Here is a 49,083-nt window from a genome sequence, read left to right on the forward strand (position 1 = left end):
CAGTACGGCCGTCTGGCCCTGGCCGGAGACCCGAGCGGCGGCCTTCTGCACCAGCCGGCCCAGGCCTGCCGCGCCGCCCTGCCGGGACGCCGCCCGGGAGCGCTGCCGCCCGGTGCCCGGACGGGCGGACTCCAGTTCGGGCACGACGGCCGCGCGGGCGCCGGTGCCGAGGTGTACCAGCGATTCGTGGCCCTGGTACTCCACGTGCTCCACGACACCGCTCAGCACCACCTCGCCCGGCCGCGCGCTGCTCGGCCGGTCGATGCGCACGGCCTCCGAGCGCAGACCGACGATGACCGGCCGGCCCTGCTGGATGCGGAGCATCTGGTGGTCCCGGCTCAGCGGCTGGGGGAGGACGAGCCGCTGCCGTCCGAGGTCGATCCACATCCCGCCGTCCAGCGGTGCCACCACGGTCGCCTCCATGAGGTTGATCCGCGGGGTGCCGATGAAGGCGGCCACGAAGACGTTCTGCGGCAGGTGGTACGCCGCACGCGGGGTGCCCACCTGCTGCAGCACGCCGTTGCGCATGATCGCCACGCGGTCGCCCAGGGACATCGCCTCGGCCTGGTCGTGGGTGACGTACACGGTCGTCACGCCCATGCCGCGGGTCAGCCGGGCGATCTCGGCGCGCAGGTGCGAGCGGAGCTTGGCGTCCAGGTTGGACAGCGGCTCGTCCATCAGGAAGACGGACGGGCGCCGCGAGATGGCCCGGCCCATCGCGACCCGCTGCCGCTCGCCGCCGGACAGCTGGCCCGGGTAGCGGTCGAGGATGTCCTCGATGCCCAGGGTCCGCGCGGTCTCCGCGACCCGGGGCCCGGTGTCCTGCCCGGGCATCTCGAAGCGCAGCGGGAAGCCGATGTTCTCCCGGCTGGTCATGCTCGGGTAGAGGGCGAAGTTCTGGAAGACCATGGCCATCCTCCGGTCTCCCGGTGCCAGGTCGTTGGCGTACTCGCCGTCCAGCAGCAGCTCGCCGGAGGTGATGTCCTCCAGGCCGGCGATCATGCGCAGCACCGTGGACTTGCCGCAGCCCGAGGGGCCGAGCAGCACCAGGAACTCGCCGGGGGCGATGTCCAGGGAGAAGCGGTCCACGGCGCGCACGCCGCGGCCGTAGGTCTTCGAGACGTCGTGCAGGGAGATGGCGCGAGTCATGTGGGTTCCGCCGGATCATGATGATTCAGGAGTGACGGGCGACTTGCGGTGTTGCACGGTAAAACGCTTGGGAGGACCGTAGCCGAGCGTTCGCGGGCTGGGAACGGTTCGGTCGCGACCACGTTGATACTTTTGGCGCGTGACGACTCTCGCCCTGGGCCCGCAATGGCTCGACCCCGATTACCTCATCTCGTCAGCGGGCCTGATCGGCCTGCTGGCGATCGTCTTCGCCGAGTCGGGTCTGCTCATCGGCTTCTTCCTGCCAGGTGACTCCCTGCTCTTCACCGGCGGCCTGCTGGTCGCGGGCGGCAAGCTCGACTATCCGATCTGGCTGGTCTGCGTGCTGGTCGTGCTCGCCGCGGTCGCCGGCGACCAGGTGGGCTACCTCTTCGGCCGCAAGGTCGGGCCCTCGCTCTTCCGGCGCCCTGACTCCAGGCTCTTCAAGCAGGAGAACGTCGAGAAGGCCCACGAGTTCTTCGAACGGCACGGCGCCAAGTCGATCGTGCTCGCCCGCTTCGTGCCGATCGTGCGCACCTTCACCCCGATCATCGCCGGCGTCAGCCGCATGAACTACCGCGTCTTCGTGACGTACAACATCGTCGGCGGCCTGCTGTGGGGCGCCGGCGTGACCCTGCTCGGCTACTGGCTGGGCCAGATCGCGTTCGTCCACGAGCACATCGAGCTGATCCTGGTCGGCATCGTGCTGCTCTCGGTCGTCCCGATCGCGATCGAGTTCCTGCGCGCCCGCGCGGCCTCCCGCAAGGCCGGCCCCGGGCCGCTGCCCGGCGCACCCGAGTACGCGGACGAGGACGAGGCCGGCCAGCCCCCGCTCCAGCGGGGCTCCGGCGGGCGGCACCGCGCGAACCGCCGTTAGCGGACGGAGGGAGTGGGCAGTCGTCCCGCTGTGCCAGAGGGGAGGGTGACCGCACCCTCCCCTCTGGCGCACCCCGGCACCGTCCAGTGATCACGCGTCGAAAGGAGGATCCCGTGGCGCACCCCAAGGAGCCCGACGAGCCCGAGCAGCCGGTCGGCGGCTCGGAGTTCACCCCGCCGCTGGGCGTGGAACTGCCCAGGCCCGAACCGCAGGGTTCCGCCTTCGCCCGCCCCGGGACGCGGACCTCATCGCAGCTGTCCCACCCGGCCTTCACGCCCCCCGAGGGCATCCCGGTCGTCAGCCTCTCCAAGGAGACCCCCTGGCCCGACCGGATGCGCACGATGCTGCGCATGCCCGTCGGCGAGCGCCCCGCTCCCGAGCAGCCCGCCCGGCGGCCGGAGGCGGAGGGCGGCCCACCGGTCCCGCGCGTGCTCGACCTCACGCTGCGCATCGGTGAGCTGCTGCTCGCCGGCGGCGAAGGCGCGGAGGACGTCGAGGCCGCGATGCTCGGCGTCGCCCACGCCTACGGGCTCGGACGGGTCGAGCCGACCGTGACGTTCACCCTGCTGGGCATCTCGTACCAGCCCTCGCTCGTGGACGCGCCGGTCACCGCCAACCGCACGGTGCGCCGCCGGGCCACCGACTACACCCGTCTCGCGGCCGTCTTCCGGCTGATCAACGACGTCACCGCGGCCGACCTCAGCCTGGAGGACGCCTACCGGCGGCTCGCCGAGATCCGCCGCAACCGGCACCCGTACCCGGGCTGGCTGCTGACCGGGGCGGCCGGGCTCCTCGCCGGCGCGGCGAGCATGCTGGTCGGCGGCGGTGGTCCGCTGGTGTTCGCGATCGCCGCGCTCGGCGCGATGCTGGGCGACCGGCTGGCCTGGCTGTGCGCGGGCCGCGGGCTGCCGGAGTTCTACCAGTTCGTCGCCGCGGCGATGCCCGCCGCCGTGATGGGGGTGCTGGTCGCCCGGTTCGGCCAGCACCTGCCCGGTACGAGCACCCTGCAGGCCTCGGCGGTCATCACCGGTGGGCTCTTCGCGCTGATCCCGGGAAGGGCCCTGGTCGCGGCCGTCCAGGACGGCCTGACCGGCTTCTACATCACCGCCTCCGCGCGCCTGCTGGAGGTGATGTACCTCTTCACCGGCATCGTCGTCGGCGTGACGCTGATCCTCTACGCCGGGGTCAGCCTGGGTGCCGGACTCGACCCGGACCAGGTCTTCCGGGCCTACGAGAACCCGCCGGTGCAACTGGTCGCCGCGATGGTGCTGAGCCTGGCCTTCGCCGTGCTGCTGCAGTGCGAGCGCGGCGTGCTGGTGGTCGCCGCGCTCAACGGCGGTGTCGCCTGGACGGTCTACGCGGCGCTGCACCAGGAGAAGATCGGCATCGGCATGTCGCCGGTCGCGGCCACCGCCGTGGCCGCCGGCCTGGTGGGTCTCTTCGGCCAGGTGCTCTCCCGCTACCGGTACGCCTCCGCGCTGCCGTACGTCACGGCGGCCATCGGCCCGCTGCTGCCGGGTTCCGCGACGTACTTCGGGCTCCTCGGGCTGACCCGCGGTCACCTGGACCAGGGATTCGCCTCGCTGACGAAGGCGGCGGCGCTGGCGCTCGCCGTGGCCATCGGGGTGAACCTGGGAGGAGAGATCGCGCGGCTGTTCATCAAGCTGCCCGGCGGCGCTGACCAGGCACGACGCCGCGCGGCGGCCAAGCGGACCCGCGGTTTCTGAGCCTTCCGGGCCCCGCCGCCTCGCCGCCCGGCGATCGTACGGGCAACCTGATGTTAACTGTCCGTATCGTGGTCGTAGTTGACTGTAATCGGTTTTAGGGGTTTCACTTCACCAACTGGAGTCCGTTCCGGGGCAAAACCCGACCTTTCGGAGGCATGGAGCCTTGGCAGACGAGCACCTGAGCCCGCTGGACCTCGCCTTCTGGAACCTGGACTCGCCGGGTCACCCCATGCACCTGGGCGCCGTGGCCGTCTTCGACCGCGACCCGGAGCACCCGGTCGACGCCGACGGACTCGCCGCGCTGCTCACCGTCCGGGCCGAGGCCGTACCGCGGATGCGGCAGCGCGTGAGGGACGTCTGGTACGGCGTCGGCGGCGCCGCCTGGGCGGCCGACGAGCACTTCGACGCCCGGCACCACGTCCACGCCGTCCGCCGGGCCGACGCCCGGGCCGCCGTCGCCGAACTGATGTCCCGGCCCATGGACCGCGACCGGCCGCCGTGGGAGGTCTACGTCATCGAGGGCGCGCCCGACGTGCCCTTCTACGTCCTGGTCAAGCTGCACCACGCCCTCGCCGACGGCCTGCGCGCCGTGGAGTTCGGCGCCGCCCTGCTCGACCAGGGGGCCCGCACCACGGCGGCCGCCCCCGCCCCGGCGGGTCCGGCGCCGGTGGCTCCGCCTCCGCGGCCCGGCGCCGAGGCGGCCGTACCGGCCCAGGTACGGGGGCCCGGCATCCACCTGCCCGCGCTGCCGCTGCCCGATCCGCGGCAGGTCGTCGCCTCCCTGCCGGACCGGGTGCGCGAGGCCGGGCGCGCCCTGGGCATCGGCTCGGCCGTGCTGCGCGCCTCCCTCGACCCCGGCGGGCCCGCCGCGCTGGGCGCGGCCTGGACGCCCGGCGGCGCGGAGCGCCGCTTCGCCACCGCCTCCCTCGACGTCGACGACCTGCACCGGATCCGCAAGACCAGCGGCGGGACCGTCAACGACGTCGTCATGGCCGTCGTCGCCGGCGCGCTGCGGCGCTGGATGCAGGCCCGCGGCGACGACCCGGCGGGTCCGGGCCCGCGCGCCCTGATCCCGGTGGCGCGGCGCCGCCGCAGAGGCGTGCGCGGCGGCCGGGGCAACCGCATCTCCGGCTACCTGCTGCGGCTGCCGGTCGGTGAGCCCGACCCGCTCGCCCGGCTGCGCGACGTCCGCGCGGGCATGGACCGCAACAAGGACGCCGGACCCGACTCGGGGCCCGGTGCCGTCGCGCTGCTGGCCGACAGCGTGCCGCCGCTCGCGCACCGCTTCGCCGCGCCGCTGCTCGCCGCCTCCGCGCGACTGCTGTTCGACGTGCTGGTCACCAACGTGCCGATGCTCGACGTGCCGCTCACCCTGGACGGCTGCCGCATGACGGAGCTCTACCCGATCGCCCCGCTCGCCCGCGGGCAGTCGCTGGCGGTCGCCGTCTCCACGTACCGCCGCCGGGTCCACATCGGGCTGCTCGCGGACGCGGAGTCCCTGCCGGACGCCGAGACGCTCGCCGGGGCCCTGCACGGCGCGCTGGCCGAGCTGCTCGACGCCTGCGGGTGACGCCCCCGGACACGTGTGAGGGCGGCGCGCCCCGGCAGGGAGCGCGCCGCCCTCGTGGCCGCGGGAGCGTACGGGGTCAGTGACCGCCGTGCTCCTTCAGGCGCTTGTAGGACGCCTCGATCTCGGCCTCGGCCTCGGCGCGGCCCACCCAGTTGGCGCCCTCGACGGACTTGCCGGGCTCCAGGTCCTTGTAGACCTCGAAGAAGTGCTGGATCTCCAGGCGGTCGAACTCGGAGACGTGGTGAATGTCACGCAGGTGCTCGACCCGCGGGTCCGCGGCGGGCACGCACAGGAGCTTGTCGTCGCCGCCGGCCTCGTCCGTCATGCGGAACATGCCGATCGCGCGGCAGCGCACGAGGACACCGGGGAAGGTCGGCTCGTCGAGCAGGACCAGGGCGTCCAGCGGGTCGCCGTCCTCGCCGAGGGTGTTCTCCACGAAGCCGTAGTCGGCCGGGTAGACCGTCGAGGTGAACAGGTGCCGGTCCAGGCGGATACGACCGGTCTCGTGGTCCACCTCGTACTTGTTGCGGGAACCCTTCGGGATCTCGATCGTTACGTCGAACTCGAGCACAGCCTGTCCTCCATGATCAGCACATACTTCTGGTGATTAAGTGTCTCCCACGCTTGTGTGTGGTCGCGAAAGGGGCTGGTCCGGGGTGCCCGTCTCGAAGAACTGGCAGGTGGTGGCAGGTTCGGCTGCCGCAGGACTTGCCGTGGCGCTGACGGCTGTGGCCGCAGCAGGACCGTGGGAGTCAGGCCAGCGTACGGCCGAACGGGCGATCGCCGCCTCCCGGGACGGTCAGGGGAAGCAGGCGCGTCCCCACAAGAAGGGCGGCGGGGGCGGCCACAAGGGGGCAGTCGCCCCGGTGCCGCCCGCCCCCGAGGTGCTCACCGCCGTGTCCGGGCCGCAGGGCGCGCCGCTGCCGACCAAGGCCGGACTGGCGGGCCGGCTCGGCCCGTTGCTGCACGACCCCGCGCTCGGCGCGCTGACGACGGGCGCCGTCGTCGACGCCGTGTCGGGCCGGACCGTGTGGGGGCAGGGCACCGCCACGGCCGCCGTCCCCGCCTCCACCACGAAAGTCGCCACGGCCGTCGCGGCCCTGTCGCTGCTCGGGGCCGACCACCGGCTCACCACCTCCGTGGTCGCCGCGGGCAAGGACCGCGTCGTCCTGGTCGGCGGCGGCGACCCCACCCTGACCGCCCGCGCGAAGCCCGGCGGCGGATGGACGGCGGCTTCCCTGGGTACCCTGGCCTCCGACACCGCCCGCGCGCTGCGCGCCAAGGGCGTCCGCTCGGTGAAGCTCACGTACGACACCTCGCTCTTCACCGGCCCCGCCGTCCACCCCATCGGGCACAACGACAACATCGCGCCCGTCACCGCCCTGATGGCCGACGAGGGCCGCACCGACGGCAAGAGCTTCAAGGGCCCGGCCGCCCGCGGGTGGGACCCGGCGGCGGACGCGGCGGCGGCCTTCGCGGACCTGCTGCGCAAGCGCGGCGTCGAGATCGACGGCGCGGTGAAGGCCGGCAAGGCGCCCACGCGCACGCACGCGGCCGACCGGCTGGCGGAGGCGCGGTCCGCACCCCTGGCCGACCTCGTCGAGCGCATGCTCACCAACAGCGACAACGACATCGCCGAGGCCCTCGCCCGGCACACCGCCCTCGCCGCGGACCGCCCGGGGTCCTTCTCCGGCGGCGCCAAGGCCATCGGCTCCGCACTCCGCGAACTCGGGCTCCCGCTGGAGGGGGCCCGCTTCGTGGACGGCAGCGGGCTCAACCGCGCCGGCCACCTCACGGCGGAGCAGCTGGCGCGGATGCTGGCGCTGGCGGCCGACTCCGACCACCCGGAGCTCCGCCCCGTCCTCACCGGGCTGCCCGTGGCGGGCTTCACCGGGTCCCTGCGGGAACGCTTCACCTCCGCGGGCGGGGGCGCGGGGCTCGTCCGCGCGAAGACGGGCACGCTCACCGGGGTCAACGCGCTCGCCGGGACGGTGGTCGACGCGGACGGCCGCCTGCTCACGTTCGCCTTCCTGACCAACGGCACGACCAACCCCACGGCCGCGCAGTCCGCCCTCGACCGCCTCGCCGCCGGCCTCGCCACCTGCGGCTGCCGCACGTAGGGGGTTGTGGGACGTCGTTCCGCAAGGCATGGGGGCACCCCCAGCTACCGCTGGGGGTGCCCCCAGCCTCCGGCGAGCGGCCGACCCGCAACCCCGTTCGCCGCCCGCGCCCCCGCGAGGAACGCTCCCGGGGAGGGGGACAAGCACGTACCGTGAAGGGATGACGAGCATCGGTGGTGCGGAGATGGTCGACTGGAACCTCGCGGTCGCGACCGCGACCCGCTTCGTGCGGCCCGGACCGGACGTGAGCCGGGACGAGGCGCGCGCGGTCGTGGCGGAACTGCGGCGGCACGCAAAGGAGTCGGAGGCGCACGTCCGGGCCTTCACCAGGATGTTCGGCGATCAGGAGGACCCGGCCGACACCGGGACCCCGGTGCTGATCGTGGACCGCCCGGGGTGGATCAGGGCCAACGTCGCCGGCTTCCGCGAAGTGCTCAAGCCGCTGCTGGACAAGATGCAGGCGCGCAAGCCGGGAGGCCCCGGCGGCGCCGTGCTGGGCACCGTCGGCGGGAAGGTGACCGGCGTCGAGGTCGGGATGCTGCTGAGCTTCCTGGCCTCCCGCGTGCTGGGCCAGTACGAGACCTTCGCCCCCGCGACCCGCGACATGCCGGCCGGCCCTGCCGCGCCCGGTCCGGGCGAGCCGCGCACCGGGCGGCTCCTGCTGGTGGCCCCCAACATCGTCCACGTGGAGCGCGAACTCGACGTGGACCCGCACGACTTCCGGCTGTGGGTGTGCCTGCACGAGGAGACCCACCGCACCCAGTTCACGGCCGTGCCCTGGCTGCGGGACCACATCGAGCAGGAGATCCAGGCCTTCCTCGGCGAGACCGAGATCGACCCGTCGACGCTGATCGAGCGGCTCCGCGAGGCGTTCCAGGCCTTCTCCTCCGGCAACCGGCCCGACGCGGAGGAGGCGTCGGTCGACGCGGACGGCGACGAGGGCCGCAGCCTGATCGACCTGGTGCAGACCCCGAACCAGCGGGAGATCCTGGGGCGGCTGACCGCGGTCATGTCGCTGCTGGAGGGGCACGCCGACTACGTGATGGACGGGGTGGGCCCGGACGTCGTGCCGTCCGTGGCGGAGATCCGGGAGAAGTTCCAGCGCCGCCGGCAGAGCGGTGCCGGACGGATGGACATGGCGCTGCGCAAGCTGCTGGGGCTGGACGCCAAGCTGCGCCAGTACCGTGACGGCGAGCGTTTCGTGCGCTCCGTGGTGGACGGGGCCGGGATGGACGGCTTCAACCGGATCTGGACCTCCCCCAACACCCTGCCCACCAAGCAGGAGATCGCCAAACCCGCGGACTGGGTGGCACGGGTGCACGGGCGGAGCGAAACCTGAGTCGACCCGGGGCACAACAGGCCCCGGGGCCTCCCGGTTCACCCGTCCGAGGGACCGTGGGCGCAGGGTAAGCGTGCGATGCTCGAGTATCGCACGCTGTCTGTCACCATCTAGCTACCCTGCGTCATCTTCACCGTTCCCGACGCCTCCCCCAGCCTCTCCAGGAGGGAAACCGGACATGGGTCCCCACCCCGCGGTCGCGGCGATACGCCTGGCGGTCCGCCGCGTACTCCAGGACGTCCTGACCGACCACCCCGGCGGCAGCCCGCTCGTGCTGGCCGCCTGCAGCGGCGGAGCCGATTCGATGGCCCTCGCCACCGCCCTCGCCTTCGAAGCGCCCAAGCTCGGCATCCGGGCCGGCGGCGTCACCGTCGACCACGGTCTGCAGGACGGCTCGGCGGCCCGCGCCGTCGACGTGGCCGACCGGCTGCGCGGTCTCGGACTCGACCCGGTGGACGCCGTCGCGGTCACCGTGGGCCGCCAGGGCGGCCCGGAGGCCGCCGCCCGCGACGCCCGGTACGCGGCCCTCGACGCCGCCGCGGAACGCGTCGGCGCCGCCGCCGTGCTGCTCGGGCACACCCGGGACGACCAGGCCGAAACGGTGCTGCTGGGGCTGGCCCGCGGCTCCGGCATCCGGTCACTGTCCGGCATGCCCGCCGTCAACGGCCGTTACCGCCGTCCCTTCCTGCTGCTGGACCGTGACACGGTCCGCAAGGCCTGCCTCGCGCAGGGCATCGACGTGTGGGAGGACCCGCACAACCAGGACCCCGCCTACACCCGCTCCCGGGTCCGCCACGAGGCGCTGCCGGTGCTGGAGAAGTCCCTGGGCAAGGGCGTCGTGGAGGCGCTGGCCCGCACCGCCCAGCTCTCCCGGGACGACGCCGACGCCCTCGACCAGTGGGCGGCCCAGGCCGAGCGGACCGCCGTCGACGCCGACGGCGGGCTGGACGTCGCCCGGCTGCTGACCCTCCCCGCCGCCGTGCGCCGCCGGGTGCTGCGCCGTGCGGCCGTCGCGGCGGGCTCCCCCGCCGGTTCGCTCTTCGCCCGGCACGTCGAGGAGACCGACCGCCTGCTCACCGCGTGGCGCGGTCAGAAGCCGCTCAACCTCCCGGGCGGCGTCGTCGTCGGCCGGCGGAATGGCAGACTGTTCTTCCAGGCCCTGTAGACCGAGCCGGAAGTTGTGCGGGTGAACGAGAACGACATGGGCACCGACCTCGAGAAGGTGCTCATCTCCAAGCAAGAGATCGACGCCAAGCTGGCGGAGCTGGCTGCGCAGATCGACAAGGACTACGAGGGCAAGGACCTCCTGATCGTCGGCGTCCTCAAGGGCGCCGTCATGGTGATGGCGGACCTCGCGCGATCCCTGTCCTCCCAGGTCACCATGGACTGGATGGCGGTGTCCTCGTACGGCGCCGGGACCAAGTCCTCGGGTGTCGTGCGGATCCTCAAGGACCTGGACACCGACATCGCCGGCCGGGACGTCCTGATCGTCGAGGACATCATCGACTCCGGACTGACCCTGTCCTGGCTGATCAGCAACCTCGGCTCGCGCCGTCCGGCCTCGCTCGAGGTCTGCACGCTGCTGCGCAAGCCGGACGCCGCCAAGGTCGAGATCGATGTGAAGTACGTCGGCTTCGACATCCCCAACGAGTTCGTGGTCGGATACGGCCTGGACTTCGCGGAGAAGTACCGGAACCTGCCGTTCATCGGCACCCTTGCGCCGCACGTGTACGGCGGCTGAGGCTCCGGGAACCCCGACGCCCTCCTCCGCGTTGGAGGGTGGTAACGCTGTTTGTTTATGGTCTCCGGCGACTTCGGGTGACAATGCTGGGGTACCGTCCGAAGGTCGGTTCATACACCGGATGCACCGGCGGCCCCCAGGCCGCGGTGCCTCACTGTGGCAGGAGGGACGGGGCGATTTCGCCCCGCATGGATGGACGTGAAGCGCTATTTCCGTGGGCCAGTCATGTGGATCGTGCTGGCTGTCCTCGCCGTGGTCGTATTGATGCAGGTCGTCGGTTCTTCCGGTGGCTACAAGACGGTGGACACCGGCCAGGCCATTGAGGCGATCAACAGCAACCAGGCCAAGTCCGCCGAGCTGACCACCGGCGACGAGAACACGATCAAGGTCGAGCTCAAGGACGGCGCCAAGGTAGGCGACAAGGACCTGGGCTCCAAGATCAAGGCGAGCTACATCGGCGACCAGGGCGTCGACGTGGCCAAGATCCTGCAGGCGAAGGTCGACGACGGCGACAAGAGCACGCTGCCCGACGGCTACACCGTCGCGCCCTCGAAGCAGAACGCCTTCGTCGGCATCCTGCTGTCGTTGCTGCCCTTCGTCCTCATCGTCGTGGTCTTCCTGTTCCTGATGAACCAGATGCAGGGCGGCGGCTCCCGGGTCATGAACTTCGGGAAGTCCAAGGCCAAGCTGATCACCAAGGACACCCCGAAGACCACCTTCGCCGACGTGGCGGGCTCGGACGAGGCCGTCGAGGAACTCCAGGAGATCAAGGAGTTCCTGCAGGAGCCGGCGAAGTTCCAGGCCGTGGGCGCCAAGATCCCCAAGGGTGTGCTGCTCTACGGCCCGCCCGGAACCGGCAAGACCCTGCTCGCGCGCGCCGTCGCCGGTGAGGCGGGGGTCCCGTTCTACTCGATCTCCGGTTCCGACTTCGTCGAGATGTTCGTGGGTGTCGGCGCCTCGCGTGTCCGCGACCTGTTCGAGCAGGCCAAGGCGAACGCCCCGGCCATCGTCTTCGTCGACGAGATCGACGCCGTCGGCCGGCACCGCGGTGCGGGCCTCGGCGGCGGTCACGACGAGCGCGAGCAGACGCTGAACCAGCTGCTGGTCGAGATGGACGGTTTCGACGTCAAGGGCGGCGTCATCCTGATCGCCGCCACCAACCGCCCGGACATCCTGGACCCGGCGCTGCTGCGCCCGGGCCGTTTCGACCGGCAGATCGCCGTCGACCGCCCCGACCTGCAGGGCCGTCTGGAGATCCTCCGGGTCCACCAGAAGGGCAAGCCGGTCGCCCCGGACGTCGACCTCAAGGCCGTCGCCCGCCGGACCCCCGGCTTCACCGGCGCGGACCTCGCGAACGTGCTCAACGAGGCGGCGCTGCTCACCGCGCGCAGCGACAAGAAGCTGGTCGACAACGCGATGCTGGACGAGGCCATCGACCGTGTCGTGGCCGGCCCGCAGAAGCGCACCCGGATCATGTCCGAGAAGGAGAAGAAGATCACCGCGTACCACGAGGGCGGTCACGCCCTGGTCGCGGCGGCTTCTCCGAACAGCGACCCGGTCCACAAGATCACGATCTTGTCCCGCGGCCGTGCCCTCGGCTACACGATGGTCCTGCCCGACGAGGACAAGTACTCCACCACCCGCAACGAGATGCTCGACCGGCTCGCCATGACCATGGGCGGCCGCGCGGCGGAGGAGCTCGTCTTCCACGACCCCACCACGGGTGCCGCGGACGACATCGAGAAGGCCACCACCACGGCCCGCGCGATGGTCACCCAGTACGGCATGACCGAGCGGCTGGGCGCGATCAAGTTCGGGTCGAGCGACGGGGAGCCCTTCCTCGGCCGTGAGATGTCCCACCAGCGCGACTACTCGGAAGAGGTCGCCGGGCTGGTCGACGAAGAGGTCAAGAAGCTCATCGAGACCGCGCACAACGAGGCGTGGGAGATCCTGGTCGAGAACCGCGACGTCCTCGACAACCTCGTTCTGGCCCTCCTGGAGAAGGAGACGCTGAACAAGGAGGAGATCGCCGAGATCTTCAAGTCGATCGTCAAGCGTCCGGCGCGTCCGGCCTGGACGGGTTCCTCGCGGCGTACGCCGTCGACCCGCCCGCCGGTGCTCTCGCCCAAGGAGCTCGCCCTGACCAACGGCACCCAGCCGACGGCCAACGGCAGCACCACGGCGTCCTCCCTGAGCAAGTCCGCCGAGACGGTGGAGCTCCCGGAGGAGCCCAACCCGGAGTCCTGACGTCCGCGACGTGGCCTTGGTCACGGACATCGGAATGCGTGTCGCGCCCCCCAGGTTTCCTATCCTGGGGGGCGCGGCGTTTCCGCGGCTCCCGCGGTGCACGCATTTCGGTACGTCTGAGGAACGAGGCACACATGACCGACCCGGTGACCCTGGAGGGCGATCTGCGCCCCATCGGCGAGTTCGACGAGAAGCGTGCCGAGAACGCCGTCCGTGAGCTGCTGATCGCCGTCGGGGAGGACCCCGACCGCGAGGGGCTGCGGGAGACCCCCGGCCGGGTCGCGCGGGCGTACCGGGAGATCTTCGCCGGGCTCTACCAGGAGCCGGAGGACGTCCTGACGACCACCTTCGACCTCGGGCACGACGAGATGGTCCTGGTGAAGGACATCGAGGTGCTGTCGAGCTGCGAGCACCACCTGGTTCCGTTCGTGGGCGTCGCCCACGTCGGCTACATCCCCTCCGTGGACGGCAAGATCACCGGTCTGTCGAAGCTGGCCCGCCTGGTCGACGTCTTCGCCCGCCGCCCGCAGGTGCAGGAGCGGCTCACCACGCAGATCGCGGACTCGCTCATGCGGATACTCGAACCGCGCGGTGTGATCGTGGTCATCGAGTGCGAGCACATGTGCATGACGATGCGCGGGGTCCGCAAGCCCGGCGCGAAGACCATCACCTCGGCGGTGCGGGGCCAGTTGCGCGACCCCGCGACCCGCGCGGAGGCGATGAGCCTGATCATGGCCCAGTGACCTGAGGCGCCGCGGGCCCCGGCCCGCGGCCCGGTCGGCGTGCCCCGTTCCCCGTTCCCGTTCCGCGCTTCCCGCCCGGCGACGGAACCCGCCCGCCGGAGTTCACGTCCTACAGGGCGCAAATCTCCGACGAGAGCGGGGCGTGCGGTGGTGAACCGCATCGCCGGGGCGTGGTGGCTGATGTCTGTCGTGGCAGAGGAAGATCCCGCTGTCCGGGTTCCCCGGGACAGGGTGCGACGGCTCCCACGGCTGATGCCGGGGTCGGCGGCGCCCCGCGTGGTGGGGAGGGCGTGCGCGCTGGTGGGGCTGCTGGACCTCGCGGCGGCGGTGTTCCCTGGGTTCCGGCACAGCCGGATGCACGTGCTCGCCGGGGTCTTCCCGGGCACGGTCACCTCGGTGGCCGCGGCGGCGGGGGTGGTCACCGGCATCCTGATGCTGATGCTGGCGCACGCCCTCAAGCGGGGGAAGAAGCGCGCCTGGCGGGCGGCCGTGCTGCTGCTGCCGGCGGGCGCGGTGGCGCAGGTGCTGCACCGGCACTCGCTGGGCGGGGCCCTGCTGTCGGCGGTGCTGCTGGCCCTGCTGATCGGGTACCGGGCGGAGTTCTCGGCGCTCGGCGACCCCCGTACCCGGCTGAAGGCGGTCGCGGCCTTCGCGGGGCTGAGCACGCTCAGCCTGGTGGTGGGACTGGCCATCGTCTCCGCCCACCCGGCGGCGGAGATGGGCGACCCGTCCTGGACGGACCGGCTGGCCGAGGTGGTCTGCGGGCTCTTCGGCTTCGACGGGCCGGTCTCCTACGCCACCGGCCAGGCCTCCGACGTCGTCGCGTACTCGCTGGGCGGGCTGGGGTTCCTGATCGCCGCCACCACTGCGTACCTGGCACTGCGACCGGCCCACCCGGTCGCCGAGCTGACGGCCGGGGACGAGGAGCGGCTGCGGGCGCTGCTGCGACGGCACGGGGCCCGTGACTCCCTGGGGCACTTCGCGCTGCGCAGGGACAAGAGCGTGGTCTTCTCGCCGAGCGGCAAGGCCGCGGTCTGCTACCGCGTGGTGTCGGGGGTGATGCTCGCCAGCGGCGACCCGATCGGCGACGTGGAGGCCTGGCCGGGGGCGATACAGCGGTTCATGGCCGAGGCCCGGGCGCACGCCTGGATCCCCGCGGTCATGGGCTGCAGCGAGACCGGCGGGGAGGTGTGGACCCGGGAGACCGGTCTGGACGCCCTGGAGCTGGGCGACGAGGCGGTGGTGGAGACCTCCTGCTTCTCCCTGTCGGGGCGGGCGATGCGCAACGTGCGGCAGATGGTCAAGCGCACCGAGCGCGCGGGGTACGTGTGCCGGGTCCGGCGCGTGGCGGAACTGGGCGAGGAGGAACGCGACGGGGTCCGCCGCGCCGCGGACGCCTGGCGCGGCACGGACACCGAGCGGGGCTTCTCCATGGCGCTGGGCCGTTTCGGCGACCCGGCGGACGAGGAGTGCGTGGTGGTGACGGCGCACGACGCGCAGGACGTGCTGAGGGCGGTGCTCCACTTCGTGCCCTGGGGCGAGGACGGCATGTCGCTGGACCTGATGCGGCGCGACCGGTCCGCCGACCCGGGGCTGAACGAACTGCTGATCGTGGCCGCGCTGGTCGAGGCGCCGCGGCTGGGCGTGCGGCGGGTGTCGCTGAACTTCGCGATGTTCCGGTCGGCGCTGGCCCGCGGGGAGCGGCTCGGCGCGGGGCCGGTGCTGCGGACCTGGAGGGGCCTGCTGGTCTTCCTGTCCCGGTGGTTCCAGATCGAGTCGCTGTACCGGTTCAACGCCAAGTTCCAGCCGGAGTGGCTGCCGCGCTTCCTGGTCTTCCGGGCCACCGGGGACCTGCCCCGGATCGGCCTGGCCGCCATGCGCGCCGAGGGATTCGTCACCCTGGCGCTCCCCGCGTGGGCCTCCCGGCGCCTGCGGTGAGCCGCCCGCTCTAGGCTGACCTCATGGGTACGATGCGCGGCCACGTGGCCGGATTGCCGTCCTGGGACCGGTGCGCGGTCATGGGCGTGGTCAACGTCACGCCGGACTCGTTCTCCGACGGCGGCGACTGGTTCGACACGGACCTGGCCGTGAAGCACGGCCTGGACCTCGTCGCGGCCGGTGCCGACCTGGTGGACGTCGGCGGTGAGTCGACCCGTCCGGGCGCGGCGCGGGTGGACGAGGCGGAGGAACTGCGCCGGGTGGTCCCGGTCGTCCGCGAGCTGGCCAGGGCCGGGGTCGTGGTGAGCGTCGACACGATGCGGGCCACGGTCGCGGAGAAGGCGGTCGAGGCGGGCGCGGCGCTGGTCAACGACGTCAGCGGCGGACTGGCCGACCCGGCGATGATCCCGGTCGTCGCGGCGACGGGCAGCCCGTTCATCGTGATGCACTGGCGCGGCCAGAGCATCGACATGAACAACCGGGCGGTCTACCGGGACGTCGTCGGCGAGGTCACCACCGAGCTGCGGCGCAGCTTCGAGCACGCGGTGGCGGGCGGCGTCGACCCGGAGCGGATCGTCCTTGACCCGGGGCTGGGCTTCGCGAAGAACGCCGAACACGACCTGACCCTGATCGCCCACGTCGAGGACCTGCTGGCCCTCGGCCGCCCCCTGCTGATCGCGGCCTCCCGCAAGCGGTTCCTCGGCCGCGTGCTGGCCGGCGAGGGCGGCGATCCGCCCCCGGCCAGGGAACGCGACGCCGCCACGGCCGCCGTCACCGCCATCGTGGCGGGCCGCGGCGCCTGGGCGGTCCGGGTGCACGAGGTGCACGACAGCGCCGACGCCGTACGGGTCGCACGGGCGCTGGAAGGGGCTCGGTGAGCTACGTGTCCGACCGGGTGCCGAGGGGTGCCGGGAGAAGCGAACGAGGGGGCTTGGTGAGCGACGCACGCGAGGCTGCCGGGCGGCAGGCGGTGACGATGCCCGCGGCGGGGTGCCGAGCGGGCGGAGAAGCGAACGAGGGGGCTTGGTGAGCGACGCACGCGAGGCTGCCGGGCGGCAGGCGGCGATGATGCCCGCGGCGGGGTGCCGAGCGGGCGGAGAAGCGAACGAGGGGGCTTGGTGAGCGACGCACGCGAGCAGACGACGAGGGACGGGGGCACAGGATGACGCCGCGTACCGCCGAGGCCGCACGGGTCGAGGAGGCGAACCAGGCGTTCTACGACGCAGTGGAGCGGTCCGACCTGGACGCGCTGGAGGAGCTGGTGCTGACCGGCCCGCTGGCGGAGACGGTGTCCGTGGTGCACCCGGGCTGGCCGGTGCTGCGCGGGCGACGCGAGGTGATGCGCTCGTACGCCCTGATCATGGCGAACACCGAGTACATCCAGTTCTTCCTGACCGACGTGGAGGTGGCGGTCGACGGCGACACGGCCCTCGTCACGTGCACCGAGAACATCCTCACCGGCGGCCCCGCCGAGGAGGAGGGCGAGATGGGCTCCCTCGTGGGCGGCCTGGTGGTCGCCACGAATGTGTTTCGGCGCACACCGGAGGGCTGGCGGTTGTGGGTGCACCACGGTTCCCCGGTGATGGCGGACGGGGCCGACGAGGACGCCGCGGAGGACGCCGACAACGGCGGCGAGGGGTCAGCCTGAGGCCTTCTGACCACTCGTTCGAGCCAAGAAGTGGTGAAGGCCGGAGTAGGCCGCTGCGTCCCGGGGTAAGCGCGGGGCGGTCGGCCGCCGCCGTGCCCGGTACTGGGGACTGTCGGTGGTCGAAGGTACATTCGAGTAAGGGCGGAGCGGCCCTCCCCTCCCGCTGGGCGGGCGGACCGCGCCCGCCCGTCCGTCCGTCGACCAGCGGGAGTGAATCGTGGATCGTGTCGCGCTGCGCGGCCTGAAGGCCCGCGGGCACCACGGCGTGTTCGAACACGAGCGCCGCGAGGGCCAGGACTTCTTCGTGGACCTCGTCCTCGGCCTGGACACCGCCCCCGCCGCCGCCACGGACGACCTGACCAGGACCGTGCACTACGGCATCGTGGCCGAGGAGGTCACCGCCGTCGTCGAGGGCGAGCCCGTGGACCTGATCGAGACCTTGGCCCAGCGGATCGCCGACCAGGTCCTCAAGCACGACCTGGTCCAGGAGGTGGAGGTCACCGTGCACAAGCCGCATGCCCCGATCACCGTCCCGTTCGCCGATGTGTCCGTCACCATCACCCGGAGGCGCCCGTGAGCTACGACCCCACCGTGCAGCCGGTCCCGGCCTCCGTCGTCGCGCAGGTCGACGCCGCGGACTCGACGCTGCAGAATCCGAAGTTCGCCGTCATCTCGCTGGGCAGCAACCTCGGCAACCGCCTGGAGACGCTGCAGGGCGCCGTGGACGCCCTGGAGGACACCCCGGGCGTCCGGGTCAAGAAGGTCTCGCCGGTGTACGAGACGGAGCCCTGGGGCGTCGAGCCGGGCTCGCAGCCGAACTACTTCAACGCCGTCGTCCTGGTCAGGACGACGCTGCCGCCGTCCTCGCTGCTGGAGCGCGGCCGGGCGATCGAGGACGCCTTCGCCCGGACCCGCACCGAGCGCTGGGGCGCGCGCACCATCGACGTCGACATCGTGGCCTACCAGGGCGTGGTCTCCGACGACCCGGAGCTGACGCTGCCGCATCCGCGGGCGCACCAGCGGGCCTTCGTGCTGGCGCCGTGGCTCGACATCGACCCCGCGGCGGAACTGCCGGGACAGGGGCCGGTGGCCGGTCTGCTGGCCGGCGTGGGCCGCGAGAGCGTGTGGGCCCGGGGCGACGTGGAACTCAGGCTGCCGGAGTAATCGTTACGATCCCGTCGGTACGTTCGTCGATGTGATGTGGGGAGCGAGCACTCGGTGAAGGCGCTGCGCATCAGGACCCTGGTCGGACTGTTCGTGGTGGCCGGAGTGCTCTCCTGGGCCGGCGCGAAGCTCTGGGACTCGCTCGGCACCTTGCCGGGCGTGCCCGTGGCCGCGCCGATCGTGCTGGCGCTGATCGCCGCCGTGCTGGCGGCGACGGCGCTGTCGTTGCGCTCCAGGCTGCGCGCGCAGCGCGAGCGGCGTCCGGGAGCCAAGGGCGTGGACCCGCTGCTGGCCGCCCGGGCGGTGGTCTTCGGCCAGGCCAGCGCGCTGGTCGCTGCCCTGGTCGCGGGCATGTACGGCGGCGCGTGCGTCTTCCTCGTCATGTACCAGCTGGACAACGACCCCCGCCGTGACCAGGCGATCTACGCGGGCACCGCGGTGATCGCCGGCATCGCGGTCTGCGCCGCCGCGATCTTCCTGGAGCGGGTCTGCCGCCTCCCCGAGGACGAGGACGACAACCGCACCGGCGCGGTGGGCGGCCGGGCCTAGCTCTGTCAGTAGCCGCGCCGGACGTTCTCGGCGGCGGCGTCGGCCTGCCGGCGGGAGCGCCGTCGGCGCTCGGCCGTCAGCTCGGCCAGCGCGCCGTCGAGGGCGGCCAGGACGCGGGCCTTCGCGGGGTCGGTCACGCCGGGTGCCGCGTCGGCGGCTGGGCCGACGCGCAGGCCGAGCGCCCCGGTGAGGGCCGCGAGGACGGGCTCGTCCGCCGCCAGGCGGTCCGCCGCGCGGCGACGGGCGGGGGAGTCGCCCAGCACGGTCCGGGTGTCGCGGACCAGCCACCGCCGGTGCCGTTCCCGTACGACCTCGCCCCCGGCTTCCAGGGCGCCCAGGTAGACATCGGCCAGGCCGCGGCCCCTGCGCCACAGCCAGTCGCCGGGGGTCTCGTACGGCGTCCGGCGCACCAGCGCGGCCGCGGCCTCCTCCAGCAGCGGGTCGGCGATCTCCGGGTGCCCGCCCGGCACCAGGCGGTCGCCCTCCAGGGCTACCGCCCCCGCGGCCAGGAGGTCGACGGCCTCGGCCGCGGCGAGGGCGAGGGAGAGGTCGCCGGGCTCCACGGCGCGTTCGGCGGCCCGTTCCAGGGCGGTGATGATCAGGTCCCGCGGGGTGGTCATGGAACGCTCCGCATCAGGAGGCTTCCGCGTCCGGTTCGGCCCGGCGATTGTCGCCCGGCCCGGTCCCGGCCGCCACCGACCGCCCCGCGTCCTCGTCGTCGCCGTCCTCGTTGACCGAACGGCGCAGCGCGGTGTGGAGCGTCGCCGGGGTCAGCACCCCGGCGAAGCGGTCGCCGTCCACGACGGCTATCCAGCCCGCGTCGTGCTGGAGCATCGCGCTGAAGGCCCGCTTGAGGGGGGCGCCGACCGGGACCCAGGCCTCCAGGCGGCGGGTGTGGTCGGCCACGGTGCCCGAGGTGAGGGTGCCCGCGGCGACGTAGCCGCGCAGCCCGCCGTCGTCGTCGAGGACGACGGCGTAGGGGTCGCCCTGCTTCGCCAGGACGGCCGCGGCCTCCGCGGCGGGGGAGCCGGCGCGCACGACGGGCGGGTGCTCCAGGTCGGCGGTCTCGACCGGCGTGACGGACAGCCGCTTCAGACCGCGGTCTGAGCCGACGAAGTCGGCCACGTACGGGGTGGCGGGGGAGCCGAGCACGGTCGCGGGGGTGTCGTACTGCTCGATCCGGCCGGGGCCGAAGACCGCCATGCGGTCGCCGAGCCGGACCGCCTCCTCGATGTCGTGGGTGACGAACAGCACGGTCTTGCGCACCTGTTCCTGCAGCCGCAGGAACTCCGACTGCAGCCGCTCGCGCACCACCGGGTCGACGGCGCCGAAGGGCTCGTCCATCAGCAGCAGCGGCGGGTCGGCCGCCAGTGCCCGTGCCACACCGACCCGTTGCCGCTGCCCGCCGGAGAGCTGCTCCGGGTAGCGGGAGCCGTGCACGGACGGGTCCAGGCCGACCAGTTCCAGCAGCTCGGCGGCGCGCGCCCGGCGCTTGGCGCGGGTCCAGCCGAGCAGGTGCGGCACGGTCTCGGTGTTCTCCAGCACGGTCTTGTGGGGGAACAGCCCGACGTTCTGGATGACGTAGCCGATGCGGCGGCGCAGCCGTACCGGGTCGGTGCGGGCGATGTCCTCGCCGTCCAGCAGGATCCGGCCGGCGGTGGGCTCGATGAGCCGGTTGACCATCTTCATCGTCGTGGTCTTGCCGCAGCCGGACGGTCCGACGAGGGTCACGAGTTCGCCCTCGCGCACGTCGAAGGACAGGTCGTCGACGGCGGTGGTGCCGTCGGGGTAGCGCTTGGTGACGTTCTCGAAGCGGATCATCGGGACCTCTCGTCGGCGCTGGGCGGTGCGGCTCACCCCCCAGCTTGGTACACGCTCGGCGATGGTTGTGAAGGGGGTGTTGCGAGGATGTGGCGGGACGCCGGGAATGTCGGTGGCCGGGTTTACGCTCACCTGCATGATCTGAAGCGGGCGGGGGAGGTGGCATCGCATGGCCGGACAGGACTGCCTGGCGGCGAACGACTGGATCTGCGGTGAGTACGTGCGCACGCGCAGCCAGGAGTTGCTGGACGCGGGTGTGCAACATCTTTGGATCACCGTGGCGTCGGTGGCGGCGGGCGTGCTGCTCGCGTTGCCGCTGGCCCTGCTCGCCCGGCGCTGGCGGGTGGCCGCGGCGCCGGTGATGGGGGTGACGACGGTGCTCTACACGATCCCGTCGCTGGCCCTCTTCTCGCTGCTGGTGCCGGTTTTCGGGATCTCCGCGTCGGTGGTCGTCACCGGTCTGACCCTGTACTCGCTCACCATCCTCGTCAGGAACTTCCTGGCCGGTCTGGACGCTGTGCCCGAGGACGCGCGGGAGGCCGCGCGCGGCATGGGCTACGGGCCGATACGCCTGCTGTGGGAGGTCGAGCTCCCGCTGGCGCTGCCAGCGGTGATGGCGGGCGTGCGCATCGCCACGGTTGCCACGGTCTCCCTCACCACGGTCGGCGCGATCATCGGCTACGGGGGTCTCGGCAATCTCATCAAGGACGGCATGCAGAGCTTCTTCAAGGCGGAAGTGCTCACCGCGTCCGTGATCTGCGTGGTGTTCGCCCTCGTCGCCGATCTGCTGCTGCTCGGGGTGCAGCGGCTGCTCACGCCATGGACCAGGGCCGCCAAGGCGGTGGGCTGATGGGGACGATCCCCGGCGCGTGGCACTGGCTGACCACGGGCGCCAACTGGACCGGCACCGACGGAGTGCTGCAGCGGCTCGGCGAGCACCTGGTGCTGACCTCCGTGTCGTTGGCCATCGCCTGCCTCGTGGCCCTGCCGGTCGCGATCCTCCTCGGCCACCTCGGCAAGGGCGGCGCGCTCGCCGTGAACCTCTCGAACGTCGGGCGGGCGGTGCCCACCTTCGCCATCCTGGTGCTGCTCATCGTCGCGACGAACTCGGCGCGCTACTGGCCCACCATCATCGCACTGGTGCTGTTCGCCGTACCGCCGCTCCTCACCAACACCTACGTCGGCATGCGCCAGGTCGACCGGGACGCGGTGGAGGCCGCCCGCGGAATGGGGATGACCGGCGGCCAGCTGCTGGCCCGGGTGGAGCTACCGCTCGCGGCGCCCTTCGTCCTGAGCGGGGTGCGTTCGGCCGCCGTCCAGGTCGTCGCCACCGCCACGCTCGCCGCGATTCCCGGTGAGGGCGGCCTCGGCCGCATCATCACCGCGGGCTTCGCCCAGTTCGACACCCCGAAGGTCGTGGCTGGAGCGGTGCTCGTGGCCGCGTTCGCCCTGCTCGTGGAGGGAGTCTTCCTGTTGCTGCAGCGCCTGGTGTCCCCCACGCGGAAGTCCCGACCTTCCCGAAGACCTGCCCGTCCCACACATCAGATGGAGTTCTCATGAGCAAGGCCCTGCGCACCGCCACCGCCGTGGCCGCCGTGGCGGTCCTCTCCGCCGGCCTGGCGGCCTGCGGCGGCGACAGCCTGGAGAAGAGCGGGGGAGGGGGCAGTTCGTCGGCAGGCGGCGGCAAGGGTTCCCTGACCGTCGGCTCGGCCGGGTTCACCGAGAGCACGGTCCTCGCGCAGCTGTACGCGCAGTTGCTGACCGACGCCGGCTACAAGACCACGATCAAGACGGTCGACAACCGCGAGCTCTACGAACCCGCCCTGGAGAAGGGCCAGATAGATGTCGTCCCCGAGTACGCGGCCACGCTCGCGGAATTCCTCAACGCGAAGGTGAACGGCAAGGACGCCGCGCCCGTGGCCTCCTCCGACGTCGACGCCACCGTCACGGCGCTCACCGAACTCGCCGACCCGCGCGGGCTGAAGGTGCTGCCGGCCGGTGAGGCGGTCGACCAGAACGCGTTCGCGGTCACCAAGGACTTCGCGGAGAAGAACAACCTCAAGACCCTCTCCGACCTCGGGAAGTCGAAGATCAAGGTCAAGCTCGCCGCGGGCGAGGAGTGCTCCATCCGCCCCTTCTGCTCGCCCGGCCTGAAGAAGACCTACGGCATAGACGTCACGTCGGTCGACACCAAGGGCGTCGGCACCGTCCAGGCCAAGCAGGCCGTCAAGGACGGCACCGACCAGCTGGTGCTCACCACGACCACGGACGCCACCCTCGACCAGTTCGGCCTGGTGCTCCTGGAGGACGACAGGGGCCTGCAGAACGCCGACAACGTGCTGCCCGTCGTCAACGCGAAGGAGGCCGGCGGGGCGGACGTCGCCGCGGCCCTGGACAAGCTCACCCAGGTGCTGACCACGGCCGACCTGACCGAGCTGAACAAGCAGGTGGACGCGGAGCGCAAGAAGCCCGAGGACGTGGCCGCCGACTACCTGAAGTCGAAGGGCCTGCTGAAGGGCTGAGGCCCCGGGGCCGACGGACGGTCCCGGACGGACAAGATCGACTAAATGGTGGCGGGAGGGCGTTCGTGTGACGTTTGGTGCACGCGCGAGCGCCCTCCGTATTTGTCGTTGTGTGTTCGGTGAGAAATCGGATGCCGCGGCCCCACACGACGCACGGGCACGCTAAGTTCCCTTCCATGCCCCGTGGACGACACCGCCATTCCCAGCCGCTGCACCGGCTGCTCCCGCCCGTGACGGTCGCCGGCTCCGCCGCGGCCCTCGCCGTCGGCGCGCTGGTGATCGGTGATCCGGTGCTGCTCCGTGTGTTCGTCGTCGCGGCGGCCGGTGTCGCCGGCGGCGGCGCCTTCCTGCTGCGCAGCTGGGACCGTGCGGCCGGCAAGCAGGTCGCCGACCTGAAGACCGCGCGTGTGCGCGACGAGTGGCGTGCCGACGAGCGGATCGCGGAGCTCGAGGTGGACCTCGAGGACTCCCGCGAGCTGCGCGGCAAGCTGGAGAACAAGCTGCGCGGCAAGCGCGCCGAACTGGCCCGGCTCCGCACGGAGCACGCGGACCTGCTGCGCCGCTACGCCACCGCCGAGTCCGAGCGGGCCCGCGCCCTGGAGGACGGCCGCGTCGCCAAGAAGGCGGTCGGCTCCGCGCTGCCCGTGCCCTACACCTCGCCGGTCAGCCCGGCCGCGTACCTGCGGGCCGCCTCCGCGCTGCGGGACCTGTCGCGCAACGGCGCCCGCCAGCAGGCCGCGCTCACCGTCGAGGAGGCGCGCCGCCGCGACCTCGCCGACACCGACGAGCCGCAGGGCAGGCACGCGCTGGACCCGGCCGTCCGTGAGCGTCCCGCCGACGCCACCACCAGCGGCAGCGGGAACACCCCGGCGCTGCCGGTGCGCCAGCCCAAGCTCGTCCCGGCGGTCGCCGCGGCCGTGCTGCCGTACGCCAAGCCCAACCGGCAGGCCAGCCGAGCCCAGGGCGGCTTCGACTTCTTCGGCACGAAGAACGAGAAGGCCCGCCCCCAGGAACTGGAACCGGCCGGCGAGGCGGCGCCCGCGGGGGCGGACCTCGCCGACGTCGTCGGGGACGAGGCCGTGGCCGAGCAGGCCGAGGTCATCGACCTGACCGTGCACGACGAGACCGAGCAGCTGGACCTCAGCGAGCTGCGCGCCCAGTCCTCCTGACGCCCGGCTTCCCGACGTCCGGCGGGCCGCCCGCGGGCGGCCCGCCGGTCACTTGTCGATGTCGCCGACGACGAAGAACATCGAGCCCAGGATCGCCACCATGTCGGCGATCAGCGTGCCCGGCAGCAGTACGGCGAGCGCCTGGATGTTGTTGTAGGACGCCGAGCGCAGCTTCAGCCGGTACGGCGTCTTCTCGCCCTTGGAGACCAGGTAGTAGCCGTTGAGCCCGAGCGGGTTCTCGGTCCAGGCGTACGTGTGGCCCTCGGGGGCCTTGAGCACCTTCGGCAGCCGCTGGTTGACGGGTCCCGGGGGCAGCTCGGCCAGCCGGTCGAGGCACGCGTCGGCGAGGTCCAGGGCGACGTGGGTCTGCTCCAGCAGCACCTCGAAGCGGGCCAGGCAGTCGCCCTCGGTGCGGGTGGGGACCTTCAGGGTGTCCGCCAACGCCCCGTAGGCCAGGTACGGCTCGTCCCGGCGCAGGTCGAAGTCGACGCCCGAGGCGCGGGCGATCGGCCCGCTCACCCCGTACGCGTGCACGTCCCGCGCGGCGAGGACGCCGACGCCGCGGGTGCGGCCGCGGAAGATCTCGTTGCCGAGGACCAGGTCGTCGAAGGTCCCCATGCGCGAGCGCACGGCGGCGACGGCGGCCCGGACCCGGCCGTGCCAGCCGCTCGGGAGGTCCTCCTTGAGGCCGCCGACGCGGTTGAACATGTAGTGCATGCGGCCGCCGGAGACCTCCTCCATGACCGCCTGCAGGTCCTCGCGCTCGCGGAACGCGTGGAAGATCGGGGTGATCCCGCCCAGTTCGAGGGGGTAGGAGCCGAGGAACATCAGGTGGTTGAGCACCCGGTTCAGCTCGGCGAGCAGGGTGCGGGTCCACACGGCACGCTCGGGCACCTCCATGCCGAGCATGCGCTCCACGGCGAGCACGACACCGAGTTCGTTGGAGAAGGCGGAGAGCCAGTCGTGACGGTTGGCCAGCATGATGATCTGGCGGTAGTCCCGGGCCTCGAAGAGCTTCTCGGCGCCCCGGTGCATGTACCCGATGACCGGCTCGGCCGAGCCGATCCGCTCGCCGTCCAGGCTCAGGCGCAGGCGCAGCACCCCGTGCGTCGAGGGGTGCTGCGGGCCGATGTTCAGCACCATGTCGGTGCCTTCGGCCGCGCCGCCGATGCCGATCGTGGTCTCCGTCATGGGCCCAGTTTCCCATCCCTTTACGCGTCCCGGGGCGTGCCCCCCGCAGCTTCCGCGGCGGCCGGCACGGGCTGCTCCAGCCAGAGGAAGCCGCCGAGACCGGACGGCTCGGTGAGCTCGGCCGCCTGACCCGCGCGGGCCAGGGTGCGCACGTAGCCGGCGGGGTCGGAGGAGGCCAGGGAGAGCGGCGGGCGGGCCCCGGTGACCCCCAGGGCACCCAGGGCCTCGCGCTGGGTGCGCAGGACCGCCCCGGGGCCCGCGCAGGCGTCCATCGCCACGTGCGCCGTGATGTCGCAGGAGCCGTCGGGCACGGGCGGTGAGACCTCGCGGCCCGCCCGGAACGCGGTGAGCGTCCCGTACGGCGGGCGGGCCCCGGCCACGTGGCCGTAGTCGACCGCGACGGCGAGCCCGGTCTCCAGGGAGGCCACCGCGGCCGCCCAGGCGGAATCCCGCCAGCGGCCGATCTCCGCCCGGGTCCCGGCCTCCGCGCCCTCGACCGGCCACCAGCGGCGCAGCCAGGCGGCGTCCTCCCCGGACACGGCGTCGCCGAGGCGCTCGGCGCCGTCCGAGGCGCGGACGAGGACGTGGCGGGGCACACCGTGCGCGTCGGTCTCCGCCACCGCGACCGGCACGTTGTCCAGCCACTCGTTGGCGAAGAGCAGGCCCCGCAGGCCCCGCGGGAGCTCGTCGGACCAGGTCACCCGGGCGTCCAGGCCGTCCGGTCGGGGGGCCTTCTCCACCGCGTGGGGCCGCAGGCGGGCGCGCAACGTGGCGGGAACCACATCGAGCACCCCCGTGAGCAGTTCCCCGGCGCCCGCGCCGACGTCCACCAGGGCCAGCTCGCCGGGGTGCCCGAGGTCCGCGTCGACGCGCTCCAGGAGCCGGGCGACGGCGCCCGCGAACAGCGGCGAGGCATGCACCGAGGTGCGGAAATGGGCGGCCGGGCGCTCCCGGCGGAAGAAGCCTCCCGGGCCGTACAGGGCCCGCTCCGTGGCCTCCCGCCACCCCGTCCACGCGGCTGTGCTGTCGATCACGTCTCCACCGTATGTGCACAACCCGGGGCTTCGGACGGTTGAGCGGTCCATCACCGGTTCCAGGTAGGGTGCCGTGGTCAGAGGTGTGTCCGCCCGTGACGGCCGCGGATGAATCGATCATGAACATTCGGCCACCGCGTGAGCGTACGCCTATTGCCGGATGGCCCGGTACTGACAGGTGCTGTGCAAGTGACAGGCAGTGGAAGGTGAAGAGCGGATGACGGCCGGCAACAACGGTGCCCCCGAGCCCGGGAGTGACGACCCCTTCGCGTACCTGTACCGCCAGGACGGCGAGGAGCCGGGTCAGGCGGCTGCTGCCCAGCCCGGTGTGCCCCGCACCTCGTACAACCAGGTGCAGCGGGTCGGTGAGCGGCGCCAGCAGCAGCCGCAGCAGGGCGGCTACGGCTACCCGCAGCAGCAGCCCGCGTACGGCCAGCAGGCGCCCTCCTACGGTCAGCCGCAGCCCCAGCAGGCACAGGCGACCCAGCAGTTCCCCCAGGGCCCCCAGGGCCCCGCAGGCCCGTCGGGACCGGCCGGCGGCGGCGGCCGGCGCGCCGCGTCCCCGCGTGCCGGCGGCCCCAACAGCAAGGGCCTGCTGATCGGCGCCGTCGCCGTGGTCGCCGCCGTCGCGATCGGCATCGGCGTCGCCATGGCGGGCGGTGACGACAAGACCCCGCAGGCGGGCGGCGGCTCCACGCCGACCGCGAGCAGCGACGGCGGCAAGGACGACAGCTCCGGCGAGCCTTCGGCCTCGGCGAGCGCGACCGTTCCGGGAGTCGTGGACGCGGCCACCCTGAAGCTGGCCGGCGGTGCCACGATCGCCACCGGCGTCTCCGGCGGCAAGGGTGCCGACGGCAAGTACGTCGCCGGGATGGAGTCCGTGGGTGCCTCCGCCACGTGGAACTTCTCCGTTCCCGAGGACGGCGCGTACACGCTGTTCGTGGAATACAGCGTGCCGGGCGCCGACGGGAACGCCACGATCACCGTCAACGGCGAGAAGCAGCAGCGGCCCATGAGCCTGCGGAACTTCGCGCACGCCAAGCCTGGTGACTACGAGGGCGGCTGGACCAAGTCCTACAGCTACATCCGGCTGAAGCAGGGCGAGAACACGGTGGCCCTGTCCTGCGAGGCGGGCAACCAGTGCAACTACTACCTCGACCAGGTCTCGGTCGAGCAGGGCGAGCACAAGGGCTAACGCCCCGTCTCCTCCGAGCACAGCACCTCGACCCGCCCCAGCAGGTCCTCGTACACCCCGCGGTCGAACTCGCCCGCCACCGGTGCCGCCACGGTGGCCGCCGAGAGGGCGACGGCGCGGGCCAGGCGCCGCGGCCAGTCGAGGCCCTCGACGAGCCCGGAGAGCAGGGCGGCGACGGCGGAGTCGCCGGCGCCGGCGGGATTGCCGGGGAGGGGCGCCGGCGGCCGGGCGGTCCACACGGTGCCGTCCTCGGCGAGGGCGAGCATGCCGTCGGGGCCGAGCGAGGCGGCGACGGCGCGGGCGCCGCGGCGGCGGGCGTCACGGGCGGCGCGCATGGGCTCCGTCGCGCCGGTGAGCCCGGTCAGTTCGGCGGCGTTGGGCTTGACCAGATCGGGCCGGGCGGCCAGGCCGCGCCGCAGCGGCTCACCGCTGGTGTCCAGCAGCACCGGGACGCCCGCGGCGCGGGCGTCCCGCACGAGTTCGGCGTAGCAGCCGACCGGCAGTCCCGGCGGGAGGCTGCCGCACAGCGCCACGGCGCGCGCCGCGCCGCCGTCCAGGAACGTGCGGTACGTACAGAGGAAGGCCGCCCACTCCTGCGAGGTGATCGTCGGGCCGGGCTCGTTGAACATCGTGGTGTCGCCGCCCGACTCGTCCACGACGCCCACCGTCCGCCGGGTGCTGCCGGAGGTGGGCACGAGGGCGTCCGTGACGCCGTCGATCCCCGTCAGGTAGGCCCGCAGCCGGTCACCGGACGCGCCGCCCGCGAAGCCGGTCGCGACGGCCTCGTGGCCGAGCGCGGCGAGGACGCGGGCGACGTTCAGCCCCTTGCCGCCGGGACGTTCCGCGGCCTCCGACACCCGGTGGGTGGTGTGCGGCCGCAGCCGGGGGACGCGGTAGGTCACGTCGATGGCGGCGTTCAGCGTGACGGTGACGATCACCGCATGATCCCTTCGAACAGCGTGTGCGATGGGAAGGGATCATGCCAAAGGAACGCCCGGAGGCACAGACCCCGCCGCCTTGGGGTCCGTCAGGGCTCGACGACCCAGCTGCCCTTCCGCATCACGCCCACGAGGTCGAACGACGCGTCCAGGACCACCAGGTCGGCGTCCTTGCCCGGCTCCAGGGAGCCGATCCGGTCGTAGGCGCCCAGCAGTCGCGCCGGGTTGGCGCTCAGCGCGCGCACGGCGTCGCCGACGGGCAGCCTGTCCACGGTCACCGCCCGCTTGAACGCGGTGTCCAGGGTCAGCGTGGAACCCGCGATGGAGCCGCCCTCGACGAGCCGGGCGACGCCGTCGACGACGTCGACCTCCATCGGGCCCAGCAGGTAGCGGCCGTCGCCGAAGCCGGCCGCGTCCATGGCGTCGGTGATGAAGGCGACCCGGTCGGCCCCGGCGCTGCGGAACGCCATCTCCAGGACGGCCGGGTGCAGGTGGACGCCGTCGTTGATGAGCTCGACGGTGACCCGCTCGTCCTCCAGCAGCGCGGCGATCGGGCCGGGTGCGCGGTGCAGCAGCGCGGGCATGGCGTTGAACAGGTGCGTCGCCACGGTCGCGCCCGCCTCGACGGCCTGCAGGGTGGCCTCGTACGCGGCGTCGGTGTGGCCGACGGCGGCGATGACGCCGTGCTCGGCCAGCAGCCGCACCGAGTCGAGCCCGCCGGGCAGTTCGGGGGCGAGGGTCACCATGCGCGCGGTTCCGCGGGCGGCATCGAGCAGCTTGCGGACGTCCGAGGGGTGCGGGTCGCGCAGCAGCGAGGGCTTGTGCGCGCCGCGCCGGTGCGGGGAGATGAACGGCCCCTCGAAGTGGATGCCGGCCAGGTCGCCCTGCTCGACCAGTTCGGACAGCAGCGCGGCCTGCCGGGACAGGTCGTCGAGGTCCCCGGTGACCGTCGAGGCGAGCAGGGTGGTGGTGCCGTGCCGCCGGTGGGTGGCGACGCCGGTGAGGACGGCCTCGGCGTCACCGGAGGAGAAGGACGCGCCGCCGCCGCCGTGCACGTGGATGTCGACGAAGCCGGGGACGATCCAGTGTCCGGCCAGGTCGCGGGTGGACGCCTGGAGCGGGTCGTTCGCGACGATCGAGCGGCCCTCGACGGTCAGCCGGCCGTCCTCGACCACGCCGTCCGGCAGCACCACACGGGCACCGGTCAGCACGCTAGTTGCCGCAGTCAAGCGGTCACCTCCACGGAGAGAAGATCCCAGGCGAGCAGCCCTGCGCCCAGGCATCCGGCGGTGTCCCCGAGGGCCGCCGGCACGATGAGGGGGAGTTGCTGGAAGGTCAGCCGCCGCTCGACGGCGGCCCGCAGCGGTGCGAAGAGGGTGTCGCCGGCCTCGGCGAGCCCGCCGCCGACGATCAGTGTTCCCGGGGTCATCAGGGTGATCCCGGTGACCAGGCCGTCGGCGAGGGCGGCGACGACCTCGTCCCACACGGCCGCCGCGCGGGGGTCGCCCGCCTCGACGGCGGCGGCGCAGCCGGCGGCCCCGGCGTCCGGGCTCCCGCCCGCGGCCTCCCAGGCGCGGGCCACGGCGGCGGCGGAGGCAGCCGTCTCCAGGCAGCCCCGCTGGCCGCAGCCGCAGACCGGGCCGCCGGGGCGGACGACGACGTGCCCGAGCTCGGTGGCCTCGACACGGCCCTCGATGCCGATCGCCCCGGCGATGCCGGTGCCCAGCGCCACGAACAGGAAGCGCTCGGCGCCCCGCCCCGCGCCCAGCCGGCCCTCGGCGAGGCCGCCGGCGCGCACGTCGTGGCCGAGGGCGACGGGGGTGCCGTCGAGGCGGCGGGTGAGCAGGTCGCGCAGGGGCGCGTCGCGCCAGCCGAGGTTCGCGGAGTAGACCGCGATGCCGGCCCGCTCGTCGACCAGCCCGGGCACGGCGACGCCGGCCGCGGCGGCGGGCTCGCCGTAAGCGCTTTCGCCGTAGGTACGAAGGTCCGCGGCGAAGTCGAGCACGGAGTCGACCACGGCACCCGGGCCGCGCTCCCGGCCGGTCGGGCGGCGTGCCTCGTGCAGCAGCGTGCCGTCCGCCGCGACCAGGGCGGCCTTCATGCCGGTGCCGCCCACATCGAGGGCGATGACGTGTCTCACGGGGGACAGTGTCGCGCGGGACCCCGCAAAAGGTCTAGTCCACTCGTCGAAAGAGATCGCGTGCCGCGTGCGAACGGGCGCCGGGCGGGGTCGCGGGCGCGAACCCCGAGTGGTGTAGACCTCATGAGGGGGGTCGGTGTCGGGACTCCGTGTGACCGGAGGGACACCCGGCGCATCCGCCGGGCGGGGCGCGGATATGGTGGTCGGATGGAACGGGACGAGACCGGGGCGGACGCCCCCGCGGACGGGCTGACGGAGCAGGACCGCGCCGTCCTCGACATCGCCCGCCGCACGTGGGCCGGACCCGGCGCGAAGGAACGCGCCGTCCGCGAACGCCTCGGCATCTCCCCCACGCGCTACTACCAGCTCCTCAACGCCCTCCTCGACGACCCCCGCGCCCTCGCGCACGACCCCGTCACGGTCAACCGCCTCCGCCGCACCCGCGACACCCACCGCACCACCCGCTGACGCCCGCCCCGCGCGGTGGCGCGATGGATGCCCCCGCCGGTGACCGGGTGTCCGGGGTTCGGGCGGCGGTGGGAGAGCCGCGCAGGAGCGGTGGATCCGCGGCGGACACCACCAGTCCGCGCCCGTCCTTCCGGCAGTGAGATGGGCGTCCCTGCCGGTGACCGGTGGTCCGGGGTTCGGGTGGGGAGACCGCCCGCCGCAGGCGCGGCGGACCCGCGGGCGGGGGCGGAGAACACCGCCGGAAGCGGGATGCTTCCGTACGCCGGGCATGCCCCCCGCAGGGGTCGGTATGGTCGGGGGCATGAGCCGCAGCCGCAGGGACGAACTGCCGGTACCCACGACGCCCGAGGGCAAGGACGGCCTGGCCGCACTGCTCGCGGAGCCCCGCAGGGCCGTGCTGGCCCTGGACTTCGACGGGACGCTGGCGCCGATCGTGCCGGATCCGGACGCCGCGCGGGCGCATCCCCGCGCGGCCGCCGCACTGGCCCGGCTGGCGCCGCGGATCGGGTCCGTCGTAGTCGTGACGGGCCGTCCCGCGGGCGTGGCCGTGCGGTACGGGGGCTTCGCCGGCGTGCCGGCCCTGGAGCACATGGTCGTGCTGGGCCACTACGGCGCCGAGCGGTGGGACGCCCGTTCCGGCGAGGTCAAGGCGCCCGGCGCGCACCCCGGGGTCAACGCGGTGCGCGCGGAGCTGCCGGGCGTGCTGGACGCGATCGGGGCGTGGCACGGCACGTGGGTGGAGGACAAGGGCCGCGCCGTGGCCGTCCACACGCGCCGCACGGAGGATCCGCAGGCCGCGTTCGAGGCGCTGAGCGGACCGCTGCGCGATCTGGCGGACCGGCACGGGCTGATCGTGGAGCCGGGCCGGATGGTGCTGGAGCTGCGGCCGCCTGGCATGGACAAGGGCGTGGCCCTCAACGACTACCTGCGGGAGGTCGGCGCCGGTCCCGTGCTGTACGCCGGTGACGACCTGGGCGACCTGGCCGCCTTCGGGGCCGTGGAGAAGCGGCGTGCCGACGGCCTGCCCGGTGTGCTGGTGTGCAGCGGCAGCGCGGAGGTGGCCGAACTGGCCGCCCGGGCCGACCTCGTCGTGGACGGCCCGGAGGGCGTCGTGGCGCTCGTCGACGCCCTCGCGGACGCCCTGGAGGAGCGGGACGGTCAGGACGGGTCCGAGAGCCAGCCGCCGGTCAGCGACTGAACCGCGGACCCGTCGAGGTCCGCGAGCTTCACGCCCGTGAACTCCCGGGCCCGCGGGGAGGTCTGGACGCGGAAGGGCGGCCGCTCGGCGCCGAGCACCTCGACGATGGGCGCCGCGGCCTCGTCGATGGTCTGGGCGGCCGTGAACGCCTGCGTGGTCCGGTCGAGGTAGTGGGTGAACGCGGGCCGGTAGGGGCCCGCGGCCGCCGCGTACGCGGGGATGTCGATGCCGAGGTTGGCGACGAACTCGCTGCCGACCGCGCCCGGTTCGACGACGCTCACGGTGACCCCAACCGCGGCCGCCACGGGCGCGAGCGCCTCCATGTAGCCCTCGACCGCGAACTTCGCGGCGCAGTAGGCCTCGTTGAAGGGCTGCCCCACGACGCCGCCCACGCTGGTGACGGTGACCAGCCGCCCGCCGGAGGCGCGCAGGTGGGGCATCGCGGCCTTGGTGACCTCGACGACGCCGAAGAAGTTGACCTCCATCGTGGCGCGGACGTCCGCGACCGTCTCCAGCTCGATCGTGCCGACGTGCCCGGCGCCGGCGTTGTTGACCACCGCGTCCAGGCCGCCGGACTCCACGACGACGTCCTCCACCACCGCGGCGACCAGCCGGGCGTCGGTCACGTCCAGCCGCTTCACGTGGACGTGTTCGGCGACCCCCGCCCCGGCCGCGGCCTTGCGGAGGGCGTCCGCCTTCCCGGGGTCGCGCATGGTCGCGACGACGTTCCAGCCGGCACGGGCGGCGGCCACGGCGGTGGCCAGGCCGATGCCTGAGGAGGTGCCGGTGATCAGGACGGTCCTGGAGGTGCCGGTGGTCATGCGGTGGCTCTCGCTCTCTGCCGGGCCGTGCGGGTGCGCAGGTGCGCGGGTGCGCGCGTACTGATGACCGCACCCTAGACAGCCCGGGGGCCTCCGCCCGGTCAGCCCCGGCCCGTGGCGTCCGCGTCGTGGACGAGGAGGGCGATCTGGACCCGGTTGTTCAGGCCGAGCTTGCCGAGGATGCGGGAGACGTGGGTCTTCACCGTCGGCACGCTCATGTGGAGCCCGGCCGCGATGTCCGCGTTGGACCGGCCCTCCCCGATGGCGAGGGCCACCTCGTGCTCCCGCTCGCCCAGCGACGCGAGCCTGCGCCGTGCGGTGGCCCGCGCGCCCCTTCCTCCGGCGCCGGATTCGGCGACCTGGGCGATCAACTGCCGTGTCACCGCCGGGGACAGCACCGGTTCGCCGGCCGCCACCTTCCGTACCGCCTCGACGATCTCGCGCGGCGCCGTGTCCTTCAGGACGAAGCCCGCCGCGCCCGCGCGCAGCGCCCGCAGCACGTGCTCGTCGGTGTTGAAGGTGGTCAGCACGATCACCTCGGGCGCGCCCGGCCGCGCCCGCAGCGCCTCGGTGGCCGCGAGGCCGTCCACGACGGGCATGCGGATGTCCATCAGCACCACGTCGGGGGAGTGCTCCTGGACCAGGGCCGCCACCTCGCCGCCGTCCGCCGCCTCGGCGACGACCTCGACGTCCGGCGCCCCGCCCAGCATCATCCGCAGCCCGGCCCGCACCAGCGGGTCGTCGTCCACCAGCAGCAGCCGCACCATCGTCACGCCGCCCACGGTAGCCAGGCGCGCAGCCGGAAGTCCCCGCCGGCCCGGCCGTGCTCCAGGTCGCCCCCGGCGAGCGAGGCCCGCTCCGTCAGCCCGATCAGCCCCTGCCCGGCGCCGGGGATGGCCGGCACCACGGCCGCCGCGGCCGGCACCGGGTTGCTGACCTCGACGGTCAGCCCCCGCGCCGGACCGCCGGCGAGCCGCACGGTCACCTCCGTGCCGGGGGCGTGCTTGCGTGCGTTGGTCAGCGCTTCCTGCACGATCCGGTACGCCGTGCGCCCCGAGGCGGCGGGCGCCGCCGCCACGGCGTCGTCGTCCGCTTCCAGCACGATCCGCATCCCGGCGTCCCGGGACTCCTCGACCAGCCGCGGCAGGTCCGCCAGCGTGGGCTGCGGCCGTCCGCCCGCGCCGTCCGCCGTACCGGAACCGTCCGGCTCGCGCAGGACGCCGATGATGCCGCGCAGGTCGTCCAGCGCCTGGTGCGCGCTCTCCCGGATCACCCCGGCGGCCCGCTCGATCTCCGCGGGGGACGCCCCCGGGTGGAACTCCAGCGCTCCCGCGTGGACGCTCAGCAGCGACAGCCGGTGCGCCAGCACGTCGTGCATCTCCCGGGCGATCTCCTCGCGCGCCTGCCGCCGTCCGCGCTCGGCGTACGAGGCCAGCAACTGGCGCCGGGAGCGCACGTAGAGCCCCCAGCCAATCGAGCCCGCCATGATCACGAAGAAGGTCGTCGCCGAGCCGGTCTCCGGCAGGTCCGGGTCGGGCCCCCGCGCCACGAACAGCGGCAGCGGAGCGAACGCCAGGGCCGCCACCCAGGCCGTCGTGCGCAGCGGCCGGTGCGCCGCCGCGGTGAAGACCGCCACCGCGGTCGGGCCGCCGACCAGGTGCGCGAACCACCCGGTCACCAGCAGCACCACCGCCAGCTGCACCGGCCACCGCCGCCGCAGGAAGAGCGCCGCGCACGCGGCCGCGCTGACCGCCTGCTCGACGGCCCCGACCGGGGCACCCACCCCGTCCACGGACAGCACGGAGAAGGCCGCCGCACCGAGGAAGACCGCGATGTCGGCGACGATGCCCTTCCGTACGCGTCGCATGTTCCCGAATGTACGGTCCCGGGGCGCCGGCACCACCCCCGCGCCCCAAGTCGAGACTTTCGGACGACAGCCCCCGCGCGATCGGCGACTTTCGCCGACAGCCCGCGCGGGCGCGGGCTCCCTAGCCTCGTGGCATGAAGGGTTTCCTCGGCTTCCTCGGCTTCGTGCTGCTCTCCCAGGGCATCGGCGGCATCGCCTACGAGCTCACCGGCGGCTGGTTCCGTCTGTGGGCGCTGACCCACCGGATCGGCTTCCTGGACGGTTACGAGATCTACGTGTGCGTCCTCCTGCTCGTCCTCGGCGTTGCGGTCCTCTCCCTCGCGGAGGCGGCGGGCAAGCGCTCCTGACGCCCGGTCGCGCCCGGTCGCGCACGGCCCGCCCCGGTCCCCCGTTCCTGTGCGACGGGGGCCGGGGCGGTGGCACATGTAGGGGGTCGGGTCACCAGTTGTTGTTGTCGCGGACGATCGCTGCGCACTCCACGACGGCGCGGGCGGTGGGGATGGGGGTGGTCATGCCGTTCCTGTTCCGGACGGTGACCGTCCAGCCGTTGCCGGACCGCTGGCTCGTCAGCACGCTCAGGTCGCTGTTGCTGAGGACGAAGCCGCCGCCGGTGACCTCGGTGCGCGAGGGGCAGCGCGCCGAGACGGTCTGCGTGGCGCCCGAGGGCACGGTGGAGAGGACACCCAGGAACTCGGCGGTCCTCAGCCGCCCGAAGTTGTCCCGGTTGCCGCCGCCCTGGACGGGGTTCGAGGCGGCGTCGTCGGCGACCGCGGCGGTGCGCGCGGTGGCGGAGGCGTGGGTGGGACCGGCGAATGCGGTGGTCGTGACGACCGCTGCGGCGACCGTCATGGCTCCGGCGACACCCCAAAGCACCTTATGACGGGGTCGACCGGACATGGTCTTCTTCGCTCGTATGTTCATCTCTCTGCCTTCGAAGATGACGGAAGGAGCTCGCTCCGGGTCGAAGCGATTGCGCTCATCGTCACCTTGTGCGAGGTGTTCCGCACTTTGGGTGACCAAAGAGGATGAACGGTGCCCGCTCGACGATCTGACGGAGCGGCGGTGCGACGCTCGGTCAGCATGCAGGAACGGGCCTCAGATGACGCCGGTGACCGCCCGGGGCTTCACGTGTGGCCGCTGCCGCACGATGCCCGCGCGGACCAGCGAGGCGCCGCGCGGAGCACCCGACGGGGCGTCGGATGCGGGGGCGGCGGTGGAGCAGGGCGGGCAGGGGCCGGTACGGCCAGGGGGCAGCGGGTCGCCGCAGCCGGGGCATTCGGGGAGCGGGGCCGCAGGGGCGGCGGGGTCGCGGGCGGGGCGCGGTGCGGGGAGCTTGTCGCGCAGGCGCCGGGCGATGAAGCCGGCGGGGGAGTGCACGGCGGGCGGCAGCCCGGAGGACAGGGCGGTGCCCAGCTCCAGCTCGCTCGCGCCGTGTGTCAGCCAGCGGGCGGCGAGCGGGGCCAGCCGGGCCGCCTCGGCGACGCCCAGGGCGAGCCTGGCCTCCCGCCGCCCGAGGCGGTGCAGCGCGGCCGCCGCGCGGGCGACCAGCGGCTCGTCGGCGGGGGGTCCGGGGTGGGAGGTGTTCTCCTCCCTGTTCTCCCCCTTGGGGGATGCGCCGACGGCCCGTACGGACGGCGCACCGGCGGTCGGGAGGCTGCCGCTCGGCGCCGCGAAGGCCGCCTCGATCTCCGCGGGGTCGCGCAGCGGCACGTTGGAGACGAGCACCTGGGTGGTCCAGCGGCCGGTCTCGCGGCTCTGCGTGCGGCGGGTGTGCACATAGCCCTCCGCCTCCAGCTGCTGCCGGGCCCGACGCAGGGCGATGCGTCCCTCGGGCATCTTCTCGCCGATGGACTGCAGGGTCTCCCGGGACCCCTCCGGCAGGGAGAGCGCCCACTGCAGCAGCCGTACGGCGGTGCCGTTCAGGCGCGGATGGCGGATGAGGTCGTTCGGCGTCTGGGAGAAGAAACGGGTCGGCGGGATAGCATGGCGGATCATTTGCGGGGCTCCTTCGGATCAAGCCTCGTAGGTGTAGGCCCCCGGCCGGTGTTGGCGCACCACTGGGGGCCGCTTCATGCGCTGGGCACAAAGGGTGATCGGCCGATTACTCTACCGGTGTCCCGGTGTTGTCGGCGACGAAGGAGACGAACGCCGTCCACGCCTCGCCGGTGAAGGCGAGCGCGGGTCCGGCGGGGTCCTTGGAGTCCCGTACGTGCACGGCGCCCGGGGCATGGGCCACCTCGACGCAGGCACCGCCCTCGCTGCCGCTGTAACTGCTCGTGAACCAGGCGAGTTGGGACGTCATAGCTCCCCCGCAATCTGCTCGATCACTCTGGCGGAGTCCCCCACGCTGAGGGCCTGTGAGCGGATCATCGCATAGCGCTGGTGGAGTTTGCTGACCTCGTCCCGGCCGTCCGCCAGCACGCTGCGGCCCTGGACTTCGAGATAGGCGAGCAGCCGCAGATCGTGGGTCTCCAGCAGGTGCATCGGTCCGTCGAAGCCCGCGTGGGCCTCATGGGAGAGCGGCATCACCTGGACCGTGACGTGGCGCAGCGCCGCGGCCTCCACCAGCCGTTCCAACTGGCGCCGGTGCACCGCCCGTCCGCCGACCGGACGCCGCAGCACCCACTCCTCGATGACGAAGGCGAGCTGCGGCGCGGGGGCACGGGTCAGCAGCGCCTGCCGGGCCAGCCGGGCCCGCACCCGGCGCTCGACCTCCTCCGTCTCCAGGGTCGGACAGTAGGCGCCGAGCACCACGCGGGCGTACTCCTCGGTCTGCAGAAGGCCGTTGATGACGTGAGTGTCGTAGGTGTAGAGGCTCACCACCGCGCGCTCCAGCTCCGCGTACTCCTCGAACCAGGAGGGGAACTCGGCCCGTTCGAGATGACGCGCCGCGGACCGCAGCACCCCGCCGCCGTCGTCCAGCAGGGTTCCCGCCCGCTCCACGAACGCCGGCGGCGGCATCCGCTCGCCGCGCTCGATCTTGACCACCAGCGACTTCGAATAGCCGACGTGCGCGGCCAGTTCGTCGGTCGACACCCCACGGGCCTCCCGCAGGGACCGTGCCACGGAACCGAACATCCGCATGCTGGCCGAGCCCTCGCCCTTCGCGGACACGGCACCACCTCCCCGGTACACACGCCGTACACAGCCGCGGACCGGTCCCGACACAACTGATCCGGGGTCAGGTCCGCCCTGGTCAGGCTAGCCACGGCACGGAACCGTTGGACCCATGACGCAGGAATCTCCACCCGCGGCGGCGATGCGCGTCGTCGCCGAGCCCGCCCGCATCGCCGAGGTCCGCCGGGCCGTACGCGAACAGCTCCGCGCCTGGGGGCGCGAGGACCTGGCGTCCGCCGCCGCGCTGTGCGTCACGGAGATACTCGCCAACGTGCACCGGCACGCGGGATCCCCCGAGTGCGAGCTGACCCTGGACGACCTGGCCGCGGACGGCGTGCGGGCCACGGTCAGCGACCGCTCCCCCGTCCTGCCGGTCCCGGCCCCCGGGCCGCCGGACTGGGCGGCCGAACGCGGGCGCGGCCTGCACCTGATCGCGGCGGCGGCGCACCGGTGGGGCGTGCGGCCGACCCCCGACGGCAAGCAGGTGTGGGTGGTGCTGCGGTGAGGCCCGCCTCGTGGACCTGGCTGGACGACACGGCGTTCGGGCCGGTGGCGTTCCTGCTGCTGGCGCATCCGCACGGGAGCGGGACGGCGGAACTCGCCGCGCTCCTCGGGCTCGCCGAGCCCGGGCGGCGGCTGCCGGAGCTCGGTGAGCGGATCGCCGTCCCGCGTCCCGGGCGGGCCACGGTGCGCGGCCCGGACGGCGGCCCGCTGCTGGAGGTCGCGGCCGGGGACCGGTGGTCCGCCTTCGTCGCGGGCGGCGGACCGGTCGCGCTCGTCGTGGGGCTGGACCCGCTCGCCCGCCGCGCGCCGCTGCCGGAGGTGGAGACCTACCTCGCCCTGGGCACGACCGCCGGACGCATCCGGCTGGGGATCAGCCGGCGGGCGCGCTCACGTTCCTAGCCCAGCGCCCGCAGCTGGTCCAGGAACCACTGCTGCGGGGGGAGCGCCGTCGAGGCCGCCGTGAGTCGCTTGGTGGCCTCGGCCCGTTCGCCGTGCGAGACGGACAGCGCCTGGTGGAGGGCGTTGGCCGTGGCCCGGATGTCGTACGGGTTGACCACGAACGCGTCGTCGGCCAGCTCCTCGTACGCCCCCGCCTCGCGGGAGAGCACCAGCGCCACGCCGTCGTCCGAGACGACCGGGATCTCCTTGGCCACCAGGTTCATGCCGTCGCGGATCGGGTTGACCAGCGCGACGTCCGCCAGGCGGTAGGCGGCCAGGGAGCGCGCGAAGTCGTCCTTGACGTGCAGGACCACCGGCTGCCAGCCCGGCGTGGCGAACTCCTCGTTGATCTCCTCGGCCAGGTCGGAGACCTCGTCCGTGTACTCCCGGTAGACGGCCAGGTCGTGACGGGAGGGGTAGGCGAAGGCGATGTGCACCACGCGCCCCTGCCATTCGGGGTGGTCGCGCAGCAGCTGCGCGTACGCGAGCAGGCCGCGGATGATGTTCTTCGACAGCTCGGTGCGGTCCACGCGCACGATGACCTTGCGGTCCGGACCGCCCACGGCCTCCTGCAGCGACGCCAGGCGCTCGTCCACGTCCGGCTGGTGCGCCCGCTCCCGCAGGAAGTCGGCGTCCGCGCCGAGGCCGTGCACCCCGATCCGCGTGGTGCGGCCCTTGTGGGTGATCGTGAGGCTGCCCTCGTCACGGATGACGGAGGCGCCCAGCACGTCGGCGCAGCACGCGGCGAAGGCGTCCGCCCAGCGCCGGGTCAGGAAGCCGGCCCGGTCGGCGCCGAGGATGCCGCTCAGCACCTCCGCGGCGACGTCGTCGGGCAGCAGGCGGAAGTAGTCCGGCGGGGCCCACGGGGTGTGCGAGAAGTGGCCGATGCGCAGGTCGGGGCGGCGCGAGCGGAGCAGCTGCGGCACCAGCGCCAGGTGGTAGTCCTGCACGAGGACGGCCGCGCCCTGGCCCGCCTCCTCGGCCAGCGCGTCGGCGAAGGCGGCGTTGTACGCCACGTACGCCGCCCACTGCTCGCGGAAGTCCTCGTCGAAGACGGGTTCCAGCGGGGTCTGGAACAGCATGTGGTGGATGAACCACAGCACCGAGTTGGCGATGCCGTTGTAGGCCGACGCGAAGGTGTCCGCCGGGATGTCCAGCATCCGTACGTGCTGGCCGCCGGTGTCGGCGGTGGGCAGCCGGCCCGTGCCCCCGGAACTGCGCAGGACGGCGGCCCGGTCCCCCTCGCCGAGCGCCGCGCAGACCCAGACGGCGTCCGCGTCCGGCCCGATCGCGCTCAGGCCCGACACGAGTCCGCCGCCGCCGCGGCGGGCGGTGAGCGTGCCGTCCTCGCGGAGGCTGTACGACACGGGGCCGCGGTTGGACGCGACCAGTACGCGCGCGGCATGCGATGCGACCATGCGGCCAGCCTAGCCACGCATCCCCGACCGCAAACGTACGAGCTAGCCCAGCCGGGGGTTCCAGCCAGGTTGTGGGCAGGCGGTCCGCCGCCAGGCGTGGGGGCACCCCCAGCGGAGCTGGGGGAGGGTGGGCACAACCTGGCCACGGCGCCGCACCTGTGCGGTACCGCGGGTTGCGTCGGCGTGTGCACGCCGGCGGGTGGGGTGCGCCCACCCGTCCCGCCCAGCGGGGACGACTGCCCGCAACCGGCTTACAACGTCACGCCACCGCGCGGTGGGCGTATTCGGGGACCGTCCGCATCGGGGGACGCTCATCCGTCGCGACCTCGTGGACGCGGGGCTCGAAACCGCCGTCCGGGGAGCGGTCGAACTGCGTGAGGACGGGTCGCACGAGATGGCCCCGGGCCAAGCGGATCTGCGCCGTCCGGTAGATCGCCGCGGCCATGCGGCCCAGTGCCTGGCCGTCCTGGTGCCGGTGGTGCCGGACCCCCACGTCGACCTGGGCCAGCGCGTCGAGCCCGACCGTGTTGAGCGCGTCCACCAGCAGCCCGAGCTCGACCCCGTACCCGACGGGGAACGGCAGCCGCTCCAGCAGCGAGCGGCGCGCCGCGTACTCGCCGCCCAGCGGCTGGACGAAACCCGCCAGCTGCGGCCAGTGCAGGTTGAGCAGCGGCCGCGCGACCAGCTCCGTCACCCGGCCCCCGCCGGCCGGGACCACCGTGCCGCCGGTCTCCAGGGGCCGGTCGTACATCGCCTTGACCAGCTGCACGTCCGGGTCCGTGAGCAGCGGCCCGACGATCCCCGACACGAACCGCGCGTCGAACTCGCGCAGGTCGGAGTCGACGAAGCAGACGATCTCCCCGCGCGTCACGAGCAGCGAGCGCCACAGGACCTCGCCCTTGCCGGGCAGCGCGGGCAGCCGCGGGAGCACCTCGTCCCGGTGGACGACGACCGCGCCCGCGGCCGCGGCGACCTCGGCCGTGCGGTCGGTCGACCCGGAGTCCAGCACGACGAGTTCGTCGACCAGCGGCACCGCCTCGCTCATCAGCTCGCGGCGGATCGTCCCGACGATCGCCCCGACCGTGGCCTCCTCGTCGAGGGCGGGCAGCACGACGCTGACCGTGCCGCGCGCGCCCGCGGCGCGCTTGGCGGCGAGCAGTTGCGGCAGGGGCCTGTGGTCGGCGGTCCAGGACCGCCGCTGCAGCCAGCCGGCCACCTCGTCGAGCACCGGGTTGCTCCGTTTCTGCCCGTCTCGCAGGACGGACGGCCCATGACCAGGTTCGAGGTCGTCGGTTACAGTCTTGAACACGAGGCATGACCATCGTATGTCCGCGGTGATCGCGCCCCGTCCGACAAACGCCCGGGCCCTGCGCCCGGTGCCATACCGCTCATCCAGAGGGGCAGAGGGAACGGCCCGTTGAAGCCCCGGCAACCCTCCCGCCGACCGCGAGGTCCAGGTGGGGAAGGTGCCAATTCCGTCTCGCGGCGAAATGCGCCGTGAGGAAGATGAGGAGAAAGGGCCTCGCCTGACATGGCTGCGCAGACCGTTGCACCCGCGTCCACCGATTCCGCCTTCGGCCCCGCGTCCGCGCTCTCCTGCCGCGAGTGCGGTGAGCGTTTCCCGCTGGAACCCATCTTCGCCTGCGAGGTCTGTTTCGGGCCGCTCGAAGTGGCGTACGACCTCCCGGGCGGCGACCCCGAGACCCTCCGCAAGCGGATCGAGTCCGGGCCGGACAACATCTGGCGCTACGCGCCGCTGCTGCCCGTCCCCGCGGACGTGGCCTCCAAGCCCAACCTCAACCCGGGCTTCACCAAGCTGGTCAAGGCGGACAACCTCGCCCGCGAACTGGGCGTCACCGGCGGCCTGCACATCAAGGACGACTCCGGCAACCCGACCCACTCCTTCAAGGACCGGGTCGTCGCCATCGCCCTGGAGGCCGCCCGCACCTTCGGCCTCACCACCCTGTCCTGCTCCTCCACCGGCAACCTGGCCGGCGCCGTGGGCGCCGCGGCCGCCCGGGCCGGCTTCCGCTCGTGCGTGTTCATCCCGCACGACCTGGAGGAGGGCAAGGTCGTCATGGCCGCGGTCTACGGCGGCGAGCTGGTCGGCATCGAGGGCACCTACGACGACGTCAACCGCTTCTGCAGCGAGCTGATCGGCGACCCGATCGGCGAGGGCTGGGGCTTCGTCAACGTCAACTTGCGCCCCTACTACGGCGAGGGCTCCAAGACGCTCGCGTACGAGATCTGCGAGCAGCTGGGCTGGCGCCTGCCGGACAACATCGTCATCCCGATCGCCTCGGGCTCGCAGCTGACGAAGATCGACAAGGGGCTGCGGGAGCTGATCAAGCTCGGCCTGGTGGCGGAGAAGCCCTACCGCATCTACGGGGCGCAGGCCGAGGGCTGCTCCCCGGTCTCGACCGCCTTCAAGGCCGGCCACGACGTGGTGCGCCCGCAGAAGCCGAACACGATCGCCAAGTCGCTGGCCATCGGCAACCCGGCCGACGGCCCGTACGTGCTGGACATCGCCCGCCGTACGGGCGGCGCCGTCGAGGACGTCACCGACGAGCAGGTGGTGGACGCCATCAAGCTGCTCGCCCGGACCGAGGGGATCTTCGCCGAGACGGCCGGCGGCGTGACGGTCGGCGTGCTGCGCAAGCTCATCGAGAACGGGCAGCTCGACCCGGCCGGTGAGACCGTCGTCCTCAACACCGGCGACGGCCTCAAGACGCTGGACGCCGTCGCACCGACCTCCCGCCCCACGGCCACCATCCGCCCGAGCCTCGACGCGTTCCGCGCCGCCGGCCTGGCGGGCTGACCCCGACCGCACCGGCCGACCCAGACTGAAGGTGAACCCAGCATCATGAGCGCTACCGTCCGCATCCCGACCATCCTCCGCACCTATACCGGCGGCCGTGCCGAGGTCCCCGCCGAGGGCGGCACCCTGGCCGAGGTCATCGACTCGCTGGAGCAGAGCCACCCCGGCATCTCCGCGCGGGTCCTGGACGACACGGGCAAGCTGCGCCGTTTCGTGAACGTCTACGTCAACGACGACGACGTCCGCTTCTCCGAGGGTCTGCAGACCACGGTGGGCGAGGGCGCGTCCGTCTCGATCATCCCGGCGGTCGCCGGAGGCTGCTGAGCCGCACGGCCCGCGGGCGACAGGGGGTGCCGGGGACCACCCGGCACCCCCTGTGTGCGGAGCGGTAGTTGAAGGCCTGTACAGTTGCCCCCGACGGCTCGCAACTCCCTGCAACGCTCTGCGCAACCCCTCTTCCCCGGGGTGGCCTTGTCGACGATTTATCGCCAAATTCACGTCGCGTTTGTCGCGTTGGCCGCTTATGTCCGGTCCGAGTTGCCCTGGATTATTCGCCGATCAGGCTCTTTTTCCGATTCTCTGTGCCCGGAATTCTCGTCCGATTGACCTGTTGCAGACAGCGTCCGGGCAGATACATTCAGCCGCGGTCGACGCGTTCCGGCGCACGCCCCCTTGGCTGTAGGGGGTGAGGTCTGACCCGGGTCCGCGAGGTGCGGGTCTGCGAAGGGCCAGCAATAGGGGAGTTAGGAATGGCTCAGGGCACCGTCAAGTGGTTCAACGCGGAGAAGGGCTACGGCTTCATCGCGGTCGACGGTGGTGCGGACGTCTTCGTGCACTACAGCGCGATCCAGATGGACGGCTACCGCACCCTCGAGGAAGGTCAGCGGGTCGAGTTCGAGATCTCGCAGGGCCAGAAGGGGCCGCAGGCGGACATGGTCCGTCTCGCAGCCGGCTGACGCGCCGCGCATCGGCCACGGAGCACTTTCGCGTACGGCCGCTCAAACGTACGCGTCGAGGCCCGCCCCCGCACGGGGGCGGGCCTTCGTGCTGCCCGGGGCGGCCGCGGACCCGACCTGCAGGTTGTCCACGACCCCGGCCAAGCGGCTTGCACTCTCCTGGGGCGAGTGCTAATCATTGGCGTTAGCACTCTGACGTTGAGAGTGACAAAGGACCGAGTGGGTGAGGCCCGCTCGACCGTCGTAAAGGAACCGGCGGGAGGGCAGGCCGTCCGTCGCGGGCGCCGGCACGGTCCTGGAGTAATCCTTCCCCGCAGCCCTGTGCCGCGGGGGGACCCCAAGTCCGGGAGGACCACTTCACATGGCCAAGATCATCGCGTTCGACGAGGAGGCACGGCGCGGTCTCGAGCGCGGGATGAACCAGCTCGCCGACGCCGTCAAGGTCACCCTTGGCCCCAAGGGCCGCAACGTCGTCCTCGAGAAGAAGTGGGGCGCCCCCACGATCACCAACGATGGTGTGTCCATCGCCAAGGAGATCGAGCTCGAGGACCCGTACGAGAAGATCGGCGCCGAGCTGGTCAAGGAGGTCGCGAAGAAGACGGACGACGTCGCCGGTGACGGCACGACGACCGCGACCGTCCTCGCCCAGGCGCTGGTCCGCGAGGGCCTGCGCAACGTCGCCGCCGGCGCCAACCCGATGGCGCTCAAGCGCGGCATCGAGAAGGCCGTCGAGGCCGTCTCCGCCGCCCTGCTGGAGCAGGCGAAGGACGTGGAGACCAAGGAGCAGATCGCCTCCACCGCCTCCATCTCCGCCGCCGACCCGCAGATCGGCGAGCTCATCGCCGAGGCGATGGACAAGGTCGGCAAGGAAGGCGTCATCACCGTCGAGGAGTCCCAGACCTTCGGTCTGGAGCTGGAGCTCACCGAGGGCATGCGCTTCGACAAGGGCTACATCTCGGCGTACTTCGCCACCGACCTGGAGCGTATGGAGACGTCCTTCGACGACCCGTACATCCTGATCGTCAACTCCAAGATCTCCTCGGTCAAGGACCTGCTCCCGCTGCTGGAGAAGGTCATGCAGTCCGGCAAGCCGCTGCTGATCATCGCCGAGGACGTCGACGGCGAGGCGCTGTCGACCCTGGTCGTCAACAAGATCCGCGGCACCTTCAAGTCCGTCGCGGTCAAGGCCCCGGGCTTCGGCGACCGCCGCAAGGCCATGCTCGGTGACATCGCCATCCTCACCGGTGGCACCGTCATCTCCGAGGAGGTCGGCCTCAAGCTGGAGAACGCCGGTCTCGACCTGCTCGGCCGCGCCCGCAAGGTCGTCGTCACCAAGGACGAGACCACGATCGTGGACGGCGCCGGCGACCAGGACCAGATCCAGGGCCGCGTCAACCAGATCCGTGCCGAGATCGAGAACAGCGACTCGGACTACGACCGCGAGAAGCTCCAGGAGCGTCTGGCGAAGCTGGCCGGCGGCGTGGCCGTCATCAAGGCCGGTGCCGCCACCGAGGTCGAGCTCAAGGAGCGCAAGCACCGCATCGAGGACGCGGTGCGCAACGCCAAGGCCGCCGTCGAGGAGGGCATCGTCGCCGGTGGTGGCGTGGCCCTGCTCCAGGCGTCCAACGTCTTCGAGAAGCTCGAGCTCGACGGCGACGAGGCCACCGGTGCCGCGATCGTGAAGCTGGCCCTGGAGGCCCCGCTGAAGCAGATCGCCGTCAACGCCGGCCTCGAGGGTGGCGTCGTGGTGGAGAAGGTGCGCAACCTGACCCCGGGCCACGGCCTCAACGCCGCCACGGGCGAGTACGTCGACCTGATCGGCGAGGGCATCATCGACCCCGCCAAGGTCACGCGCTCCGCGCTGCAGAACGCGGCCTCCATCGCCGCGCTCTTCCTCACCACCGAGGCCGTCATCGCCGACAAGCCGGAGAAGGCCGCTGCGCCGGCCGGCGGCGGCATGCCCGGCGGTGACATGGACTTCTGATCCTCCGGGATCAGGACTCCGCACCACGGCAGAAGACCGAGGGCGGTACCCCACGCGGGGTACCGCCCTCGGGCGTTTCCGGCTGCCGCCCGGGTCACGGGACGGCGACCGGTGCGTCGAGCAGATCGCGCCAGGTGCGCACCGCCTCGGCGTCGACCGGCCCGGCCCAGCCGCCGGGGCGGACCGCGCCCCCGACGTGGAAGGCGTCGATGCCGCCCGCGAGCAGCCGCGGCAGGTGCTCCGCGCGGAGCCCGCCGCCCACCATGAGCTGGGGCTCGCCGGGACGGCCCGCCTCCGCCAGCAGATGGCCGAGCCCGGCGTCCACCCCGCGCGCGGAGCCCGCCGTGAGGAAGGTGTCCAGCCCGGGCAGCCCGCGCACCGCCGAGCGCACGCCCTCCCGGTCGGCGGAGTGGTCGATGGCACGGTGGAAGGTCCAGCGGGCACCGGAACCGATCGCGTCGACCAGCAGGCGCACGGCGGCCAGGTCCGGCGCGCCCGACGCGTCGAGGAACCCGAGCACGAACTCGTCGGCGCCCTCGCCGCGCAGCGCCGCGGCGGCGGCGCAGAGCGCGTCCGTCTCGCGGGTGCCGCCCACGGCGAAGTCGGCGCGGGCCCGCAGCATCACCCGGACCGGGATGTCCACCGCGGCCCGGACGGCGGCGAAGGTCTCCCGGGACGGCGTCAGGCCGTCCGCGGCCATGTCCGTGACCAGTTCGAGGCGGTCCGCGCCGCCCGTCCGGGCCGCGAGGGCGTCGTCGGCGTCGAGCGCGATCACTTCGAAAATTGGTCTAGACATATCTCTAGGGTGTCACATGCCCGCAGGTGCCCGCGACCCCCCGTACCGCACAATGACCTTCATGGCTGACACCGCACCCGAAACCGGCTCCGCCCTCCTCGCCCGCTGGTGCGACCTGCTGCGCCGCTGCCAGACGGAGTCCGTCGACCCGGTGCCGTACGGCAAGGACCTGATCGCCCGCTGGGCCGAGCCGCACCGCCGCTACCACACCACCACCCACCTCACCGCCGTCCTCGACCACGTCGAGGCCCTCGCCGGGCACGCCGAGGACCCGGACGCCGTGCTGCTCGCCGCCTGGTTCCACGACGCCGTCTACCGGCCCGACCGCTCGGAGAACGAGGAGCGCAGCGCCCGGCTCGCCGAACGCGCGCTCCCCGAGGCCGGGGTCCCGGACGCGATCACCGCCGAGGTCGCCCGCCTGGTCCGGCTCACCGTCACCCACCATCCCGCCGAGGGCGACCGGGACGGCGAGGTCCTCAGCGACGCCGACCTGGCCGTCCTCGCCGGCGACCCCACCGCCTACGCCGAGTACGCGGCCGCCGTTCGCGAGGAGTACGGCTTCGTCCCCGACGACGCCTTCCGCGCCGGCCGCGCCGACGTCCTGCGCCAGCTCCTGCGGCTGCCCCGGCTCTTCCACACGCCGGAGGCGTACGGGCGCTGGGAGGCCACCGCCCGGCGCAACCTCACCACCGAGCTGGAACTGCTCGCCCCCGGCGACGTGGACGACGCCCGTCGATGACTGCGGCGCGAACCGATGACTCCGGTGCGCGCGGGCGGTCTTGTTCCGTGCGGGGAGCCGCCCGCGGCACGCGACGAAGGGGTACGACAGCGATGACCGACGACACGCAGGTGCAGGCCGCCGTCGCGGCCGAGTTCAGGGACCTGGCCGACCTGCTCGACGGGGCCCCCGCCGCGTGGTGGGACACCCCCTCGCTCTGCGAGGGCTGGCGGGTGCGCGAGGTCGTGGCGCACATGACGATGGCGGCGCGCTACTCGCAGGAGGCGTTCATGGCGCTCCTCGCCGAGCACGGCTTCGACTTCACCCGGCTGTCCGACGCCGTCGCCGAGCGGGACGGCGCACTGCCCACCGGGGAACTGGTCGGCTGTCTGCGCTCCGAGGTGATGGGGCGGTGGCAGCCCCCGGGCGGCGGTGCCCACGGCGCGCTCAACCACGTGGTGATCCACGGGCTGGACATCACCGTGCCGCTCGGCACGGGGCGCCGCGTCCCGGGGGAGACCCTCGGCATCCTCCTCGACGACCTCACCGCGGGCGGTGGGCACGCGCACTTCGGCGTCGCCGTCGAGGGCCGGCTGCTGCGGGCCACCGACCAGGACTGGTCGTACGGTTCCGGCCCGGAACTGCGGGGCACCGGCGAGGACCTGGCCCTGGCGATGTGCGGGCGCCGGCTCCCCGCCGGCCGGCTGGAGGGCGAGCCGCTGTGAGCGCCGCCGGGTCGATGCACCTAGGCCGTGTCGTCAAATGCCCGCCTGCTCGGCGACGCCTGGTACGGCACTCCCCCAGCCTTCGGCCGGGGGTGCCCCCACGCTGCGTTGTCGATTCGTCCGAGTAACCCACTACGAGGACGACTCTCCGCCTTGCGATGCACCGCACCAGACGCCGCCGAGCCCGCCCTGCGGGCGGCCGGCGCCCATTTGACGACACCGCCTAGTGTCCTGAGTCGTTGTTTCGCTGCGTAAGTCGGTGGTGGTTCGTCATGATGGGCGGATGGCGAGGACGGGACGGCCGAAGGCCGAGTTGGTGCTGACCGACGATGAGCGCGCGACGTTGACTCGGTGGGCCAGGCGCCGGACGTCTTCGCAGGCCCTGGCCCTGCGGTGTCGAATCGTGCTGGAGTGCGCGAGCGGGGCGTCGAACAAG

50 protein-coding genes and 1 riboswitch (1 of these 51 running past the window's edge) are annotated in these 49,083 nt (G+C 73.0%); of the genes, 31 read left to right on the forward strand and 19 right to left on the reverse strand.

Features of this window, described 5'->3' with window-relative positions; translation table 11 throughout:
• Nucleotides 1-1,149, reverse strand: the 5' portion of a protein-coding gene (locus tag PV410_RS05680) for an ABC transporter ATP-binding protein (RefSeq protein ID WP_500322712.1). Its footprint begins 201 nt before the window's first position; only the first 1,149 of its 1,350 coding nucleotides appear in the window; it begins with the start codon at nt 1,147-1,149; its stop codon lies beyond the left edge, outside the window.
• 139 nt (nt 1,150-1,288) lie between these two features.
• Between PV410_RS05680 and PV410_RS05685 the strand changes: the two genes are divergently transcribed.
• The 3 genes from PV410_RS05685 (at nt 1,289) to PV410_RS05695 (ending at nt 5,320) form a co-directional block, all read left to right on the forward strand.
• On the forward strand, nt 1,289-2,023 hold the full coding sequence (locus PV410_RS05685) for a DedA family protein (RefSeq protein ID WP_500322713.1): 735 nt from the start codon (nt 1,289-1,291) through the stop codon (nt 2,021-2,023).
• A gap of 113 nt (nt 2,024-2,136) precedes the next feature.
• The gene (locus tag PV410_RS05690; RefSeq protein WP_500322714.1) at nt 2,137-3,750 is read left to right on the forward strand and encodes a threonine/serine exporter family protein; all 1,614 of its coding nucleotides are present in this window, start codon (nt 2,137-2,139) and stop codon (nt 3,748-3,750) included.
• A gap of 163 nt (nt 3,751-3,913) precedes the next feature.
• A complete protein-coding gene (locus tag PV410_RS05695; RefSeq protein ID WP_500322715.1) occupies nt 3,914-5,320 on the forward strand; it encodes a wax ester/triacylglycerol synthase family O-acyltransferase in 1,407 nt (468 codons plus the stop codon).
• Nucleotides 5,321-5,396: 76 nt separating this feature from the next.
• On the opposite strand, the gene PV410_RS05700 is transcribed toward PV410_RS05695, so the two are convergent.
• Nucleotides 5,397-5,891 (reverse strand): inorganic diphosphatase, encoded by a 495-nt coding sequence (locus PV410_RS05700; protein ID WP_431948302.1) that lies wholly within the window; start codon nt 5,889-5,891, stop codon nt 5,397-5,399.
• Between the two features lie 142 nt (nt 5,892-6,033).
• On the opposite strand from PV410_RS05700, the gene dacB reads away from it, so the two are divergent.
• The 12 genes from dacB (at nt 6,034) to PV410_RS05760 (ending at nt 18,809) form a co-directional block, all read left to right on the forward strand.
• Nucleotides 6,034-7,440, forward strand: a complete 1,407-nt coding sequence (gene dacB, locus PV410_RS05705) for a D-alanyl-D-alanine carboxypeptidase/D-alanyl-D-alanine endopeptidase (protein WP_500322716.1) — start codon at nt 6,034-6,036, stop codon at nt 7,438-7,440.
• Nucleotides 7,441-7,600: 160 nt separating this feature from the next.
• The gene (locus PV410_RS05710) at nt 7,601-8,779 is read left to right on the forward strand and encodes a zinc-dependent metalloprotease (protein WP_500322717.1); all 1,179 of its coding nucleotides are present in this window, start codon (nt 7,601-7,603) and stop codon (nt 8,777-8,779) included.
• A gap of 178 nt (nt 8,780-8,957) precedes the next feature.
• Nucleotides 8,958-9,944 carry a tRNA lysidine(34) synthetase TilS gene (gene tilS / locus PV410_RS05715; protein ID WP_500322718.1) on the forward strand — a complete coding sequence of 329 codons (987 nt, stop codon included), beginning with the start codon at nt 8,958-8,960 and terminating at the stop codon, nt 9,942-9,944.
• Nucleotides 9,945-9,980: 36 nt separating this feature from the next.
• On the forward strand, nt 9,981-10,520 hold the full coding sequence (hpt, locus tag PV410_RS05720) for a phosphoribosyltransferase (protein ID WP_499516875.1): 540 nt from the start codon (nt 9,981-9,983) through the stop codon (nt 10,518-10,520).
• Between the two features lie 192 nt (nt 10,521-10,712).
• Complete coding sequence (gene ftsH / locus PV410_RS05725) at nt 10,713-12,767, forward strand: ATP-dependent zinc metalloprotease FtsH (RefSeq protein WP_500322720.1); 2,055 nt, start codon at nt 10,713-10,715, stop codon at nt 12,765-12,767.
• 134 nt (nt 12,768-12,901) lie between these two features.
• Nucleotides 12,902-13,510, forward strand: coding sequence for a GTP cyclohydrolase I FolE (gene folE, locus PV410_RS05730; RefSeq protein WP_500322721.1), 609 nt, complete (start codon nt 12,902-12,904; stop codon nt 13,508-13,510).
• 180 nt (nt 13,511-13,690) lie between these two features.
• The gene (locus PV410_RS05735) at nt 13,691-15,448 is read left to right on the forward strand and encodes a phosphatidylglycerol lysyltransferase domain-containing protein (RefSeq protein WP_500322723.1); all 1,758 of its coding nucleotides are present in this window, start codon (nt 13,691-13,693) and stop codon (nt 15,446-15,448) included.
• Nucleotides 15,449-15,471: 23 nt separating this feature from the next.
• Nucleotides 15,472-16,326 (forward strand): dihydropteroate synthase, encoded by an 855-nt coding sequence (gene folP, locus PV410_RS05740; protein WP_500322725.1) that lies wholly within the window; start codon nt 15,472-15,474, stop codon nt 16,324-16,326.
• 284 nt (nt 16,327-16,610) lie between these two features.
• On the forward strand, nt 16,611-17,096 hold the full coding sequence (locus PV410_RS05745) for a nuclear transport factor 2 family protein (RefSeq protein WP_499512517.1): 486 nt from the start codon (nt 16,611-16,613) through the stop codon (nt 17,094-17,096).
• Between the two features lie 217 nt (nt 17,097-17,313).
• Nucleotides 17,314-17,673, forward strand: a complete 360-nt coding sequence (folB, locus tag PV410_RS05750; RefSeq protein ID WP_499512516.1) for a dihydroneopterin aldolase — start codon at nt 17,314-17,316, stop codon at nt 17,671-17,673.
• Nucleotides 17,670-18,260, forward strand: coding sequence for a 2-amino-4-hydroxy-6-hydroxymethyldihydropteridine diphosphokinase (folK, locus tag PV410_RS05755; protein ID WP_499512515.1), 591 nt, complete (start codon nt 17,670-17,672; stop codon nt 18,258-18,260). Before folB ends, folK begins: the two co-directional genes overlap by 4 nt.
• A 54-nt stretch (nt 18,261-18,314) precedes the next feature.
• Nucleotides 18,315-18,809, forward strand: coding sequence for a DUF3180 domain-containing protein (locus PV410_RS05760; RefSeq protein ID WP_499516874.1), 495 nt, complete (start codon nt 18,315-18,317; stop codon nt 18,807-18,809).
• A gap of 5 nt (nt 18,810-18,814) precedes the next feature.
• On the opposite strand, the gene PV410_RS05765 is transcribed toward PV410_RS05760, so the two are convergent.
• Nucleotides 18,815-19,429 carry a GPP34 family phosphoprotein gene (locus PV410_RS05765; protein ID WP_500322726.1) on the reverse strand — a complete coding sequence of 205 codons (615 nt, stop codon included), beginning with the start codon at nt 19,427-19,429 and terminating at the stop codon, nt 18,815-18,817.
• 13 nt (nt 19,430-19,442) lie between these two features.
• The gene (locus tag PV410_RS05770; protein WP_500322764.1) at nt 19,443-20,630 is read right to left on the reverse strand and encodes an ABC transporter ATP-binding protein; all 1,188 of its coding nucleotides are present in this window, start codon (nt 20,628-20,630) and stop codon (nt 19,443-19,445) included.
• Nucleotides 20,631-20,799: 169 nt separating this feature from the next.
• Here PV410_RS05770 and PV410_RS05775 point away from each other — a divergent pair, with 169 nt between their 5' ends.
• The 4 genes from PV410_RS05775 (at nt 20,800) to PV410_RS05790 (ending at nt 24,321) form a co-directional block, all read left to right on the forward strand.
• Nucleotides 20,800-21,480 (forward strand): ABC transporter permease, encoded by a 681-nt coding sequence (locus PV410_RS05775; RefSeq protein WP_500322728.1) that lies wholly within the window; start codon nt 20,800-20,802, stop codon nt 21,478-21,480.
• Entirely contained in the window at nt 21,480-22,190 is a 711-nt protein-coding gene (locus PV410_RS05780) for an ABC transporter permease (RefSeq protein ID WP_500322730.1), read from the forward strand. The genes PV410_RS05775 and PV410_RS05780 overlap by 1 nt, the downstream gene beginning before the upstream one ends.
• Entirely contained in the window at nt 22,187-23,152 is a 966-nt protein-coding gene (locus PV410_RS05785) for an ABC transporter substrate-binding protein (protein ID WP_500322731.1), read from the forward strand. Before PV410_RS05780 ends, PV410_RS05785 begins: the two co-directional genes overlap by 4 nt.
• Nucleotides 23,153-23,328: 176 nt before the next feature.
• Complete coding sequence (locus tag PV410_RS05790) at nt 23,329-24,321, forward strand: hypothetical protein (RefSeq protein ID WP_500322732.1); 993 nt, start codon at nt 23,329-23,331, stop codon at nt 24,319-24,321.
• Between the two features lie 48 nt (nt 24,322-24,369).
• On the opposite strand, the gene PV410_RS05795 is transcribed toward PV410_RS05790, so the two are convergent.
• The gene (locus tag PV410_RS05795) at nt 24,370-25,512 is read right to left on the reverse strand and encodes an NADH-quinone oxidoreductase subunit D (RefSeq protein WP_500322733.1); all 1,143 of its coding nucleotides are present in this window, start codon (nt 25,510-25,512) and stop codon (nt 24,370-24,372) included.
• Between the two features lie 20 nt (nt 25,513-25,532).
• Nucleotides 25,533-26,546, reverse strand: a complete 1,014-nt coding sequence (locus tag PV410_RS05800; protein ID WP_500322734.1) for an SAM-dependent methyltransferase — start codon at nt 26,544-26,546, stop codon at nt 25,533-25,535.
• 217 nt (nt 26,547-26,763) lie between these two features.
• Here PV410_RS05800 and PV410_RS05805 point away from each other — a divergent pair, with 217 nt between their 5' ends.
• Nucleotides 26,764-27,741 carry a carbohydrate-binding protein gene (locus PV410_RS05805; protein WP_500322736.1) on the forward strand — a complete coding sequence of 326 codons (978 nt, stop codon included), beginning with the start codon at nt 26,764-26,766 and terminating at the stop codon, nt 27,739-27,741.
• On the opposite strand, the gene PV410_RS05810 is transcribed toward PV410_RS05805, so the two are convergent.
• From PV410_RS05810 to PV410_RS05820, 3 genes are all read right to left on the reverse strand, one after another.
• Nucleotides 27,738-28,679, reverse strand: coding sequence for a 1-phosphofructokinase family hexose kinase (locus PV410_RS05810; protein ID WP_500322737.1), 942 nt, complete (start codon nt 28,677-28,679; stop codon nt 27,738-27,740). The two genes, PV410_RS05805 and PV410_RS05810, sit on opposite strands and share 4 nt — an antisense overlap.
• Before the next feature lie 89 nt (nt 28,680-28,768).
• On the reverse strand, nt 28,769-29,962 hold the full coding sequence (nagA, locus tag PV410_RS05815; RefSeq protein ID WP_500322738.1) for an N-acetylglucosamine-6-phosphate deacetylase: 1,194 nt from the start codon (nt 29,960-29,962) through the stop codon (nt 28,769-28,771).
• Nucleotides 29,905-30,819, reverse strand: coding sequence for an ROK family protein (locus tag PV410_RS05820; RefSeq protein WP_500322740.1), 915 nt, complete (start codon nt 30,817-30,819; stop codon nt 29,905-29,907). Before PV410_RS05820 ends, nagA begins: the two co-directional genes overlap by 58 nt.
• 207 nt (nt 30,820-31,026) lie before the next feature.
• Here PV410_RS05820 and PV410_RS05825 point away from each other — a divergent pair, with 207 nt between their 5' ends.
• Together PV410_RS05825 and otsB are read left to right on the forward strand one after the other, a co-directional pair.
• Nucleotides 31,027-31,287 (forward strand): DUF3263 domain-containing protein, encoded by a 261-nt coding sequence (locus tag PV410_RS05825; RefSeq protein ID WP_499512503.1) that lies wholly within the window; start codon nt 31,027-31,029, stop codon nt 31,285-31,287.
• A 301-nt stretch (nt 31,288-31,588) separates the two neighbouring features.
• Nucleotides 31,589-32,485: a trehalose-phosphatase gene (gene otsB / locus PV410_RS05830; protein WP_500322741.1), complete on the forward strand. Its 897-nt coding sequence runs from the start codon at nt 31,589-31,591 to the stop codon at nt 32,483-32,485.
• On the opposite strand, the gene PV410_RS05835 is transcribed toward otsB, so the two are convergent.
• From PV410_RS05835 to PV410_RS05845, 3 genes are all read right to left on the reverse strand, one after another.
• Nucleotides 32,446-33,306, reverse strand: a complete 861-nt coding sequence (locus PV410_RS05835; RefSeq protein WP_500322742.1) for an SDR family NAD(P)-dependent oxidoreductase — start codon at nt 33,304-33,306, stop codon at nt 32,446-32,448. The genes otsB and PV410_RS05835 overlap by 40 nt on opposite strands.
• 101 nt (nt 33,307-33,407) lie before the next feature.
• Nucleotides 33,408-34,073 (reverse strand): response regulator transcription factor, encoded by a 666-nt coding sequence (locus PV410_RS05840; RefSeq protein ID WP_500322765.1) that lies wholly within the window; start codon nt 34,071-34,073, stop codon nt 33,408-33,410.
• Nucleotides 34,074-34,075: 2 nt separating this feature from the next.
• Nucleotides 34,076-35,173, reverse strand: coding sequence for a sensor histidine kinase (locus tag PV410_RS05845; RefSeq protein ID WP_500322743.1), 1,098 nt, complete (start codon nt 35,171-35,173; stop codon nt 34,076-34,078).
• 134 nt (nt 35,174-35,307) lie between these two features.
• Here PV410_RS05845 and PV410_RS05850 point away from each other — a divergent pair, with 134 nt between their 5' ends.
• Nucleotides 35,308-35,520, forward strand: coding sequence for a hypothetical protein (locus PV410_RS05850; protein WP_500322745.1), 213 nt, complete (start codon nt 35,308-35,310; stop codon nt 35,518-35,520).
• A 91-nt stretch (nt 35,521-35,611) separates the two neighbouring features.
• On the opposite strand, the gene PV410_RS05855 is transcribed toward PV410_RS05850, so the two are convergent.
• The 4 genes from PV410_RS05855 to PV410_RS05870 all read right to left on the reverse strand — a co-directional run bounded on the left by PV410_RS05855 (nt 35,612) and on the right by PV410_RS05870 (nt 38,287).
• Nucleotides 35,612-36,022 carry a hypothetical protein gene (locus PV410_RS05855; protein ID WP_500322746.1) on the reverse strand — a complete coding sequence of 137 codons (411 nt, stop codon included), beginning with the start codon at nt 36,020-36,022 and terminating at the stop codon, nt 35,612-35,614.
• Between the two features lie 246 nt (nt 36,023-36,268).
• Nucleotides 36,269-37,168, reverse strand: a complete 900-nt coding sequence (locus tag PV410_RS05860) for a hypothetical protein (protein ID WP_500322747.1) — start codon at nt 37,166-37,168, stop codon at nt 36,269-36,271.
• Between the two features lie 106 nt (nt 37,169-37,274).
• Nucleotides 37,275-37,475 (reverse strand): DUF397 domain-containing protein, encoded by a 201-nt coding sequence (locus PV410_RS05865; protein ID WP_499512497.1) that lies wholly within the window; start codon nt 37,473-37,475, stop codon nt 37,275-37,277.
• A complete protein-coding gene (locus tag PV410_RS05870) occupies nt 37,472-38,287 on the reverse strand; it encodes a helix-turn-helix domain-containing protein (RefSeq protein ID WP_500322749.1) in 816 nt (271 codons plus the stop codon). The genes PV410_RS05865 and PV410_RS05870 overlap by 4 nt, the downstream gene beginning before the upstream one ends.
• A 115-nt stretch (nt 38,288-38,402) precedes the next feature.
• On the opposite strand from PV410_RS05870, the gene PV410_RS05875 reads away from it, so the two are divergent.
• Together PV410_RS05875 and PV410_RS05880 are read left to right on the forward strand one after the other, a co-directional pair.
• Nucleotides 38,403-38,795: an ATP-binding protein gene (locus PV410_RS05875; RefSeq protein ID WP_500322750.1), complete on the forward strand. Its 393-nt coding sequence runs from the start codon at nt 38,403-38,405 to the stop codon at nt 38,793-38,795.
• Nucleotides 38,792-39,193, forward strand: coding sequence for a hypothetical protein (locus tag PV410_RS05880; RefSeq protein ID WP_500322751.1), 402 nt, complete (start codon nt 38,792-38,794; stop codon nt 39,191-39,193). The genes PV410_RS05875 and PV410_RS05880 overlap by 4 nt, the downstream gene beginning before the upstream one ends.
• Here the strand turns inward: PV410_RS05880 and PV410_RS05885 are convergent.
• Nucleotides 39,190-40,650 (reverse strand): alpha,alpha-trehalose-phosphate synthase (UDP-forming), encoded by a 1,461-nt coding sequence (locus PV410_RS05885; protein ID WP_500322753.1) that lies wholly within the window; start codon nt 40,648-40,650, stop codon nt 39,190-39,192. The genes PV410_RS05880 and PV410_RS05885 overlap by 4 nt on opposite strands.
• Nucleotides 40,651-40,909: 259 nt before the next feature.
• The gene (locus tag PV410_RS05890) at nt 40,910-41,878 is read right to left on the reverse strand and encodes a glucosyl-3-phosphoglycerate synthase (protein WP_499516871.1); all 969 of its coding nucleotides are present in this window, start codon (nt 41,876-41,878) and stop codon (nt 40,910-40,912) included.
• A 157-nt stretch (nt 41,879-42,035) separates the two neighbouring features.
• Nucleotides 42,036-42,163: riboswitch (SAM riboswitch) on the forward strand.
• A gap of 18 nt (nt 42,164-42,181) precedes the next feature.
• Between PV410_RS05890 and thrC the strand changes: the two genes are divergently transcribed.
• The 4 genes from thrC to groL all read left to right on the forward strand — a co-directional run bounded on the left by thrC (nt 42,182) and on the right by groL (nt 46,408).
• Nucleotides 42,182-43,468, forward strand: coding sequence for a threonine synthase (thrC, locus tag PV410_RS05895; protein ID WP_500322754.1), 1,287 nt, complete (start codon nt 42,182-42,184; stop codon nt 43,466-43,468).
• A gap of 45 nt (nt 43,469-43,513) precedes the next feature.
• Nucleotides 43,514-43,792 carry a ubiquitin-like small modifier protein 1 gene (locus PV410_RS05900; RefSeq protein WP_500322755.1) on the forward strand — a complete coding sequence of 93 codons (279 nt, stop codon included), beginning with the start codon at nt 43,514-43,516 and terminating at the stop codon, nt 43,790-43,792.
• A 425-nt stretch (nt 43,793-44,217) separates the two neighbouring features.
• On the forward strand, nt 44,218-44,424 hold the full coding sequence (locus PV410_RS05905; RefSeq protein WP_005486335.1) for a cold-shock protein: 207 nt from the start codon (nt 44,218-44,220) through the stop codon (nt 44,422-44,424).
• A 361-nt stretch (nt 44,425-44,785) separates the two neighbouring features.
• Nucleotides 44,786-46,408 (forward strand): chaperonin GroEL, encoded by a 1,623-nt coding sequence (groL, locus tag PV410_RS05910; RefSeq protein WP_499512491.1) that lies wholly within the window; start codon nt 44,786-44,788, stop codon nt 46,406-46,408.
• A 94-nt stretch (nt 46,409-46,502) separates the two neighbouring features.
• Here the strand turns inward: groL and PV410_RS05915 are convergent, their stop codons facing one another.
• Entirely contained in the window at nt 46,503-47,204 is a 702-nt protein-coding gene (locus PV410_RS05915) for a copper homeostasis protein CutC (protein ID WP_500322756.1), read from the reverse strand.
• A 52-nt stretch (nt 47,205-47,256) separates the two neighbouring features.
• On the opposite strand from PV410_RS05915, the gene PV410_RS05920 reads away from it, so the two are divergent.
• Complete coding sequence (locus tag PV410_RS05920) at nt 47,257-47,943, forward strand: HD domain-containing protein (RefSeq protein WP_500322767.1); 687 nt, start codon at nt 47,257-47,259, stop codon at nt 47,941-47,943.
• Nucleotides 47,944-48,035: 92 nt separating this feature from the next.
• Entirely contained in the window at nt 48,036-48,647 is a 612-nt protein-coding gene (locus PV410_RS05925; protein WP_500322757.1) for a maleylpyruvate isomerase family mycothiol-dependent enzyme, read from the forward strand.
• Nucleotides 48,648-49,083 lie beyond the last annotated feature (436 nt).

Source organism: Streptomyces sp. PA03-5A (genome assembly GCF_033792725.1).
GTDB lineage: Bacteria > Actinomycetota > Actinomycetes > Streptomycetales > Streptomycetaceae > Actinacidiphila.

What these genes read in the sequence shown, in the direction of transcription:
- hpt (WP_499516875.1), top strand. Translation starts at nt 9,981, where the DNA reads ATGGGCACCGACCTCGAGAAGGTGCTCATCTCCAAGCAAGAGATCGAC.
- folE (WP_500322721.1), top strand. Translation starts at nt 12,902, where the DNA reads ATGACCGACCCGGTGACCCTGGAGGGCGATCTGCGCCCCATCGGCGAG.
- PV410_RS05825 (WP_499512503.1), top strand. Translation starts at nt 31,027, where the DNA reads ATGGAACGGGACGAGACCGGGGCGGACGCCCCCGCGGACGGGCTGACG.
- PV410_RS05770 (WP_500322764.1), bottom strand. Translation starts at nt 20,630, where the DNA reads ATGATCCGCTTCGAGAACGTCACCAAGCGCTACCCCGACGGCACCACC.
- PV410_RS05845 (WP_500322743.1), bottom strand. Translation starts at nt 35,173, where the DNA reads ATGCGACGCGTACGGAAGGGCATCGTCGCCGACATCGCGGTCTTCCTC.
- tilS (WP_500322718.1), top strand. Translation starts at nt 8,958, where the DNA reads ATGGGTCCCCACCCCGCGGTCGCGGCGATACGCCTGGCGGTCCGCCGC.
- thrC (WP_500322754.1), top strand. Translation starts at nt 42,182, where the DNA reads ATGGCTGCGCAGACCGTTGCACCCGCGTCCACCGATTCCGCCTTCGGC.
- PV410_RS05795 (WP_500322733.1), bottom strand. Translation starts at nt 25,512, where the DNA reads ATGACGGAGACCACGATCGGCATCGGCGGCGCGGCCGAAGGCACCGAC.
- PV410_RS05900 (WP_500322755.1), top strand. Translation starts at nt 43,514, where the DNA reads ATGAGCGCTACCGTCCGCATCCCGACCATCCTCCGCACCTATACCGGC.
- otsB (WP_500322741.1), top strand. Translation starts at nt 31,589, where the DNA reads ATGAGCCGCAGCCGCAGGGACGAACTGCCGGTACCCACGACGCCCGAG.
- PV410_RS05885 (WP_500322753.1), bottom strand. Translation starts at nt 40,650, where the DNA reads ATGGTCGCATCGCATGCCGCGCGCGTACTGGTCGCGTCCAACCGCGGC.
- nagA (WP_500322738.1), bottom strand. Translation starts at nt 29,962, where the DNA reads ATGCCTGGGCGCAGGGCTGCTCGCCTGGGATCTTCTCTCCGTGGAGGT.
- groL (WP_499512491.1), top strand. Translation starts at nt 44,786, where the DNA reads ATGGCCAAGATCATCGCGTTCGACGAGGAGGCACGGCGCGGTCTCGAG.
- PV410_RS05855 (WP_500322746.1), bottom strand. Translation starts at nt 36,022, where the DNA reads ATGACGGTCGCCGCAGCGGTCGTCACGACCACCGCATTCGCCGGTCCC.
- PV410_RS05710 (WP_500322717.1), top strand. Translation starts at nt 7,601, where the DNA reads ATGACGAGCATCGGTGGTGCGGAGATGGTCGACTGGAACCTCGCGGTC.
- PV410_RS05780 (WP_500322730.1), top strand. Translation starts at nt 21,480, where the DNA reads ATGGGGACGATCCCCGGCGCGTGGCACTGGCTGACCACGGGCGCCAAC.
- PV410_RS05875 (WP_500322750.1), top strand. Translation starts at nt 38,403, where the DNA reads ATGACGCAGGAATCTCCACCCGCGGCGGCGATGCGCGTCGTCGCCGAG.
- PV410_RS05805 (WP_500322736.1), top strand. Translation starts at nt 26,764, where the DNA reads ATGACGGCCGGCAACAACGGTGCCCCCGAGCCCGGGAGTGACGACCCC.
- PV410_RS05785 (WP_500322731.1), top strand. Translation starts at nt 22,187, where the DNA reads ATGAGCAAGGCCCTGCGCACCGCCACCGCCGTGGCCGCCGTGGCGGTC.
- PV410_RS05905 (WP_005486335.1), top strand. Translation starts at nt 44,218, where the DNA reads ATGGCTCAGGGCACCGTCAAGTGGTTCAACGCGGAGAAGGGCTACGGC.
- PV410_RS05790 (WP_500322732.1), top strand. Translation starts at nt 23,329, where the DNA reads ATGCCCCGTGGACGACACCGCCATTCCCAGCCGCTGCACCGGCTGCTC.
- PV410_RS05920 (WP_500322767.1), top strand. Translation starts at nt 47,257, where the DNA reads ATGACCTTCATGGCTGACACCGCACCCGAAACCGGCTCCGCCCTCCTC.
- PV410_RS05735 (WP_500322723.1), top strand. Translation starts at nt 13,691, where the DNA reads ATGTCTGTCGTGGCAGAGGAAGATCCCGCTGTCCGGGTTCCCCGGGAC.
- PV410_RS05860 (WP_500322747.1), bottom strand. Translation starts at nt 37,168, where the DNA reads ATGATCCGCCATGCTATCCCGCCGACCCGTTTCTTCTCCCAGACGCCG.
- PV410_RS05765 (WP_500322726.1), bottom strand. Translation starts at nt 19,429, where the DNA reads ATGACCACCCCGCGGGACCTGATCATCACCGCCCTGGAACGGGCCGCC.
- PV410_RS05775 (WP_500322728.1), top strand. Translation starts at nt 20,800, where the DNA reads ATGGCCGGACAGGACTGCCTGGCGGCGAACGACTGGATCTGCGGTGAG.
- PV410_RS05840 (WP_500322765.1), bottom strand. Translation starts at nt 34,073, where the DNA reads ATGGTGCGGCTGCTGCTGGTGGACGACGACCCGCTGGTGCGGGCCGGG.
- PV410_RS05745 (WP_499512517.1), top strand. Translation starts at nt 16,611, where the DNA reads ATGACGCCGCGTACCGCCGAGGCCGCACGGGTCGAGGAGGCGAACCAG.
- PV410_RS05925 (WP_500322757.1), top strand. Translation starts at nt 48,036, where the DNA reads ATGACCGACGACACGCAGGTGCAGGCCGCCGTCGCGGCCGAGTTCAGG.
- folP (WP_500322725.1), top strand. Translation starts at nt 15,472, where the DNA reads ATGGGTACGATGCGCGGCCACGTGGCCGGATTGCCGTCCTGGGACCGG.
- PV410_RS05850 (WP_500322745.1), top strand. Translation starts at nt 35,308, where the DNA reads ATGAAGGGTTTCCTCGGCTTCCTCGGCTTCGTGCTGCTCTCCCAGGGC.
- PV410_RS05865 (WP_499512497.1), bottom strand. Translation starts at nt 37,475, where the DNA reads ATGACGTCCCAACTCGCCTGGTTCACGAGCAGTTACAGCGGCAGCGAG.
- PV410_RS05835 (WP_500322742.1), bottom strand. Translation starts at nt 33,306, where the DNA reads ATGACCACCGGCACCTCCAGGACCGTCCTGATCACCGGCACCTCCTCA.
- PV410_RS05915 (WP_500322756.1), bottom strand. Translation starts at nt 47,204, where the DNA reads ATGTCTAGACCAATTTTCGAAGTGATCGCGCTCGACGCCGACGACGCC.
- ftsH (WP_500322720.1), top strand. Translation starts at nt 10,713, where the DNA reads ATGGACGTGAAGCGCTATTTCCGTGGGCCAGTCATGTGGATCGTGCTG.